The organism is Thiocapsa imhoffii (genome assembly GCF_016583985.1).
GTDB classification, from domain to species: Bacteria; Pseudomonadota; Gammaproteobacteria; order Chromatiales; family Chromatiaceae; genus Thiocapsa; species Thiocapsa imhoffii.
In genome coordinates this window covers 1-57671 of sequence record NZ_NRSD01000011.1, presented here as the reverse complement: position 1 = coordinate 57671, position 57671 = coordinate 1, and the positions used below count along the sequence as shown (strand labels likewise).

Annotated in this window: 48 protein-coding genes, 1 other RNA gene and 3 pseudogenes (1 of these 52 running past the window's edge); 27 read left to right on the top strand and 25 right to left on the bottom strand. The window is 58.4% G+C overall.

Translation table 11 applies throughout. The features are described from left to right. Positions 1 to 729: the 3' portion of an SPFH domain-containing protein gene (locus CKO25_RS11665; protein WP_200388102.1), read on the top strand. The gene continues 234 nt to the left of window position 1, outside the view; 729 of the gene's 963 nt are visible here — the last part of the coding sequence; its start codon lies off the left edge, out of view; the stop codon is at positions 727 to 729. A 169-nt stretch (positions 730 to 898) separates the two neighbouring features. Here CKO25_RS11665 and CKO25_RS11660 read toward each other — a convergent pair whose 3' ends face one another. Next, on the bottom strand, positions 899 to 2443 hold the full coding sequence (locus CKO25_RS11660) for an undecaprenyl-phosphate glucose phosphotransferase (RefSeq protein WP_242467572.1): 1545 nt from the start codon (positions 2441 to 2443) through the stop codon (positions 899 to 901). Positions 2444 to 2624: 181 nt separating this feature from the next. Continuing rightward, positions 2625 to 2996 (bottom strand): Hpt domain-containing protein, encoded by a 372-nt coding sequence (locus CKO25_RS11655; protein WP_200388100.1) that lies wholly within the window; start codon positions 2994 to 2996, stop codon positions 2625 to 2627. Between the two features lie 175 nt (positions 2997 to 3171). Here CKO25_RS11655 and cysM point away from each other — a divergent pair, with 175 nt between their 5' ends. Next, a complete protein-coding gene (gene cysM, locus CKO25_RS11650) occupies positions 3172 to 4065 on the top strand; it encodes a cysteine synthase CysM (protein WP_200388099.1) in 894 nt (297 codons plus the stop codon). A gap of 205 nt (positions 4066 to 4270) precedes the next feature. On the opposite strand, the gene CKO25_RS11645 is transcribed toward cysM, so the two are convergent. Next, positions 4271 to 5116, bottom strand: a complete 846-nt coding sequence (locus CKO25_RS11645; protein ID WP_200388098.1) for a hypothetical protein — start codon at positions 5114 to 5116, stop codon at positions 4271 to 4273. Between the two features lie 937 nt (positions 5117 to 6053). On the opposite strand from CKO25_RS11645, the gene CKO25_RS11640 reads away from it, so the two are divergent. The 4 genes from CKO25_RS11640 (at position 6054) to prsR (ending at position 11160) form a co-directional block, all read left to right on the top strand. Continuing rightward, on the top strand, positions 6054 to 6743 hold the full coding sequence (locus CKO25_RS11640) for a VPLPA-CTERM sorting domain-containing protein (protein ID WP_200388097.1): 690 nt from the start codon (positions 6054 to 6056) through the stop codon (positions 6741 to 6743). 93 nt (positions 6744 to 6836) lie between these two features. Further along, positions 6837 to 7478 carry a hypothetical protein gene (locus CKO25_RS11635; RefSeq protein ID WP_200388096.1) on the top strand — a complete coding sequence of 214 codons (642 nt, stop codon included), beginning with the start codon at positions 6837 to 6839 and terminating at the stop codon, positions 7476 to 7478. Between the two features lie 181 nt (positions 7479 to 7659). Then, entirely contained in the window at positions 7660 to 9774 is a 2115-nt protein-coding gene (prsK, locus tag CKO25_RS11630) for an XrtA/PEP-CTERM system histidine kinase PrsK (protein WP_200388095.1), read from the top strand. Positions 9775 to 9798: 24 nt separating this feature from the next. Further along, on the top strand, positions 9799 to 11160 hold the full coding sequence (prsR, locus tag CKO25_RS11625; protein ID WP_200388094.1) for a PEP-CTERM-box response regulator transcription factor: 1362 nt from the start codon (positions 9799 to 9801) through the stop codon (positions 11158 to 11160). Between the two features lie 227 nt (positions 11161 to 11387). On the opposite strand, the gene CKO25_RS11620 is transcribed toward prsR, so the two are convergent. Then, entirely contained in the window at positions 11388 to 11975 is a 588-nt protein-coding gene (locus CKO25_RS11620; RefSeq protein ID WP_200388093.1) for a VPLPA-CTERM sorting domain-containing protein, read from the bottom strand. Positions 11976 to 13256: 1281 nt separating this feature from the next. On the opposite strand from CKO25_RS11620, the gene CKO25_RS11615 reads away from it, so the two are divergent. Both CKO25_RS11615 and tnpA read left to right on the top strand, forming a co-directional pair. Beyond that, positions 13257 to 14564, top strand: coding sequence for a TIGR03790 family protein (locus tag CKO25_RS11615; protein ID WP_242467571.1), 1308 nt, complete (start codon positions 13257 to 13259; stop codon positions 14562 to 14564). Between the two features lie 298 nt (positions 14565 to 14862). After that, a pseudogene (tnpA, locus tag CKO25_RS22155) lies at positions 14863 to 15786 on the top strand (IS66 family insertion sequence element accessory protein TnpA); the annotation flags it as partial. 14 nt (positions 15787 to 15800) lie between these two features. Here the strand turns inward: tnpA and CKO25_RS11610 are convergent. Together CKO25_RS11610 and CKO25_RS11605 are read right to left on the bottom strand one after the other, a co-directional pair. Next, the gene (locus tag CKO25_RS11610) at positions 15801 to 16058 is read right to left on the bottom strand and encodes a hypothetical protein (protein WP_200388092.1); all 258 of its coding nucleotides are present in this window, start codon (positions 16056 to 16058) and stop codon (positions 15801 to 15803) included. Between the two features lie 30 nt (positions 16059 to 16088). Continuing rightward, positions 16089 to 16259, bottom strand: coding sequence for a hypothetical protein (locus CKO25_RS11605; protein WP_200388091.1), 171 nt, complete (start codon positions 16257 to 16259; stop codon positions 16089 to 16091). A gap of 1192 nt (positions 16260 to 17451) precedes the next feature. Between CKO25_RS11605 and CKO25_RS11600 the strand changes: the two genes are divergently transcribed. Beyond that, the gene (locus CKO25_RS11600; protein ID WP_207162227.1) at positions 17452 to 18249 is read left to right on the top strand and encodes a CpsD/CapB family tyrosine-protein kinase; all 798 of its coding nucleotides are present in this window, start codon (positions 17452 to 17454) and stop codon (positions 18247 to 18249) included. Positions 18250 to 18320: 71 nt separating this feature from the next. On the opposite strand, the gene CKO25_RS11595 is transcribed toward CKO25_RS11600, so the two are convergent. The 4 genes from CKO25_RS11595 to CKO25_RS11580 all read right to left on the bottom strand — a co-directional run bounded on the left by CKO25_RS11595 (position 18321) and on the right by CKO25_RS11580 (position 24991). Next, a complete protein-coding gene (locus CKO25_RS11595; RefSeq protein WP_200388090.1) occupies positions 18321 to 20720 on the bottom strand; it encodes a tetratricopeptide repeat protein in 2400 nt (799 codons plus the stop codon). A gap of 118 nt (positions 20721 to 20838) precedes the next feature. Further along, positions 20839 to 22425, bottom strand: a complete 1587-nt coding sequence (xrtD, locus tag CKO25_RS11590) for a VPLPA-CTERM-specific exosortase XrtD (RefSeq protein ID WP_242467570.1) — start codon at positions 22423 to 22425, stop codon at positions 20839 to 20841. 76 nt (positions 22426 to 22501) lie between these two features. After that, the gene (locus tag CKO25_RS11585) at positions 22502 to 23290 is read right to left on the bottom strand and encodes a WecB/TagA/CpsF family glycosyltransferase (RefSeq protein ID WP_200388089.1); all 789 of its coding nucleotides are present in this window, start codon (positions 23288 to 23290) and stop codon (positions 22502 to 22504) included. 438 nt (positions 23291 to 23728) lie between these two features. Beyond that, on the bottom strand, positions 23729 to 24991 hold the full coding sequence (locus tag CKO25_RS11580) for a glycosyltransferase family 4 protein (protein WP_200388088.1): 1263 nt from the start codon (positions 24989 to 24991) through the stop codon (positions 23729 to 23731). Between the two features lie 431 nt (positions 24992 to 25422). Between CKO25_RS11580 and CKO25_RS11575 the strand changes: the two are divergent. Next, positions 25423 to 26133 (top strand): annotated as a pseudogene (locus CKO25_RS11575) (transposase); the annotation flags it as partial. 443 nt (positions 26134 to 26576) lie between these two features. On the opposite strand, the gene CKO25_RS11570 reads toward CKO25_RS11575, so the two are convergent. Both CKO25_RS11570 and CKO25_RS11565 read right to left on the bottom strand, forming a co-directional pair. Continuing rightward, positions 26577 to 27647, bottom strand: a complete 1071-nt coding sequence (locus tag CKO25_RS11570) for a hypothetical protein (RefSeq protein WP_200388087.1) — start codon at positions 27645 to 27647, stop codon at positions 26577 to 26579. A gap of 83 nt (positions 27648 to 27730) precedes the next feature. Next, a complete protein-coding gene (locus CKO25_RS11565) occupies positions 27731 to 28240 on the bottom strand; it encodes a transposase family protein (protein ID WP_200388086.1) in 510 nt (169 codons plus the stop codon). Between the two features lie 568 nt (positions 28241 to 28808). Between CKO25_RS11565 and CKO25_RS11555 the strand changes: the two genes are divergently transcribed. Beyond that, positions 28809 to 29651, top strand: a complete 843-nt coding sequence (locus CKO25_RS11555; protein WP_200388085.1) for a glycosyltransferase family 2 protein — start codon at positions 28809 to 28811, stop codon at positions 29649 to 29651. 427 nt (positions 29652 to 30078) lie between these two features. Here the strand turns inward: CKO25_RS11555 and CKO25_RS11550 are convergent, their stop codons facing one another. The 5 genes from CKO25_RS11550 to CKO25_RS11530 all read right to left on the bottom strand — a co-directional run bounded on the left by CKO25_RS11550 (position 30079) and on the right by CKO25_RS11530 (position 35299). Further along, positions 30079 to 30660 carry a hypothetical protein gene (locus CKO25_RS11550; RefSeq protein WP_200388084.1) on the bottom strand — a complete coding sequence of 194 codons (582 nt, stop codon included), beginning with the start codon at positions 30658 to 30660 and terminating at the stop codon, positions 30079 to 30081. Positions 30661 to 31327: 667 nt separating this feature from the next. Then, positions 31328 to 31957 carry a class I SAM-dependent methyltransferase gene (locus tag CKO25_RS11545; RefSeq protein ID WP_200388083.1) on the bottom strand — a complete coding sequence of 210 codons (630 nt, stop codon included), beginning with the start codon at positions 31955 to 31957 and terminating at the stop codon, positions 31328 to 31330. 3 nt (positions 31958 to 31960) lie between these two features. Then, positions 31961 to 33517 (bottom strand): asparagine synthase-related protein, encoded by a 1557-nt coding sequence (locus tag CKO25_RS11540; RefSeq protein WP_200388082.1) that lies wholly within the window; start codon positions 33515 to 33517, stop codon positions 31961 to 31963. Continuing rightward, entirely contained in the window at positions 33510 to 34838 is a 1329-nt protein-coding gene (locus CKO25_RS11535) for a lipopolysaccharide biosynthesis protein (protein ID WP_338115114.1), read from the bottom strand. The genes CKO25_RS11540 and CKO25_RS11535 overlap by 8 nt, the downstream gene beginning before the upstream one ends. Beyond that, on the bottom strand, positions 34835 to 35299 hold the full coding sequence (locus tag CKO25_RS11530; RefSeq protein ID WP_200388080.1) for an AAA family ATPase: 465 nt from the start codon (positions 35297 to 35299) through the stop codon (positions 34835 to 34837). Before CKO25_RS11530 ends, CKO25_RS11535 begins: the two co-directional genes overlap by 4 nt. 681 nt (positions 35300 to 35980) lie before the next feature. Between CKO25_RS11530 and CKO25_RS21195 the strand changes: the two genes are divergently transcribed. Further along, positions 35981 to 36535 carry a DDE-type integrase/transposase/recombinase gene (locus CKO25_RS21195; RefSeq protein WP_338115113.1) on the top strand — a complete coding sequence of 185 codons (555 nt, stop codon included), beginning with the start codon at positions 35981 to 35983 and terminating at the stop codon, positions 36533 to 36535. 330 nt (positions 36536 to 36865) lie between these two features. Here the strand turns inward: CKO25_RS21195 and CKO25_RS11520 are convergent, their stop codons facing one another. From CKO25_RS11520 to CKO25_RS11510, 3 genes are read right to left on the bottom strand one after another with little or no spacing between them, the layout of a single operon-like run. Next, positions 36866 to 37234: a hypothetical protein gene (locus CKO25_RS11520; protein WP_200388079.1), complete on the bottom strand. Its 369-nt coding sequence runs from the start codon at positions 37232 to 37234 to the stop codon at positions 36866 to 36868. Beyond that, positions 37231 to 38019: a UDP-2,3-diacylglucosamine diphosphatase gene (locus tag CKO25_RS11515; RefSeq protein ID WP_338115112.1), complete on the bottom strand. Its 789-nt coding sequence runs from the start codon at positions 38017 to 38019 to the stop codon at positions 37231 to 37233. The genes CKO25_RS11520 and CKO25_RS11515 overlap by 4 nt, the downstream gene beginning before the upstream one ends. A gap of 59 nt (positions 38020 to 38078) precedes the next feature. Then, entirely contained in the window at positions 38079 to 38567 is a 489-nt protein-coding gene (locus CKO25_RS11510) for a peptidylprolyl isomerase (RefSeq protein ID WP_200388078.1), read from the bottom strand. Positions 38568 to 38941: 374 nt separating this feature from the next. Between CKO25_RS11510 and cysS the strand changes: the two genes are divergently transcribed. Beyond that, complete coding sequence (gene cysS / locus CKO25_RS11505) at positions 38942 to 40375, top strand: cysteine--tRNA ligase (RefSeq protein ID WP_200388077.1); 1434 nt, start codon at positions 38942 to 38944, stop codon at positions 40373 to 40375. Positions 40376 to 40454: 79 nt separating this feature from the next. On the opposite strand, the gene CKO25_RS11500 is transcribed toward cysS, so the two are convergent. Beyond that, positions 40455 to 40913, bottom strand: coding sequence for a hypothetical protein (locus CKO25_RS11500; RefSeq protein WP_200388076.1), 459 nt, complete (start codon positions 40911 to 40913; stop codon positions 40455 to 40457). A gap of 428 nt (positions 40914 to 41341) precedes the next feature. On the opposite strand from CKO25_RS11500, the gene CKO25_RS11495 reads away from it, so the two are divergent. Further along, positions 41342 to 41878 (top strand): hypothetical protein, encoded by a 537-nt coding sequence (locus tag CKO25_RS11495; protein WP_200388075.1) that lies wholly within the window; start codon positions 41342 to 41344, stop codon positions 41876 to 41878. 68 nt (positions 41879 to 41946) lie between these two features. Here CKO25_RS11495 and CKO25_RS11490 read toward each other — a convergent pair whose 3' ends face one another. Then, positions 41947 to 42762 carry a fumarylacetoacetate hydrolase family protein gene (locus CKO25_RS11490; RefSeq protein ID WP_200388074.1) on the bottom strand — a complete coding sequence of 272 codons (816 nt, stop codon included), beginning with the start codon at positions 42760 to 42762 and terminating at the stop codon, positions 41947 to 41949. A gap of 50 nt (positions 42763 to 42812) precedes the next feature. Further along, positions 42813 to 44108: a coiled-coil domain-containing protein gene (locus tag CKO25_RS11485; RefSeq protein WP_200388073.1), complete on the bottom strand. Its 1296-nt coding sequence runs from the start codon at positions 44106 to 44108 to the stop codon at positions 42813 to 42815. A 203-nt stretch (positions 44109 to 44311) separates the two neighbouring features. On the opposite strand from CKO25_RS11485, the gene ffs reads away from it, so the two are divergent. The 8 genes from ffs to minE all read left to right on the top strand — a co-directional run bounded on the left by ffs (position 44312) and on the right by minE (position 49853). Next, an RNA gene (gene ffs / locus CKO25_RS11480) (signal recognition particle sRNA small type) lies at positions 44312 to 44408 on the top strand. A gap of 162 nt (positions 44409 to 44570) precedes the next feature. Beyond that, entirely contained in the window at positions 44571 to 46307 is a 1737-nt protein-coding gene (gene dnaX, locus CKO25_RS11475; protein ID WP_200388072.1) for a DNA polymerase III subunit gamma/tau, read from the top strand. 176 nt (positions 46308 to 46483) lie between these two features. Further along, positions 46484 to 46807 (top strand): YbaB/EbfC family nucleoid-associated protein, encoded by a 324-nt coding sequence (locus tag CKO25_RS11470; protein WP_338115120.1) that lies wholly within the window; start codon positions 46484 to 46486, stop codon positions 46805 to 46807. 13 nt (positions 46808 to 46820) lie between these two features. After that, positions 46821 to 47417, top strand: a complete 597-nt coding sequence (gene recR / locus CKO25_RS11465) for a recombination mediator RecR (protein WP_200388070.1) — start codon at positions 46821 to 46823, stop codon at positions 47415 to 47417. Positions 47418 to 47561: 144 nt separating this feature from the next. Beyond that, a complete protein-coding gene (locus CKO25_RS11460) occupies positions 47562 to 47906 on the top strand; it encodes a histidine triad nucleotide-binding protein (RefSeq protein WP_200388069.1) in 345 nt (114 codons plus the stop codon). An 11-nt stretch (positions 47907 to 47917) separates the two neighbouring features. Then, on the top strand, positions 47918 to 48715 hold the full coding sequence (minC, locus tag CKO25_RS11455; protein WP_200388068.1) for a septum site-determining protein MinC: 798 nt from the start codon (positions 47918 to 47920) through the stop codon (positions 48713 to 48715). 49 nt (positions 48716 to 48764) lie between these two features. Beyond that, the gene (gene minD, locus CKO25_RS11450; RefSeq protein ID WP_200388067.1) at positions 48765 to 49574 is read left to right on the top strand and encodes a septum site-determining protein MinD; all 810 of its coding nucleotides are present in this window, start codon (positions 48765 to 48767) and stop codon (positions 49572 to 49574) included. A gap of 3 nt (positions 49575 to 49577) precedes the next feature. Next, positions 49578 to 49853, top strand: coding sequence for a cell division topological specificity factor MinE (minE, locus tag CKO25_RS11445; protein WP_200388066.1), 276 nt, complete (start codon positions 49578 to 49580; stop codon positions 49851 to 49853). A 31-nt stretch (positions 49854 to 49884) separates the two neighbouring features. Here minE and CKO25_RS11440 read toward each other — a convergent pair whose 3' ends face one another. Continuing rightward, positions 49885 to 50499, bottom strand: coding sequence for a L,D-transpeptidase family protein (locus CKO25_RS11440; protein ID WP_200388065.1), 615 nt, complete (start codon positions 50497 to 50499; stop codon positions 49885 to 49887). A 176-nt stretch (positions 50500 to 50675) separates the two neighbouring features. Further along, a complete protein-coding gene (locus CKO25_RS11435) occupies positions 50676 to 51872 on the bottom strand; it encodes a class I SAM-dependent rRNA methyltransferase (protein WP_200388064.1) in 1197 nt (398 codons plus the stop codon). 266 nt (positions 51873 to 52138) lie between these two features. Between CKO25_RS11435 and CKO25_RS11430 the strand changes: the two genes are divergently transcribed. The 5 genes and pseudogenes from CKO25_RS11430 to CKO25_RS21970 all read left to right on the top strand — a co-directional run. After that, positions 52139 to 54259, top strand: coding sequence for a thioredoxin domain-containing protein (locus tag CKO25_RS11430; RefSeq protein WP_200388063.1), 2121 nt, complete (start codon positions 52139 to 52141; stop codon positions 54257 to 54259). 108 nt (positions 54260 to 54367) lie between these two features. Then, entirely contained in the window at positions 54368 to 55261 is an 894-nt protein-coding gene (locus CKO25_RS11425) for a methyltransferase domain-containing protein (RefSeq protein ID WP_200388062.1), read from the top strand. A 170-nt stretch (positions 55262 to 55431) separates the two neighbouring features. Further along, positions 55432 to 56496 (top strand): annotated as a pseudogene (locus tag CKO25_RS11420) (HsdM family class I SAM-dependent methyltransferase); the annotation flags it as partial. After that, positions 56493 to 56744: a PIN domain-containing protein gene (locus CKO25_RS11415; protein WP_200388166.1), complete on the top strand. Its 252-nt coding sequence runs from the start codon at positions 56493 to 56495 to the stop codon at positions 56742 to 56744. The pseudogene CKO25_RS11420 and the gene CKO25_RS11415, both read left to right, overlap by 4 nt. A gap of 828 nt (positions 56745 to 57572) precedes the next feature. After that, the coding region (locus CKO25_RS21970) for a DUF5372 family protein (RefSeq protein WP_200388060.1) at positions 57573 to 57671 on the top strand (99 nt) is incomplete at its 3' end.

The following is a 57671-nucleotide window of genomic DNA, read 5'->3' as shown; positions in this document are numbered from 1 at the left end:
CAGCAGTGCATCACCAAGGATAACATCGCCGTCAGTGTCGACGGCGTGCTCTATCTCCAGGTGATCGATCCGCAATCAGCCAGCTACGGGATTTCGGATTATCGGTTCGCCTCGATGAGTCTCGCGCAGACGACGCTGCGTTCGATCATCGGCCAGATCGAACTCGACAAGACCTTCGAGGAGCGCAGTCGTCTCAATGAAGAGGTTGTCAAGGCGCTCGACGATGCCGCGCAACCCTGGGGCGTGAAGGTGTTGCGTTACGAGATCGCGGACATCGTCATGCCCAGCACCATCACCGATGCGCTCGAACAACAGATGCGTGCCGAGCGTGAGCGTCGCGCGGTGGTCGCGCGTTCCGAGGGTGAGCGTCAGGAGAAGATCAATATCTCAGAGGGTGAAAAGACCCAGATCATCAATCTCTCGGTTGCCGAGAAAGAAAAACAGATCAACGAAGCCGAGGGAAAGGCGCGTGAGATCGAGATGCTTGCCGAAGCGACGGCGATCGGGATCGAGCGCATTGCCAGTGCGATCGAGAAACCAGGCGGGCGCGATGCCGTGAGCCTGCGCATCGCCGAGCAGTACGTGCGTGAGTTCGGTCGCTTGGCGCAAAGTGGAACGACCCTCATCCTGCCCGCGGAGCTCAGCAACATCGGTGGTGCGGTGGCGGGGCTCTCGCAGACCCTGGAGCGTGTCAGCAGCGCACGGCGTGAACAGGGTGTCACGCGCTGATCACGGCGAGGGTCCGGTTGCGACCTGACGGTCATCCAGACAGCATGCGACCGGGACACGAACCGGCTTCGCGGTCGCGTCCCTGGCGATTGACAGGATGCGGACGGGGTTCCCCCGTTCGCGGCCATCAGCTGCGCATGAGGTCTCGGCCCAACCGGAGGAATGGGGTTTAGTAGGCGTTTTCGGTATTCAGGAGCGCGAACGGCGTTCTGAACATGATGTAGAGATCGAACAGGATCGACCAGTTTTCGATGTAGTAGATGTCGTATTCGACGCGCTTGTGAATTTTGTATACCGAATCGACCTCGCCGCGCCAGCCATTGACCTGCGCCCATCCGGTGATGCCAGGCTTGACCTTGTGACGGGCGAAATAGCCCTCCACCACCTGCTCCCACAGCCGATCCTCGGTATGGGCATTGATGGCGTGGGGACGGGGCCCGACGAGAGAGAGCTCGCCCGTGAGCACGTTGAACAACTGTGGCAATTCATCGATCGAGGTCTTACGAATGAAGCGACCGACTCGGGTGACCCGCGAATCACCCTTGGTCACGACCTGTTTCGCGAGTGGGTCGGCCTGATCGTGGTACATGGAGCGAAACTTCAGGACCTCGATGACTTCGTTGTTGAAGCCGTAGCGCTTTTGCCGAAAGAAGACCGGGCCGGGGCTGTCGAGGCGAATCGCGATCGCGGTGAGCAGCATCACCGGGAACAGCAGCAGCAGGGCGATGCTGGTGAAGAGCAGATCGATGCCGCGTTTGGCGATGGCATCCCAGTCGGCAAGGGGTTTTTCAACAACATCGACGAAGGGGAGTGATCCCGTGTAGGACGAGGCGCGATCGCGGAAATCCAGCGTGTCGGTATGCGCGGCCAAGCGGATATCGACCGGCAAGACCCACAGTTTTTTCAGGATCCGTAGCAGCCGATCTTCAGCATTGATGGGGATGGTGACGACGACCATGTCCACATGCGCAATGCGTGCGAACTCGATCAGATCGGAGACGCTGCCCAGCGTGGGATAGCCGGCGACCATGGTCGGAGTCCGCTCGGGTCCGCGGTCATCAAAGATTCCACAGATCCGAATCGGCGAGCCGGGCTGACGTTCGATGTTTCGTATCACCTCCTCAATGGAGGCATGACCGGCGACAACCACGGCACGGTGGCCAAGGCGTCCCGTCTCGGTCCAGTGTTTGGCGAGGAGCGCGGCGCTGGTGCGGAAGAGCAGCAACAGGAGCGTCGCGGTCCCGAACCACAGGCTCAACCAGTGGCGCGGGAGGCCGGTGCCGAAGGATCCGAGCAACTGCACGGCGGTCAAACCACCGAAAATCATCGCGAGCGCGAGGGTCACGCGCAGCAGTTGGTTCCCAAAGCTACGGATGATGGGAACTTGGTAGCAATCCGCTGCCTGGAAGGTCACGGTGACCAGCACCACGCCGACGAGGATCGTCAGCATCGCCCAGGGCGTCATGAAGACCGGCCCGGCACTGATCAGGAGACTGAGCGCCCCCGTTGCCGCAACGATGACCGCATCAAGCAGGCGCGTCGTTCCAGAGAAGAGTGACGCTGAGATTGTCGGCGTGCGTGAACGCTCCGCCACAGCGAGCGCTTGCGGTGAAAGATGATGAATCCCGGCTGCGATGTTCGGATCCTCGGCGATGTCCGGTTTCGTGGCACCAGGCTCCATCATTGCAATGCGACGGAATAATCGTGCTGACAACTCGTTCGGGTCCATAGCCATCCTGAAGTGGAGCGGCGAGGGGCGCAGCCAACGTCCAGATGGCCCGCGGCTGAAGCGGAGCGCATGGGGTTCGTTACGTCATGCTCGACCATTTTGTCTTCGATATCTGCAGGGGTCCGTCACAGAAACGCTCATCAACCAGGCAGCGCCTGTCATGACCTCATGTCGCCCCAGGGTGAGGACGTGCGATAGCGAAGAGTCGGTCGACTTCTGTTGTCACGCCAGTCATGCCGTCTTCGATCAATACTGAATCACCGAGACGTGCGGTACGCTCGAGTGTCGCCACCGCGGCGTCGAGCGCGGGGACCCCGCAGTAACGCGTTGCACCACGAATTTGGTGAGCATATTCCGCTAAACCAACCCAATCGGATTCGTGATGGCACACGGCAAGTTGTGCGAGCTCGTCGGGCAGACCATCAAGGAGCGCGCTGAACAATTCTTCGGCAAGCGCCGCATCCCCGCCTGTCTGCTCCAAGGCCAGTGCTGCATCTCGGACCGGCAAGGGGCCAGTCTGGAGGTTGGGGTCGTCCATCGGGTGCTTGCCGCCCACAAGGATGGTAATGTTCGGCGCATACTCTAATGCGGACTCGATGTCACGTCTAGGGCGTTGTGAAATAAAGACGTTGTATTTTTATCGTGACCTGGTCCAGATTCCGGCCCTTTCGGTGTGGGCAAAGCCAGCCCGCGCCGCCAATGCGAGCGCTGCCATGACTTATCAGACGATCGAGACTGTGATCGGCCACACCCCACTCGTCAGGCTTGCACACCTGCCAGGGTCCACTGAGAACATCGTGCTCGCGAAGCTCGAGGGCAACAATCCGGCGGGTTCGGTCAAGGATCGTCCCGCGCTGAACATGATCCGTCGCGCGCAAGAGCGCGGCACCATTCAACCAGGTGACACCCTGATTGAGGCGACCAGCGGCAATACCGGAATCGCCTTGGCGATGGCCGCTGCGATCAGGGGCTTTCGGCTGCGGCTCATCATGCCCGAGCACATGAGCGCGGAGCGGCGGGGGGTGATGCGCGGTTTTGGTGCCGAGATCCAGTTGACACCCGAGGCCGGCGGGATGGAGGCGGCGATCGATCTTGCGCGGACGATGGAGGAGCGGGGGGAGGGGATTCGCCTCGATCAGTTCTCCAACCCAGACAACCCGGCGGCGCACTATGAGACGACCGGTCCGGAGATTTGGCGGGAAACCCAGGGGCAGGTGACGCATTTTGTCAGCGCGATGGGGACGACGGGCACGATCATGGGGACGGGACGTTATCTGAAGGAGCGCAATCCCGCGATTCAGATCGTCGGCGTCCAGCCCGAGGCGGGATCCAGTATTCCAGGCATTCGTCGGTGGCCGAAGGCGTATCTCCCGAAGATTTTCGACCCGCGCGGGGTCGATCGCATCATCGACGTCTCGCAATCACTCGCCGAGCAGACAACCCGAGCGCTCGCCGCGCGTGAAGGGATTTTCGCGGGTGTGTCCTCGGGCGGGAGTCTGGCCGCGGCCATGCAGTTATGTCGTGAGGTCCGCGGGGCCGTCATCGTCGCCATTGTTTGCGATCGGGGCGATCGCTACCTGTCAACCGGACTCTTTCCAGCGGCCTGAGCACGAGTCCATGCTGGCTGGGCTCGTGGAGCCTCGTTGGATCAGGATTGGTTGGTTGGTGGACAAGACCCGCGATCGGGCGGGTCAGCGAAGCGTCTGATCAAAACTTCAGTTACATTGACGATGCCGTCCGTCATCGCTGTGACGGACGACATATCGGAGCGATCTCGATGAAGTGCGCACCAGGTCGAGCGAACACAGGTGATCAGGCGTCCGACGAATGTTGATTCCGCCGTGCCGCTTTCGCCCGTGCCGCACCCGCCAGACCGAGCAGGGCCGAGCCGAAGAGTAAGGCGGCACCTGGGATTGGGACCGCGGTGACCCCGCTCGACATGGAGCCGAACAGCTGACCATCCAGTTTGTTCAGGGTGAGGACGAGGGTGATGGGGGTGTCATCGTAGGCCTTACTTGTACTTGAAATGAAGCCTCTGCCGTCCATTTTCAGGCTGGTTGCTGTCTGCTCAATCACGGATTCGGTCAGATTGAACGTCAACCCTCCGAGGCGTGAGGTCGTCCAGATGGTCGTGCCACCTGGTTGTTGAACGTCTGTGAACAGGAAGTTGTGCATCACCAGATCACCTGCTGCTGTCGATGCGCCGTCGAGAGCCGCGAGATCTCCCGAACCACCATCCGCCATACCAAAGGCAAAGCTGACGCCGGTCGCGTTGGGTAAGCTGCCGACCGGGTTGGCGAGACCGAAGATATTCGTCGTGCCAGTGATGAGGGCGGCTTGGGCCGTGCCGATCGATCCTAACAGGAGCAAACCTGCCACTGCGAACCGTTGCAATCGTTTCTTCATCGTTCCTTCCTGATCGAAATCTGTCTGTGAAGATACTGGGTGTCGTTGGTGAAGATCGTTCGTGGAGACTGAACGGGCGGAACGGATCGCGATCTCGTCCGCACACCGACGGCACAATCTAAAATCTTGTTCGGAATAACTTAAGCATATTTCATGCCATTTTTCTTGGGTACTGTGCCTTAGGACCGCCGAAGCGGCCCAGCGGCTCAGCCTTCGCCTCGCCGGGTCCGAGACGTTCCAGGCAATCCTCATCTCAGCCTCTGGTTAGACTGGATCTCGATCCAGGTGTTGCCGTTCAGTGATGACGGCGAGTCGAACTGAAGTCCGACTCACAGGGCCGTTGGTGAAGATGTCTCCCGGAATGACCTTTCGTGTCGTGATATCGGAGCGGCCAAGAGAGTATCGAAGGGCATCGGGGATGCAGTGTAAAGTTTCCTGACACCTCTGCCCTGAGGCGACCGCCGATCACGGGGCACTCGTATCGGGCGAACCTGTTGCGAGACGCCGTGATTGGCCTAGCCCGTGGGGTCTGGCCGGATGGGAAGCTGATCATGGCGGGCGTATTGGCTGTCAGGATTTTTTACACTTTGGGTTCGTCTGGACCCGGATTCTATTGCTCGCCGGCCGCGTGGTCGCGGGGGGCGATTCCAGCCGCTCGGCGTGGTTGGCTTTGATGCGAAAAAGTGATGTGAAACAGTCAGTCAGATCCTATGTAGACGAGGTCTCATGGGTCGCGCGGCAATGCTGCTCCCGACGTTCTTGCATGGGTGAAGTGTCAGGATTTTTAACAGTCCGCTCAATCCCCTGGTTGTTCGTGGCGGTGTGGTTGCCGTACCGGGTCATAGCGGTTGCGGCGACTCATCTCGACGCGGTTGGGCGCGGGACGACGGGCTTCGCGACAGATCCCCTGACAGCTCGCGCATTCCATCCCTGAATTGGGGCGGTGCCGTGATGGCTGAGGGTTCGGTCGGATCCGATCGCTGTGCGGTGACAGCGGCTCAGAATCGGTCAACTTAGAGGGTGGCGTGGAAATTGCTTAATTGCCTGATGAAGTCCTGCTTGAGTTCTGCTTTAAGTCCTGTTTGGGATTAGGCATGTGTAAGCCCAATCGGCCCTCACGCACCACTCGGCCAACAGGTTGTTCACTTAACCAATGTCCCAGATGAGACGAAACCAGGTGACATCACTGATGAAGACAAACACCGCGATGGGAAAGAGTGCATCAACGACTCACGTCAAAGCGCAATGCATTGCCGCGGTGATCGGTGTCGCCGCTCTCCTCACCAGTTCAGTGGTTTCCGCCGGCCTCGTCGATGCCACCCAGGCATCCTTCCAATACGGGCTCGGTCAAGCCGGAATCGGGACCACCAACAATCGCCACGTCGATGCCAATGCGCTCGATGGTGACACTGGAACTTTTCGGAGTTTGGGTCTGAATGGAAGCGCGGTATTTGGCTTTGGGACGGCCTTCACGGGCGAGATCAAGATCTGGGAGGCTACCTTCGGTTCATGCACCTCGACGGCAGCTGGGACTTGTTCGCATTGGCCCGAGAAGGTGTCGGTGTTTGGCGGCAATGATTGGGATTTCGATGCGCCCAACTTCAATCTCGACTTCAGCCAGTGGACCCAGATCGGTGAACTCGGGAACGCCCAAGCCCAAGGTGGAGGAATCCTCTCTACTGATAGTGTATTCCAGTATCTCTTGCTGGTGGATCAGGGGCTGCCCACCAGCGCTCCACGTGACGGGTTCGACGTGGCTCGTGTCGCGGTCAATCCGGTGCCGATCCCGGCGGCGGGATGGCTTTTCGGGAGTGTGTTGATTGGCTTAGCGGCCGTGGCGCGGCGACGCAACGCCGCGAAGGGACGTGACCTGGTCTAGGTTTGAAATCGCTTGAGCGGCCTCTGCCTTGAGGAAGAAACTCAGATGGAAGCAGTACTCTTTCTGAATGATTAGATCGATCGGAGAATCGGAATGTATGTCAAATCAATGAAGGCCGCTTGTCTTGTGGCTCTCTGTGTTGGGCTTGGTGGAACCAGCTCTGCGTTCGCGGCCGCGGTCACGGATGTCACCTGGGATGATGCGAGTTCTTCTCGCGCCCAACTCTTCTCGGGCAATGATTCGAATTTTCGTGGGGAGATCTTTGGTCTGACCATCGGCTCGGGGGATGGTCAGTGGAACGAGATTGCGAAGGTCAATATCCCTGAATCATGGGGTGGAAGCTTCACCGTGGATGGCCTGACGGTCACATCGGATAATCTACAATGGGGTGACTGGAGTTTCAACGGCTCGCTCGACTTCGAGCGAGTGATGCTGGTCGTGAAGGCGGGTAACAACTTTGCCGCGTACGAGTTTGGTGGTGATGCTCCAGTGCCGACTTCTGGCAGCTGGTTGTCTAGTATTACAAATCAAGGGGGGGCAAACCTCCGATCTCTCCCACCTGTCGCTCTACAGTGCTGGCCCGGCTGTTGCCCCGGTTCCGCTGCCGGCCGCCGCTTGGCTGTTTGGATCGGCCCTGCTCGGGTTCTTCGGGATCGGCTACCGTCGCAACCGTGCCAAGCATTCGACCCGCGCGTAGCGCTTAGAGTCATCAACTGCTATGACCGGCACGGATGATCGCCGGCTCCTGATGTGCCACGGATGGCGCAACGGTCGACTGTATCAACCTCAGCCTCATTACACGCCAGTGATCCAATCGGCCACGAACCCGATTGCATCGGTTTGAGATGCCTTCTCAGTTGCACCCAACTCACGCTTGCCCCTGCGCGGTGGCGGGCAGCGGGTTCCCCCTAGGAGCATGTTGACATTCCCGGAGATGGGTGCGATCGGCTATGGCCTGGTCGCCCTGCTCTCGACCCTGCTCGCCGCGCTCTTGGTCCTCAATTGGCGTGGTCGAATGCAGGGTACGGTGCTGCTGATCGCGGCTGGACTCAATGCCCTTTGGGCCGCGGCATGCGCCATTCAGGCGCTCTGGAAGACCCTCCCCGTTGAAGCGATCTGGGTGCTCGAGTCACTGCGAGCACTGGCCTGGATCCTCTTTCTTGCACGCCTCCTCGCGCTGCAACTGCAGGGTCGCACGCAGGCGCTAAGGCACCTCCGTGCGGCCCTGTGGACCAGCGCGGCCATCGTCCTGCTCCTCCTTGTCCCGTTCGAGTCGCTGGTCGCCCAGGTCGTTCCGAGCGCCTATGCGGTGTCACTCCAAGCGCGGTTGCTGGCGCACGTGCTGCTCGCTGTCGTTGGGTTGGTGTTGGTGGAGCAGATCTACCGCAACACCCTGTGGCAGTATCGGCAGGATATCCGCTTTCTCTGTTTTGGCCTCGGGTTGCTGTTCGGCATCGACTTTTTCGTCTACGCCGAGGCCATGTTGACGATGCGGATCGATGCGAACCTGTGGCTGGCACGCGGACCACTCAATCTATTTGTCATCCCGCTGATCGCGATCTCGGCGGGGCGCAATCCCCAGTGGTCGACAGGTCTGTTCATCTCGCGGACCATCGTCTTCAACACCACGGTTCTGATGACCGCTGGGGTCTATCTGATCCTGATGTCGCTCGCCGGCTACTGGCTCAATGCACACAAGGAGCAGTGGGGCGGCCCGCTGCAACTCGTCCTCTTTGCTGGTTCAAGTACGCTCTTGATCTTTCTCTTCCTGTCGGGGACGATTCGTGCGCGCTTGAAGGTTTTCATCGCCAAGCATTTTTATCGCTCGCGATATGAGTACCGCGAGGAATGGATTCGCGTGACGCGGCGGTTGTCCGGCGAAGACTTGCACGCAACCTTGCCGGCACGCATCTTGTTAACCATGTCTGAATTGGTCGATCGCCCCGGTGGTGCGATCTGGACCCGTGATGCTCAGGATGGGTTTCTGCTCGCGTTCAGCGATCAGATCGAGGGGCACCTGCTCAACCGATCCTGGGATGCTCAAGACTTTGCGCGTGGTCTTGAACGCATCAACTGGATCTTGGATCTGTCGGAATACGAGCGTAACCCGAGCCGGTATCCGGGGCTCGACGTTCCGCCCTGGATGCGCGATCTAAAACACTTCTCGTTGGTCGTGCCGATCTTGCATGAGCGACGGATCTTGGCGTTCGTGCTGTTGGTGAGGCCCTCGGTGCCGCACCCATTGAACTGGGAGACGATCGATCTGCTGAAAACAGCAGCGCAGCAGGCAGCGAGTTATCTGGCGTTGGAGAACACCCTCTCGGCACTGGCGGAAGTCCGTCAATTCGAGGGTTTCAATCGGGTCTCGGCCTTCGTCGTGCACGATCTAAAAAACTTGGTTGCGCAACTCAGTCTGGTGGTGCGCAATGCAGAGCGCCATAAAGACAATCCAGCCTTTGTCGATGATGCCTTCGCCACGGTCGCCAGCGCGGTTGCGAAGATGAGCCGACTCCTGTTGCAACTGCGCGGCGTGACGCCTGCCGCGACCCTGGAAAAGGTCGCGCTGACGCCGATGCTCGAGGCGTTGGTCAGCGAGTCAGGACAACGTCTGCCGCAACCCGTGCTCGAGGTCGCGACCGGCTTAGAACTGATCGTCGAGGCCAACGCGGACCGTCTCAAATCCGTGATCGACAATCTCATCCGCAATGCCCAGGAAGCGACCGATCGCACGGGCGCAATCAGGGTGCGTCTGGAGGAACAGAATGGGCAGGCGATCCTCGAAGTGGAGGACACTGGGATCGGCATGAGCGCGGAGTTCATCGAACAGCGTCTCTTCCGGCCCTTCGACTCGACCAAAGGGCTGGCGGGCATGGGGATCGGTGCCTACGAGTGCCGAGAGTTCATCCTGGCCCTTGGGGGACAGGTGAAGGTGATGAGTACGCCGGGGGTCGGGACCTGTTTTCGGATCGCCATCCCTTTGGCGCAAGCACCCGTTGCAAGCCTGTCCCAAGTGCCGGACCCTATATCGTGAGCGAGGATCGGATGAGGATCGCAAATGGATGGGAAACATCCGAAGAGGCTGTTGATCGTCGAGGATGATCCAGGGCTGTTGCGTCAATTGAGCTGGAGCTTCGAAGGGTTTGAGATTGCCGTGGCGGCGGATCGAGAGACGGCACTGAATGAGGTTCGCCGCTTTGAACCGGACGTGGTGACGCTGGATCTTGGTTTGCCGCCAGATCCGGGTGGAACCCGTGAGGGTTTCCTCGCCCTGCAAGAGATCCTGACCCTCGCGCCGCAAACCAAGGTCATCGTCCTGACCGGACATAATGATCGTCACAACGCGGTCCGGGCGGTTGGACTCGGGGCTCACGATTTCTGTGAGAAACCCGTCGACCCCGAGGTCTTGACGCTGATCGTGGAGCGCGCGGCGCACGTCCAGCGCCTTGAGGAAGAGAATCGTCGGCTCGCCGAGCGGACGCTCTCGGAGCACTCCTTCGCTGGTTTGATCGCGGCAAGCCCGCAGATGATGCAGGTCCGTCGCATGATCGAGAAGCTCGCCCCGATCGACGTGACCACCCTGATCCTCGGTGAAAGCGGGACCGGCAAGGAGGTCCTGGTGAAGATGCTGCATGCGCTGAGCGGACGCGCCAAACAGCGCTTGGTCGCGATCAACTGCGCGGCCATCCCCGAGAATCTGCTCGAAAGTGAGCTGTTCGGGTATGAGAAGGGGGCCTTTACCGGCGCCGCTAAGTCCTCGCCCGGAAAGATCGAATCGGCCAACGGTGGCATCCTGTTCCTCGATGAGATCGGTGATCTGCCGCAATCCCTTCAGGCCAAACTTTTACGGTTTCTGCAGGAACGTGTCGTTGAGCGCATCGGCGGTCGTCAAGAGATCGCGGTCGACGTCCGCGTTGTCTGCGCCACCCACCAAAATCTTGTGGAACTGATCAGCGAGGGCCAATTCCGAGAGGATCTCTATTATCGCATCAATGGAGCAACCATTCAGGTTCCGCCACTGCGCGAACGTCAAGGTGACGCCCTACTGCTGGCGCAAAGTTTCTTGCGCCGCTACGCCGAAAGTTATCAGCGTCCGATTAAGGATCTCACGCCCGATGCGAAAGTCGTGATCGAGCGCTATCCCTGGCCTGGGAATGTCCGTGAATTGGAAAATCGCGTCAAGCGCGCGGTGATCATGGCAGACGGTCAATATGTGACCCCTGAGGATCTGGAGCTGGCGAACAACGCGACGCTGCCGGAATCCTTTGATCTGCGCACGCTGCGCGAGCGAACGGAACGCGACGCGATCCAGCGGGCGCTGCAGCACGGAGAGAACAATGTCTCGCGTGCGGCGGAGTTGCTGGGTATTACACGGCCGACGCTCTACACCTTGCTCAAGAAGTACGACATTTCAACCTGAGTGATGTGATGGGATCCGTCTGGAGGAGCTCCAGCAACCAGGATGAGAGTGGGTCTGGGCCGAGCGAGTGGGCGTCTACGATGTCCTGTGGCGGGTGCACTCCCGCTTGAGGCGAGCAGGTTGCGCGTGGATCGGCATGTCGGTGAAGGGGCGCGGGGTGAGTCGATACGCCTTGCTACGCCTAGCCGAATCCGAATCCGGAGTCACGAGGACTCCGGACATCGAATTTAGGCGGATCTTGCACGCTTTCGACGGTAACCAACACCGACTAGCCCAAGAAGGGCGGAGCCAAAGAGCCAAGCAGCCGCGGGCAGCGGAACCGGAGCGACTTCGTTCCCGTATTCAGTAAAATGGCTCCATGAATTGGGGCCGAAATCGATAGTAATTTCACCACCAGAAGTGTTTTTAAAATATGCCGTCCAGGTTTGCTGTTTAATCGAGAAATACTCCCGGTTTGTTGTGAAGGAGTTTCCTGCGACATCGGTCTTCTGGACAAAGGTCACGGGTGGCTGGCTCAACGAGGACGTTGCTAGCAGATTGTTTAGGAACGACAATTCATTTGCTTCGCTGGCAGGCCCGATGTTGAAGCCTGTCACGGACTCAGAGCTGAAGATGGGTGCTGATTGAGTTCCGTGAATTCCTTGCATGCAGTTGTCACCTTGGCATGATGCCCAGTACTGAGTCGCATTAGGGCCTCCCCCCGCTTTGATTGGCGCTCCAGATGAATTAAAAACAAGCAGACTACTGGCTTGAGAGACGCTTCCAAAAGCAGACGCGGCAATGAGAGCTAATCCGTAAAAAATCGTTTTAGTCACCGTATCATTCCTATTCTAGGGCAATGAATACCATTGTCTTAGGTTAGTGGACAAATTAATATAAGGCCTGATTACAAAGCTTTAATACAACGGCATTTGATGATGCATGACACGCGTTCTGCCGTGTCACCCTGGGCTCCAGGGGTATCCAGGCAGTCAAGTGACACTCCTGACTGATGTGGCACCCTGATCAATATTGACACCCGGTGAAGGAAGCGATTCCGCTCCGCAACATCAAACGGACTCCAGCATCACGATCCTCTGATCATCTTTACTGTAAGCAAATTCTGAGCCAAAATATCAAATCCGGCGGTGATCTGAACCAACGCCGTCGCGCCGTCGCATCTCTTCGATCACGACACCGATCGTTTTCTGGCGGCAAGAGGGGGGAATCCGGGTTCGGAAAACAAGCCGATCCTCTTGCTTGGGCCGATCAGCAGGTTTCCGAGAAAGAGGTCTGGGTGTCGAGGCGGAAACACCTCTGTCCCGCTCCGCAGGATTGGTTGCGACCCGCCTGAGTGAATCGGCTGAACGGACCCCGGCCTGGGCTCGCGGCTTTGCCCCGAGGCGGCGAGTGAGTGCCATCATTGTCACATCGCATGGCTTTCCGCGACCGCTCTTGCATGCTGAACTCAGCCCATGCGAATTCAGTGTAAAAAACCTCGACAGTCACGCCGAGAATACTGTAAGTCTGATTTTACAGCCGCCAAGACAAGACTGTCAGAAGCCATTTTTTCATTTAAAATACAGTGCTTTGTTGAAGATTCTTGGTGTCGAGAAATTTTACAGTCCAGCGAGCTTTACGCCATCGAGTGCTCGAAAAGTGTAAATCAGGTGCGATTCCCCCGGTTAAATCCGCTGTTAGCCTTGATGCGCAGGGGGCCGCCGCGTGCGAGATGACGCAGGCGCTATGCGTCTCAGTCACCCGCATCGGGCAGATCCACAAAGGCCTTCAGAACGTCAAGATGTGACAATCCTTGCGCGAGTTTTGGTCAGCGAAATGCGCGAGGCTCGCCCGTTGACCGGATCAAACCACCAGGTTGATATACTTGATACTCGCGATCGACTCGACACCATCGCAATGGTGACAAGGTAGGAGCCGGTGCGGGTGCACTGGACATGACGGTTGCAACTTTTCGCCATCAACAGCATGACGGCCCGGATCCGTCAACGAACTCGAAAGATTGACTCAAGCTTCAACCTGAACCTTCACTGCGTCTCATATTTCTAAAACGTGACGCAGATACCCCGAGCCAAGGCCCGCCCAGGATCCAGACGAAAATGATGTATCGTCAGAAGGGTGTTGCAGCCAGCATCGTGATCGACCGGGCGCCGCTCCGGTCGATGCGCGATGTGCTGCCCATCGGTCTGCTGATCCTTGGGTTGGCCGTGGGGCAGGTGGCCGCGGGGCAGGTTGAACCGCCCAGGATCGAGCTCCCCCGCCAAGCCCTGGGTCCGGAGGATCTGGCTGTCATCATCAACGATCTCGATCCCACCAGTCAGCAGATCGCCGACTACTTTGTAAAACGGCGGAACATTCCAAGTCAAAATCTGATTCACATCCGTTTCAAACCGGGTGATCCGGTGATGGATTTGAAGACATTCGAGCGGATTGATCGAAGCGTGCGGGCGGCAACTCCAGCAGGGGTCCAGGCTTATGTATTGACCTGGACCCTTCCTTATCGGGTCGGTTGTATGTCGATGACCTCTGCCTTTGCAGCGGGCTACGATGAGGCCTTTTGTGCGACCGGGTGTCGACCGACCCGTGCCAGCGCTTATTTTGCCTCGGGTAGCGATCGGCCCTATACCGATTTCGGGATTCGACCGACCATTGCCCTGGCTGGGGAGACCCTCGCGGACGTTCAGGCGTTGATCGATCGTGGGGTCGCGGCGGACAACACCCTGCCGTCCGGCACCGGGTATCTCGTCAACACCACAGATTCGGCACGGACGGTTCGTGCGACGACCTTCGCGCGTACGATCGAGCGGCTTGGCGGTGCCGTCCAACTTGCGCGGATCGACGCCGATGCGATCGAGAACAAGGACGATGTGCTCTTTTACCTCACCGGGCTGGTGTCCGTACCCAAGCTCGACACCAATCGTTTTCTTCCGGGCGCGCTGGCCGACCACTTGACCTCAACCGGCGGACAGTTGATCGGAAGCGGCCAGATGAGCAGTTTGCGCTGGCTCGAAGCAGGTGCGACGGGAAGCTATGGTACCGTGGTTGAACCCTGCAATCTGTTGGACAAATTTCCGCATCCAACCGTGCTGATCGGGGCCTACGTAACCGGTTCGACCTTGATCGAGGCGTACTGGAAGAGCGTGCGGATGCCCGGACAGGGCATGTTCATCGGCGAGCCGCTGGCGCGACCTTTTGGCGGCTATCGGTTGGTTCGCGACGGAGCGAATTGGCACCTGACGGTGTTTGCGCTGCGGCCGGGACGCTATGCGTTGCAAGCAGCGGAGGATCCGATCGGGCCTTATCGTGACATGGCACAATTCGAGAAGGTTGGATTTCAGCCAGTCCAGTTGACCCTGCCAGCGGGTGGCTTGCTCCAGGTTCGCATCCAGCCGATCACCCCAAAGTGACCGACGAGGCCGGGGCGGTACGATCAGACTCCCACGTCGGGTCGCGATGTCCTGTCTGATACGGCGCCTATACTCCCATTCGAGGCACGCGATGGGGGCGAGTCTGAGCACAGCGTCCATTCGGAGCCGGATTGCCGGATCATCCTGGATTGCGGATCTCATGCCCCGATGTCTTCGGATGCGTTAAAATCATAGTTGAAACTCGAGGATGGCTTTGAGCACGGCAACCAACCATGCCTCCTGTTGTCTGTGACGCCGGGTCAATCGCGGAACGCGTCAATTGGCGAGGCTTTGAGGGATGGCAACGAAACGACTCACGCAAGCACAATGGGCGGCCTTGATTGCAGGCTGGTCGGGCAGCGGACTCAGTCAGGAGGACTACTGCAGACAACAGGGTGTGACGCTCGCGAATTTTCGGCGCTGGCGTGACCGTCTCGCGCAAGAGCGGGCGATTGCGTCGCGTCAGAAAGCCCTAACACAGACGCATCAAGCGGCTGCGGAGGCGCCGACCCACCCAGCGTCTCCCGTCGCTTCGCCACCGTCACGGGAGTCGGTCACGGATCAGACTTCGGCTCCGACTCAGCGGGTGACGTCGTCCTCCTTGCCGTCACGCCCGACCCTGGTCGATTTGCCCCCGGCGCCCGTCATGCATCGCACGACGTACAGTGCGGCGCCACAGTTGCGGGTTCTGTCGAGCCACACGGCGGCCTTGGCGACCGTGCCGCACGTCTTGCCCTTGGAAGAGGAAAGCCTGACGATCTCGCTCGAGACCCTCCCTGACGTCGTGACCCAGCCGGCCGGGTTGCGCGGCGAACCCGAGCAGGCGGATCCGGACCTCAAGCCATCACAAGAGACAGCGGTACCCGCGAGACCCGACAGGATAGACTTACCGACGTCGCCGAATCACGCGGTCCAACTCGTTTTGGTGCCGTCCGGTCTTCCAACATCGGCTCTCCCGCCAACACCGGTCATCCCGGTGGAGGCGAGCGCCGTTGCGAGCAGCTTGACCATCAGTCTTGACCCCGACCTCCCGCAAGATCTCGCGCGCAACGCGACGACCTCCTTGAGCATCCGCGAGCATTGGCGTGGCCTCGTTGCAGGCTGGGCCGATAGCGGTCTCACACTCAAGGCCTACTGCGATCTTCATGGCGTTTCCCTTGAGCATTTTCGCGACTGGCGGGATCGGTTCGCGAGAGAACGCGCCTCAAACTTTGAGTCGACCCAGACGAGTCATCCTCAGCCGCCACCGGATGTTCCGGCGGTGACGAGTTCAAACGCCCCGGCTGTGGAGCAGGTGACCAGCGGGCTAAGCACCGCCGAGGTCTCTTCCGCATCTGATCCTCCGGCGAGCGCGCAGCGAAAGGAGCCAAAGCAATCGTCTCCCAAGGTTGCAACAGACCTCGCGGTGGACATCCCAGCGCGTCCGGTGGCGATCAAGGAGACCAGTTCGACCTCCAAGCTCACGCCCGAGGTGCTGCCGTCCGGCACTGGCATGCCTGTTCAACCATCACCGACGACCTCCGCTCAAATCGATTGGCCCCAGAATAGGGGTCGATCCGGGCGCAGGGTTGAGAGGGCATCATCGACTAGCAGCGTGGCACCACCCGAGCGCATGGGTCGTCCCGCGGCACGATCGCCGTCGACGCAACCGCCATCCTCCGGCAAGAGGGTCAAAGCGTCTTCAAGATCACCCACAGCCTCATCCCAAGCCGGAGTGGGGAGGAGTGTGACCGCGGCCGCGTCGGTTCCAGCCGCGGCTCCGGCCGCCGAGGCATCGCTCCGCCAACCACGTACCCCAGCGCTGCCGACGCCAGCCTTCGCGCCCGAGCCAGCCGCCAGTCGCTCCGGAAGTCATCGCATGAATGGTGCGCGGCGGGTTCTTCTTCCAGCGCAAGGCCAACTGCGGGTTCAATCAGACAGCCCTGTGCTGACGTCACGAGGTAGCGAGGAGCAGGCGTCATCGGTCGACGCGCCAACGACCACGATCGCGGCCGCGAGTTCGGGTGCAACGCGACCTCAACTGCCTAGTGAAATGGTGGTCCAGGTTTCTCGTAACGTGCCGCAACGATCTGGGAAAGTGCCAATCGAAGCCCCTGACGGTGCACCCGTATCCGCTGCTATGCCATCACCGAGGGCCGCGACCGCAGCGCTGCCTGCCGCGCCAGACCCACGCCAGACGTCTGCCGCGCCGCCCGTTCCGCCAGCGACAAGCGACTCGCGACCGAGACGCTGCGCGCCCGATCGGTCGACCGGCCAGCCGATGCGTCCATCGCAGATGCAGGGGCGCCCGTGGCGGCATGCGCGACGGGTACCGCCGTCTTACGCGCCACTGGCACAAGCTGCTCACAGCGGTTCGTTTCAGCACTCCTCGGAGGAGGTGTCCGCACCCCATCCGAGCGAGTTAGATGACCCATACGATGGCAATCCATTCGCATTGACCCCGAATGCCCCGCAGACGTTACCGGGATGGCAAGGACCCTCGTCTGATGGTGAGTCCGATTTGGAGATGCTGTATCGCGATTCCGCAACGCAGTCGCTGGCGATAGGAAACCCCCGATCTGGCGATCAGCCGTCCGCAACCCTTGGCGCACCCGCAGCGGGCGGCGTCATGCCAGGGCCAGAGCGGACAGCGCCTGTTGAGGTGGAGTGGGAGTCGCGCAGACCCGCATCGCGGTGGCAACAACGCTTGGCCCGCACTCTCGCGCAACGTCGCGATGACCTATTAGGGGTGAAGCACTGGTTCGAGGTGCAATGGTCTCGTTTAGGCCGCGAGAAATCAGCGAGCCGATCGCAGCCCGGTCGCGCTGAGCTGAGGGCACGTCCTAGTGCGACGGTCGCGTCGGACGAAAGATCCGAGGCGAAGCAAGGGTTTGCCTCGGAGGATGGCGTGAGGACGGACGCTGTGAACGAGCGACCGATCGACTCGCAAGCAGTCGAGTCAAACGAATCGAAGAACGCACGAGCCCGGGCAACGGAACACGAGGTCAAGCCGAACTATACTCAAACACGCACCATTGAACTTGATCCGGAGTATTTAGCTGCGCATCGCGTGATCACGGATTTATCAGCAAGTCCGGCCGGCGCGGCCTATAAGATCTTACGGACACAAATCTTGCAGCGGCTGCGCACGAACGGATGGCGCACGCTCGGGATTACCGCGACTCGCCAAAACCACGGCAAGACCCTGACGGCATTGAATCTAGGGATCAGCCTGGCGATGGAGGTCAATCAGACCGTGTTGGTGGCCGATCTGGATCTTCGCCATCCATCGCTCGCCAACTATCTTTCACCAGCACATCTGAATGGCATCAGTGATTATCTGCTCGGGTATCTTGATATCTCTGAAATCATGGTTCACCCTGGAATCGCTCGACTCGTAATCCTTCCCGGGCGGGAGTCGATGGTGAACTCCTCCGAGCAGCTCTCTAGCCCGCGGATGGTCCAACTGGTTGAAGAGCTCAAGACACGATATCCAGATCGCATCGTCCTATTCGATCTGCCGCCCCTGTTCGTGGGGGATGACGTCATGGCCTTCGCTCCCAATGTCGATGCCATTCTCCTGGTTTTGGAGGAAGGCAAAACGACACGCGAGGAACTGCGGCGCGCTTATGAACTGCTCGACGGTCAGCGGATTCTCGGAACCATCCTCAATAAATCCATCCACAATTTGAAATCGACCTTTTAGATCGACGTGACACGATGTTGGCCGTCGCTGTAAGAGGCTGCCAAACCTCGGCAGCCTGCTACTTGATGCACTCAGCGCTCCTCGACGCTGACCGCGACCGCGGCAAGGGCAGCCTGCGCATCCTCAATGCCGGGGAAGATCGTGCCAGACTCGATGGCACGTTGGAGTAGTTTCACCCCCTCCGCTTCCCGGCCGGTCTTCAGATAGGCCATTCCTAAGTGGTATTCGAGTTCGGCAAAGGGTTCGCCGGCCGCCATGGCGCGCGCGAGGGTCGTAGCGGCTTGTTCGTAGCGTCCGAGACGATATTGAGCCCAGCCCAGCGTGTCCAGGAATGCGGGTTGTGTGCTGTTGGTGAAACGAGATGCAAGATCCAGTGCCCGTTCGAGTTGGTCTCGAGACGCATCGGGGCTTGCGGTCAAGAGCATCGCGAGATTGTTGGCGACGACGTCAGCCCCTGGGCTGCTGGCGAGGATCTCCTCGTAGAGTGCGGCGGCATCGTCATCCTGTCCCGATTGTTGCAGGAGCACGGCTAGGTTGAAGAGCAGGAAGTCATTCCGCTCGGTCGCATCCGCGCCCCGGCGAAGGGTTGCAATCGCACCCTCAATGTCATCGCTGCGCTGTTGAATTTGCGCTAGGCCGAGATAGCCGGCCGGCGCTTGGCCACTGAAGCGGATGACTTCTTGATAGATCTCACGTGCCTCCTCGGGTCGTTCATCGGCGACGAGAATTTCCGCAAGCAGGGTGGATGCAGTGATGTTATTGGGGCTTGAGGCGAGCAGTTGGCGGATCGTGCGTTCTGCTGCATTGAATCGTCCAAGGCTCGCGTAGACACGTGTGAGAGCGAGTACAGGCTCGATGGTATCGGGTGCGCGTTCGATCGACGCCTCAAATGCGGCAATGGCGTTTTCGTTATCACCCTGACGCTCGAGGAGCAGGCCGCGCAAGTAATAGCCGAGTGGGTGCTCGGGATTGTCTTCGAGAATTCGATTGGACGAGGACTCCAAAGCCGTCCAGTCTTGCTGTCCCAATTGGATCTGCGCAATGGCATTTTGCGCCTCCACGCTCCCAGGCACCTGTCTTAAGAGTTCATCCAATACGGATAAGGCGCCATTGAGATCACCGGAGAGGACGCGGACCCGTGCCAGATCGAGATAACTGGTTGGTTCCGTTGGGGCGAGCGTGATCGCGTTTTGCAGAACATCTTGTGCGAGTGCAAAATCTTCTTTCTGCAAATGGGCTTGGGCGAGGAGCCGGATTGCATCGAGGGAGGTGGGGTCGAGACGCATCACGGTTCGCGTATCCGCGATCACTTGATCGGGCTGTTCTCGCTGCAAGGCTAGCGAGGCACGAATCAAAAGCGCCTGCTCATTGTTCGAATCCTCGTTTAGAACCGTTTCGGCTAGAGTCCAAGCTTCGTCCGGATTGCCTTGCGCCAGCTCAAGGATCGCTAAACGCCAGTGGGCTTCCAAGCCGGCTGCGGTGAGGCCCGCTTGATCCATAACGGTTCGATAGTTCGCGCGCGCGGCTGAAACATCCCCCTGACTCGCTTGGATCTCAGCACGCGCGAACCGCACCTGATGCGCTTGCGGATTGACGGCGAGTAACGCTTCGGCCTCGAGACCGGCCTGCTCAAGTGATTGATTCTGAGCGATGAACCGCACGAGCGCGAGCTTTAACTCGGTTTCTTGGGGGTTTGCATTAATGGCGTCCCGATAAACCCCGATAGCCTCATCCAAGGACCCTTGTTGTGCTAGAAATCCAGCCAGACGCTGCCGGTGTGAAATGATGCCAGGCTCGATCTCGATGATCTGTCGCAAGGTTGCCAAGGCGTCTTGTGTTCGGCCGAGTGTTTCGTAGATCCCACCTAGAATCAGGAGAAGTTCGGTGTCATTCGGGTTGCTGTCGATGGCCTCGCGCGTCGCGGCGATTGCGCCCGCAACATCATCCTGACTGAGTCGGATTTGGCCGAGCAATACCAGCCCTTCACGATGATTCGGGACGAGCGCAAGTGCATGCTCGATGTCGGCTAATGCGGTGTCGATATCGCCCGATCTGCGCTCAATGGCCCCGCGCAACACCAGTGCATCAGGATTCTCAGGCTCGAGTTCGAGCGCAAGACCGGCATCTAGGCGGGCCTCTTCGACCTGATTGGCAGCCAACAGAAGACGTCCGCGTCGCACCAGCGCTTCGATCAGATTCGGATCCAATTCGATCGAACGCGTATAGGCACCAAAGGCTTGTGCCCAATTCTGCTCATCCTCTTCGATCTGACCCAACATCATCCAGGCCGTGGCGTCTTTGTCGTCAATCTGCAGTGCGTTTCTGAACTCCAGGCGTGCCTTGATCAGGTCGCCTGCTTCGAATAACTCGATGCCTCGATTGAGGTAGCGATCCTTGCGATCCTCAGCGCCGCAACCGGCGAGCAGAAAGATCACGCAAGCGAGCAAAAAGGTCCTTGTTCGATTCGTCATGGAGACTCCCATTTATCAACTCATGAATTGTTGAAGCAGAACGGCGCTGCCACAGCGGATCAGCAGTGCCCACGTCCAAACGAAGTAGGGTTCCCTACAGCCATCTCGTCATCATCCGTCAATCGGGTAAGAACGGGGTCAACTGCGGATTGACTAGATCAGCAAACTCGGTCAGGCGGGCGTCCGCATCACTCCAGTCCTCGCCAGGCTGGACGACGGTCGTGAGTCGAATCAGTGCCCCATCCGTCCGGTTCTGGGTGAGGGCATCCCAGAAGAGGTACCACTTGACCGCATATTCATTGGTCAGGAGACGACCGCGCTGATCAAACCAATAGTAAACGAGTTGTTTATCATCGCCGCGTTGAATCTTCAAGCGATTCACCGTGAGGGGTTCGCCGCGGACGAGCACCTCATCTAGCACCTGGGTCCGGAGGTCCGTGATTTTCCAGCCACCGCCAGGAATACAAGAGCGTGGTGAGTGTGCCGCGGCGCCTGCTTGCTGGGATCCGTAATAGGCTACGTAGAAGTTCACCCGCTGGCGGTTTTGAGACAGGAAATCACCGATGAAATAGTCATCAACATCCAGTTCTTCTAGAATTGCTGCCTCGAGTGTATCCGGGCGACCATCCCAGGCACCAATCCGATCAGGGAATACGATGAAACTTGTTCGTTGATGTTCGGGTATCGGGCGAGAACTCAGAGCCTCTGAAGCAAATGCCGCGACCACGATGAGCGCAACCGCGACGAGAAACGAGCGGGGCAGCGTGCGCGTGTGGACGGCTTGACTCGCAGGAGGAGACTCTGGCAGATCAAGATTGAAGGCGTCCCAAAAAGACGGTGGACGTGATTTGGAAAAGCGCCAGAAGATCCATGCCTCGATCACTAGGATGACTGTGCATGCCATAAAGATGGCCCAGCCTTCGAAGTCGTGCAGGAAACCCTCCGCCATTGCAATCCCGAAATATTCAACCAAGACTCCGATCACGCCAATTCTGAAGCTATTCATCAGCACAGTGATGGGAATCGTCGAGAGAAACAAGACGATCCGTTGCCAGAGTGGGCCTCGGAAGAGATAGGCCATTAAGAAGCCAAAGCTCATCAGTGGGAAGAGATAGCGTAGGCCACTACAGGCGTCGACAACCTGCAATTTATAGTCGCCGAGATCGATGACGTTTCCTTCAAGGAAGACAGAGATTCCAAACCAGCGGATGACAGCGACGCCAATCTCAGACGAGATTAATTGAAGAGCGAAGGACAGCTGCGTGTACAAAAATGGAGGGAATGGGATCATGAAGGCCAGGTAGACGAGCGCGGGCCAGATGAAACGCATCGGTGGCCAACCAGTCATCGATAACACGAGGCCAAACAAGACTAAAATGAAAGAATAGTGAACGATCAAGAAGATCGTGCTAAGGGTTCCGACAAAATAAAAAAAGAGTCCACCGGCAAGAACAAGGAGCCCGATCCAGCTCGCTTTGAACGGCATTTGGGAAAGCGTATGTTTCTGTTGCCAAACCATCAACAGGCTGACAATGGGGATAAAGTATCCGTAGCTATACTCTGCGGACTCCCCCCAGATCTTGAGCAGTTCGGTTGCGCCCGGTGCGTACATGAATCCCAGTGCGATGGCGGCAACCGAGACAAGAATCCAAACAACGCGCCCACTAATCCAGCGAAAGTCTTCCAAGTCATCCATCGTATTCATGGGAACTCCAGATTCAAATCATCCATGCTTGATCGAGATAATCTCTATGCAGTACTCTCAATCACAGTGATCAAATTTAAGTCTGTGATTTTTGAGCTCGCTGAGTGATTAGATCCTTGAATACATAGAACAGGAAGAAGCTATTGCTAAGTGCGTAGCGTCTCCAGAGACGTTTTGGTTCTTGAGTCAGTCGGTGGAGCCATTCCAATCCAGCACGTCGCATCCAGTCGGGAGCGCGTGTTGAGGTCCCTGCGTGGAAATCGAATGCTGCTCCGACACCGAACAGGATGGCGGGCTTGAGCTGGTTGGCATGCTCCGACATCCAAAGTTCCTGTTTTGGAGCGCCAAGCCCGATCCAGATGATGTCGGCTTGCGCGCCCTGAATGCGGCGCAACGCTGCTTCTTGTTCCTCGGATGAGAGGGGGCGAAATGGGGGCGACTCCTGACCAACGATGATCGCATTTGGGTGCGACTGTTTGATTCGAGCGATCAACAAGGAGAGTGTTTCTTGGGTACTGCCATAGAAAAAATGGCGCAGTGCGGGTTCGAAAGGTTGGGTGAGAAGTTTGCCCATCACATCGGGGCCTGCAAGTTGTTCGAGTCGTTTCCGATAGCGAAGACGCCCGACGAGATAGACCGAACGACCATCAGGAAGGATCCTGTATGCTTTCGTGAGTGCGTTGGCATAGACCGGATCGCGTCGAGCCATCACTGTGGTGTGGGAATTGGCGAAGGTGACATAGCCTCCTCTGCCGGACTTCAACTGTCGCTGGATATCCTGTGAGAATTCTTGAAAGGTAGTCGCGGCAACGGATGTTCCAATCGCATCAAAAACCTCAGGGTGTTTCATTTTTATGGTTGTCATGTCATTCCACCGAAGAGTGGTGACATCTCGGGCGGACCGTCGCCTCGTTACAGAGCACCGGTCATCACCTTGAGTCTTGATTCGCGTGAAGAGATGATTTTGGTGACCGAAGAGACGATTTCGCGTCACAATATGACACCTAGTGTTCATTCGATTCTCGTGCTGTCAGACCGTTGTTCATGATATTGAGTCCGCGCGATCTGTCTCGATTGGCGCGGGCTGCGTCCTGCACGCTTATTGATCTCCTAGGTGCTTGATTTGAAAAACTAAATCAAGAGATTAGACACGTCCGTCACACTGGATTATGAGCGCGTTGGACTGTGATTCCGATGTCGTAATTTAAGCGCAGACAGTGATCAACTTTATGCAATCATTGTGCCATTTAATGACTTTGGCATGCCAAATATGATGTTATGATCGATGCCTTAAAAGATTGCATCACCCATTTTTTGAATGATGACTTTCGTTGACAGACAGCCCGTATCCAGGCCCTGTGGACTGACGTCGTGCAAGCGCATCACGATAGATGCTCATCAGTAATGTATAGTTGCGCCCCGGACTATAAATATCAACATAACGTTTTCGAGCTTCTAGACCCATTTTCGACATGGCATCGAGATGTGTTTGTGCCCAACGAATTTTTGCCGCGAGTTCAACATGGTCACCCGGAGTCACCAAGAGCCCCGTCACACCATCCTCAACGATTTCAGGAATGCCGCCAATACGAGAGGCAATGACCGGAAGACCGGATGCATAGGCTTCAGCAATCACAATAGGGAAGCCCTCGTAGCATGTCGAGGGAAATAAGAGTGCGGTTGCTTGTCCCATCAGTCCCCGGACTTGCTGTCCAGACTGGCGTCCCTTAGCGATTAGTGTGGTGCGATCCGAAGTGAGTTCCACGGGGCCGTCGCCAACCACGACAACTGGGCTGTTACACTGCTCGACTGCTGCCAGCAAGGTGTTGATCCCTTTCTCCGGGCTTAAGCGTCCAACGAATAGGAAGCCGCTGGGCGGCGATCTGCGTGGACTGAGGGGCTGATCCGCAACAAAGTTGGGCTTAACCACGATTTGTTCCTCGGGTATCCCAGCTTGCGCAAAAAGCTTCCTTGCGAATTGAGTCAGCACAATATAGCGATCGACCTGTGTTGACCAGGTTCCGAGCAAGCGGTGTGTCAAGCTTGTCGCTCCGACCGTTGCCGTCGCGAGGCGGTTTCCGCGATAACATCCAAACCAGATACCCGGTAGCGGGAGCAACCGTTTCGCGCAAAGATCACACGGATTGCCCAACCTGAAAAGCATCCCATTAGGGCACAAAAATCGATAATTATGAAAGGTTTGAACGACAGCGGCACCCTGTGACCGAGCAGCCCAGTACGCTGCAGGAGAAATCAGAGGTAAGGTATTGTGAAAATGAACGAGTTCGATTCGTTCTTGCTTGACCACATGGGCGACCGCTCGGTACGCATCACGATTCCATATCGTTCCCAACGCAGTCGAAATGCGGTTTCCATTCGGGACATCTCGATTGTGTCGCTCGAATGTGAAGACTTCATGTCCGTGCGCACGTAACAGGTTCACTTCAGTACGGAAGACACTATCCTCGCCTCCTGGATGGCGATACGTGTTGTGAGCGATAAGAATGCGCATGATTTCAGGACCGTTTAGAATATGTACACATATGTTGCGTGCGAATCGTTCCATCTAACAAGAATTTCTCGCTCCTGAATGGAATTATCATTAGAGTTGTTACAAATGTCTAGATGTTAAAATCTATGATGTTTTGTATTTCCAAAGGGCTCTCACGGATGTCAGGGAATGTGAAATCAATTTAAAAACAATCTTTTACCGCTAGATTTTAAATACACATTAAGTGCGATAAGTCGCTAAACACGAAATCTCTAAAGGAATGATTTATAGTGGTTACACGCCGAAGCGAGCATATCCGTTGAGATTCAAGCACAGAGTTATTGTTAAATCTGGTATACAGCCGCTGAGGCGGCGACCCGATCTTCCTGATCGACGACTTGCTCTCCGTTGCGGAACTGGACGTTGTAGACGACCAGTTCGAGCTAAGGTGGTCTAATGGCAGCGGACACTTAGTTAAGAGACCATTCCTGAAACTGAGCTGAGAGATAGCAACACGTAAGAAATACACGAGAGAGTTCAATGAGGAGGCGGTGAGACCGGTCACCGAGCAGGGGTACAACAAGACCGAGGCAGCCAAGAGACTGGGCCTCGACCGTAATGTGCTGGCGCGGTGGGTTAAAGAATTTCAGGACGACGAGAGCGATGCGTTTCGCGGCCATGGAAAGCTGACATCCGAGGGAGAGGAGCTGCGGCGTCTGCGTGAGGAGAATCGTCGCCTGAAGATGGGGAGGGATATCTTAAAAAAAGGGACGGCCTTCTTCGCGAAAGAGTCGAGCTGAGATTTCAGTTCATCGCCCAAGAGAAGAACGCCTATCCGGTGACAATGCTGTGCCGATTGATGGGCGTGAACCGCAGAGGGTTCGACGATGACCTGTGGCGTCAGGACCGGGATCCAGACCCGGAGCATGAGGAGAAACTGGAATGGTTCAATGACCTGGATGAGACTTCGGGCAACACCTACGGTTCCCGGCGCATGCCCAAGGCGTTGAGGGCCGTATGAGCCGTAAGGGAGATTGCTGGGCCACGCGGTGGTTAAGAGAGTCTTCGGTTCCTTGAAGTCCGAGCGGGTCCACTGGCGCAGCGACCAGAGCCGAAAGGAAGTCAGTGCAGACATCGTCGACGACATCACGATGTTCCACAACAGTCGGCGATTGCACTCGTACCTGGGCGACCAGAGTCCAGATGCGTTCGAGAGAACCGGCCAACTGGCCGATGCGGCTTTACGGGGAGTCCGTTTTCGGTTCACCACCTCAGCCGATCACGGTGGCCGCTTCGCGTTCGCTTCGACCGGCGGCGCGCACCCTGCCCGCCGCGGTGAGCGACTGCGCCCGCTCCAGAGACGCGTCGCGGGCTTCATCGCTGAGCCTGTGGCGAAGCCGCTTTGACTGGGCTAAAGTCATCAGTGGCAGCGACTTCGAACATCGCTCTCGACCCTCGGTGAGATTGCACTTCCAAGGATAAGAGATTTCAGGGTTTCTGCCATCCCCCTTCATGCCCATCTCGCAGCGCTGTTCTGGGTCTTAGACGGAGTTGTGATCACGGCCGCAATGACTAACCCCCGCAAAAGGCTTCAAAGATAAATTAGACATCCTGAAGACGGTTGTTTTAACCGTTCTTCGGACAATAAAGAGGTTCCCGTTCATGCACTATCATAGATTCGCCGCAGTTGACTTTGGCACAGAAGATAAAGAATCATAACATGTTGATAAATAAGAACATTATCTGTCAAAAATAATATAAAAAGGAATACTGGCAAAAGAGATAATTCGATTCTCTTTTGTGCAAACAAGGTGATGACAAAGAGCATGGCTAAAATCAATCCATATTCGATATAAATCAAAAAAATATCGCTATGAAGAAGAACTCTTGATCCATAAATATCCTGTAAAATTATAATAGATTTTGAATTTCCTAGGCCAATAAATAAAAAATTCAAAAAATCAAAATTTGAGTAATCAAGCAGGTTACGCCAAAGCAACTGCCGACCTTGGCTGAGGTGATTAGCAGTAATACCAAAATAATTTAATATATATTGATCATATATACCATATGAAAACGAAACTACGAAAATTAAATATACAAAACTTACTATAACCATGCTTAATTTACTAACCAACAGCAACTGAATCTTTTTAGGTGCTAGAATTAGAATAAAAATGACAAAGACGCCCAGCAAAGCTATTCGCTTTAGTCCAAGAAGCGCAAATAATCCGAAGAAAATTCCTTTTATATACTGCCGCTGTATCAAATAATAAGATGATATTAATCCGAACGGGAATGCAAGAGTACTTTCAAATGATGATTTTGAATCTAATACAGAAAACTCAACAGCATCGCCTGCGCTACCGCCTATGAATGCATGCAAAATGAAGATAAGAATCAAAACTAAGCCAATTCTATCGATTCGTATAGAAATTTTGGAAAAATCGAAGAGAGTAAAAGTAATAATATATACACCCATGAAAATGGAAGTTTTAATGCCCTCAACTCCGCCAGCGTGAATAGTAAGAAGTGAAAATATGAATATTATGTAGAACGGTATTAAGTCAGGATTAAATTTTATCCGTAATCCCGGAGTTGTTAGCCAGATAAAAAAAATAACGACAGGTGCAGTGTATATCAAATAGCGAGCATATGAGGCGCCTATTAAAGAGATCGCAAGCATAAAAACCAAAGCAAATAGCGCGATTCGCTCTTTTTCGATACTCATCATCGCTCCTGGTGACTAGATTTGCGATTCGTGTATAAATAGTTATTTCAATAGAGTTGTTACGAACGTCTAGATGTTGAAATTTATGATATTTTGTAGTTCCAAAGACCACTGGCAAGGCCGAAAAATTGATCTATGAATGCGGATGACTGGTTCCGAATCCGGTGCGTGAGGCAATGAAACGATTTGATTCCAGCGATCGCATGCTCGATAAGGACACGGATACTTGAGTGATGACGATTCGCTCTTTGTTGAATTTTGGTTAAGCGTGGATGTCGATTCACTTTTGATCGCTTTGGCCTTTTATGAGGTAAACGAATGTCGGCTCCACGTCCATAATCAGTTACTGCGCCAAGAAAGCCAAGGTCGGCCCTCAGGGTCATGCCTTCAAACCAAGAAATGTGTGGAGGCAAGCATTTTTTCATGATCATATAGTCATGTGCTGAGCCACTAAAAACTGGACTCATATAAAGTATTTTCAGGTCATTATTGGTGAGCGTTAGAATTTTGACGGTATGTCTTTTTTTTACCACTTTATCGTTTATTTTGATGGTCATCATCCGATGGTCGGATGCAGGCGACTTCTTTTCCATCAACGATCATATTGCTATATTTTTCAAAAATATTCTTGAACTCGTCGCGTGAGTGAACCGTTCGCTTCGGTGCGACGTTCAAGGACTCAAGAGCGCGGTTGAGCATTTCGGAGTACAACACAACGAAATCGTGTGCATGGCCTGCGCTGAGTTTCAAATGAAATCCAAGGACATCGAAAGTGGGATAGGTTTTAAGGTAGTACAGGACGAAAAAAAGGCGCTTTTCGTGGGTATCGAGAACACCCGAGGGACCTCCTTACGGTAGGCATTAGATTTTCTTGTTACGGAGTTTTTCCTGCAACATTTGGTCATATGCATCAGCGAAGGCCGTAACGAAGGCGTCAAATTTCTCTCGGCTCATGCCAATCGTTGCTTTATGGTTCGATCGCGTTTGAGTTCGGTCAATAGATCAAAACTGTCAACGTTTAAGGCCTTTAATAGCAGATCTCGCTAAACTTTATGATAAACGCGATTGGGATTTATGCACAAAGTACAACTCTAGCGATATAAACGCATAAATTGATCTAAAAAGCTCGCATTTTTTACTCACTAAGCGAAAAGAGAGCCGATGATGCCGATTCCAAAACTATCTGTTATCATGCCATCTTATAACTCTGAAGCTACCATAGAATTAGCAATTGAAAGCGTAATAAACCAATCTTTCAAAGATTGGGAACTTATTGTCGTAGACGATGGAAGTACAGACATGACACGAGATAAGCTGCACCACCATGCGTCTCTGGATAAACGAATTAAAGTACATCATCACAAGCATCAAGGGCGCGGCTACGCAAGAAATAAATGCCTAGCACATGTTCGAGGTGAGCTGGTTGGGATTTGCGATAGTGACGACCTGTCATGTCCAAGTCGGTTCCAAAAACAAATTGAATACTTAGAACGACACCCATATGTTGGCGTTCTCGGCGGGCAAGCCTGTGGCTTCACCGGAAATTCTGTTCCAGACCAAGGTAGACTGATCAGTTGGCCACCCAACTCCAATGATATACATAAAGCATTTAACAGAAGAAGAATGGGGATTGCGAATTGCACTGCAGTGATACGTACAAAACTTTTCAAGGAGCATGGAGGTTATTGCGAAGAGTTACATCGCGCGCAAGATTATGAGTTTTTTGCCCGATTAAACTCTAAGGGAGTTGAGATGTCGAGCCTAACTGAGGTATTAGTATTTTATAAATCTAACCACCCCATCCCAGCTTACAATTATTTTAGAGAAAATTACCTATATACAGAATATGCTAATTATGTCTTGTCGGGCGGTACCTTGAGCTTTAAAAGATTTTCTCAAACTGCACGAGCTAGATGGGGTCGAAGCTTTCTCCTAGTATCGTATGTTAAGTTTTTCTTGTTGATGACAAAAAGACAGTTTAGCACTGGTTTATGTCAATGCTGAAAAGCGGAATGGCAGTCGATAAGTTAGTCGCCGAACAAGCTCGACGCGTTTCAACTTGAGTCAGGCATTAAAGTAGGGCGATAGGGTGTATACTGAGTGCTGTTGATCTGACGTCCTAATTGCTATCAATGTCGCTCCTGTGAAGGGCACCCAAAGACAAGTCAAACCCCTGTCATGGTATACACCACGCGCATCAGTCACGAAAACTTTCGAGCAACACATGCTTTTGAAATTTATTAACAGTACGGTTTTGCGCACGGTGAACGAACGCGCCACCGGTAGGTGTTCCTTCCCCGGCCTGCGGCAGGGGCATGGCCAACAAGGCTTCATTGCTAAGGTACCGAGGCCCCGATGAAACCGCTACATTCCGTGTAGCGTCCGACGGGAGGACACGCCAGAGGCATCCCGCCAGCACCGCGCGTCCTGCCTACGCTGCAAGCCTGGACAGCAGGTAATGTTCGCTATTGGGAACCGTGGTCTCTGGCAGGAGGATCAATTCGCCTTCTGCCGGTCGCCGCACACCTGTATCGTGGCGACATTCCGCTAGAAACACGCCCCACACCTGCTTCATGATCTTCTGTGTGCGCAAACAAACGCATGTCGTCGGCGAGCTGCAGGAAGCCGCCACGCCCCTCGTCACCGCGTGCTCGGATCGACACCAGCGCCGCATCACGCGGTCCAATGGGTTAAGGCACACTTTCAGCAGCAGCCCGGAGATGACCAGTCCGGTCGGCAACCCGGGATGACCGGCCCCGTCTCCGCGTGGCAGCGTCTGTGTGACGTGGCTGGGGATCCAGGCGTCGCCGGGCGCACCGTCAGCGTCATACCGCACGTGTTGAAGGAGATCGCAGAGCCCTTCAGCGAGTCCGAGACGCAACGCCTGATCTTCCAGTGCTTCTTGGATATCGAAGGGGTAATCAAGCTCCAGACATCGGCCAGATGCATTGACGCTCGGGTCCACAACGCCCGTTTCTATGGGGTCGCCGGTTGTCGTGTTCGCGACGTCCAATGCGCAACCCGCCAGAACAGGCCATGCGCACGGCGGTACGGCTGGTAGCACTGACGATCTTCAAGGGTGAAGGGTCGGTTTTCCCAGACGGCTCGCGCACCGGATCCAAGCCGATGTTGATCAACCCCTCGGTACCACTGATACCCAAAAGAGAAATTCGGCATGTACGCTATCCAGATAGGGCGCCAAAAGCACCCCATAAGCCGCACAAACCACTTGAGTTGCGATGGCCGGGCGACAATAGTGCCGTACCGTTCCACCCTTCTTCGGATAGGGTCTTAGGTATAAGACTAGATGAGTATGCGACCCGGCTCGCATCGTTTCGCCCAGCCTCTGCAACTGCTCATTAGGGTTCGTCTGCCATTCTGCAAACTCGGGCTCCGGCGGCGTATCACCGTACCGATACCACTCCCGCACACGCTCCCAAGCACTTGACAGAACGAGCGGGTGGGTCAGTAGTTGAATCGCAGAATCAGTCACCCGGGACCAATCGAAAGCTTGTGCTTACCGGCTTGGCGGCGCGCTAAACGGGGACAGATTTATCTCCTCCTTGCGGACACACCACTCACCCCATCCTTGGCATGCCGCTCTTCATGAATCACCGATCCAGCCTTGCCACGGGAATCAAACCTGTCTGCGTCTTCGTGCAGATGGGGCTACCTGACTCTCATTTTGTTTGGTAGACAAAAAACCGGTGATACGGATTTTCTGAAACGCGGTAGGTTCGCACCAACTGCACTGGCGCAACATGTTGCAAGTCATGCAGAATCCGCGACAGACAGTAACCGACCTTGTTAATCTCCCAGTAATGCTGCCCATCAAAGCGGTGCTCTAAAGGGCGCAGCCGTGGCTTCGGCACGGAGAACCATTTCATCCCAACGCGCGGGATATGAAAGCCCATCGGCCACCGCTTAGCTGCATCAGGTAACGAGATCACGACGCCTTTGGCCGCCACCCGAACCATTTCGCGAAAGATCTCCATGCTTTTTTCGTAAGGTACGTGTTCCAGCATCTGGAAAGCACAAACCACGTCGTATGCACGATCGTCGAACGGCATGGCGTCGGCCGAAGCGATATGATCCGGGGACAACTCAGGATCGAGATCCAGCGTTTCGACATGCGGCCCGAACCGGCTGAGAACCGCCTTGAACACACCCGGCCCAGGGCCGATCTCCAGTACGGTTTCCGGGTCGAATGCCAGCACCTCGTCGGCTTGGTGCCAAAAGCTCGCCCAGCGGCACTTGGTCACGTAGGTGCCGAATTCGTAGATCGACTTGTCAACTTGTTTGTGGTTCATGCTCTAATCTCCCACAAGGTAAGCGACTTGGACAACCCGGTTACGAACCAGATCGGGAACGGCACCACCGCAGGGTTTGAAGAATTCGTTTGCCTCTTCCGCCGTCAGGATCCCGTTCATTAAGACCCGTACGCCCTCCAATTGCGATTCAGAAAGGGCCTCCGAAAGGTCGTCTCTGTACACGTCATGCTCGTTGCTCCATGCCCCTTGATTTATCGGCATGCGCCCACGCATTCTAGCCGACACACTGGTCGCTCTATCGCCGAGGGCTCGGGAAATGACCGTACCGAGTTGGACCCAATGCCCCACGTAACCGCCAAGTCTCGGTATGCGCCCCGAACTTGTCAGCAGCCATCCTGCTTTCCCCATAGGCGACGCGAAAGCAGCACGGAAGGCCTTTCTATCAACGCGGAACTCATCTGGCATTCTCGCGGCTAATTCGTACACTTGGGGAGCCAAAAAAGGTTCCACAACTTCCGGACAGGCCAAGCGAATAGCTAGGTAATGAGCATAGGCAACACGCTGACTACCCAGTGGCCACAGCGTGTGCCAGTTTCCAGCCGATTTCGGTCTAAATTCCTGAATGCGTTCATGATGCGCCAACCGGCGCGCGTCCACGGCTGCGGAGACACCAGGGTCCAGCCAATCCTGTGCTGATGCGATTTTGATACCGGTCGGCTGACCCATGCCTATCGGATTCAGTCTTTCGGGGCCGATTTTCTTGATGTTTTTTTCGACATTGCCCATCCATGCGCTTTTGAATAGCGTATCGGCCGCATATCCTCCGAAAACCACCCCTGCATCTTTTAATGGCTCTGCCAATCGCCCCCAGACATGCGTATGGCGGATATCAAAGCCACCTCCGATAGCGCGGACCCGACTCCGAACATTTTCGCGATAAAATCCATGGGGACGTTGGATAAAAGAAATGTGTCGGTCCAAGGCCCGAGCAGCATGCGATGCGAGACGGACTTCCCGATTGTAGCTGTCGGCAAAGGTGACCAATTCGCACTCAAGCCCCTTGGGCAGAAGGCTCACAATAGCACGGGAGTCCTCGCCCCCAGAGAAGAGCACTTTAATGTTCGTTTTTCCTTCCAGACCAGCTAGAAGTGCCTGCTGTACCCGAGCGCGCAGTTGCGCACCCCAATACGCGAGCGGTTCGTTGCTCTCCTGTTCTTTAGGGCGATAGTACGTAGTGGATTTCACCTCCAATGGAGTGACATCGGTCACCGCACCAGGAGGTGCCACATAGATGCCCTTGAATAGGGTATAGGGGTAGCAAACGGTGCCGTTCAGGAGAAAATCCGCAACTGATACGGTATCCAATGTTCCCTGGGGCATCTGTTGAAAGACTTCAAGTGGCGTCTTTCCAGCCAGAACCTGGTTATGTTCTTGCGCATAATACAAGGGCACACTACCGGCATGATCGGTAACAAACCGTACCGAATCACTGCTCAACCGCTCGAACCAGCCAAAAGGCAGCATGCGTTCGCGGAGGCGCTCACCGAGGATCACTAGGTCACGCTCCATGCCCGCGGAACTAACGTTATCTCTACCCATGTAATCTCCCGTTCTCAAGGCCATATACTGTCCGTAACACCCATGCAATCAAGAACAAATTGAGAACGACGCCGACCACAGCGAACAGAGTCACGGCGACAACGTCACTTTGGAAAAGTAAGACACCCAGAACAATCGCCGAAACCCGCACAATGACGCTAGCCAATTCATATAACAGGAAACCGCGCTGAAGCGAAAGGACCGGAATCGTGGCCACACTCGGGCGATTGATAAAGCCGGCCAAAAGCCATAACGCTAACCACCGCGCGTATTCGCCGGCCATCGCCCAATCGCTGCCGAAGACAAAGCTGAACAGCATGGGCCCGAAAACAACAACAAGACCGAAAGGGACGACCCCTATGGCAAACATGGCGCCCGTGGCTCTCACGATGTGGCGGGTCAGGTTCTCACCGTTGTGGGCCGCTTCGGTGATACGGGGATAGAACACATCGTTGACTGCCTTGCCCACGAGGGTACTGGGCATTCCCATAACCATTGTTCCCAACGTGTAGAACCCCGCTGCCGCTGGCCCAAAGAATGCCGCTAGCATCAACACCGGCAGGCTTTGCGATGCGGCGTTAATGAAGATCTGCGGCGCCCGGTAGAGGGGGAAGTCGCGGTGACGATACGCGAGTTCACGAAGCGGGGTGCGCGGGTCATGGCGCTCGAGGTCGTCGCTGCGCTGGTAACGCCGACGGGCACCGAAGAATAACAGCCCGGCATAAAGGGCTTGGCCCAGTGTGGAAAGCACGATGAGCACAGCACCCACGGGGTGCAACCACCCAATACCGCTCTTCGCGCTGTTCAGAATCAGCGATTGCGCAATGGCGGCGCGGGCAATGACGCCGAACTCTTTCTTGCGGATCAACCATTGCGTAACGATCTGCTGCCAGGCGGCGAACAACATTGCCACGGGGATGAGGAGCAGGTATCTGGAAACCGATTCGGCACCGAGCGTGACGGTCAGCCAGTCCCCGCTGATAACAAGTAGAGCAGCGGCAAACAGGGCAATCGCCACCGATAAGATGGCAGACAGACGGACCAGTCCGATGGCGTCCCGATCGTCCTTGGGTAGAACGATGGCTATGGGGTAGGCAAGCGCGGCAAGCGGGACGGCGACGGCCACGATGGCCATGAAAGTGCCTAACAGGCCAAAGGCCTCCGGACCATAAATACGCGTAATGATCGGCGCAAAGGCCATCGTGATGGCCTGCGCTCCGGCCGTGCCGGATGCGACCATCGCGACGTTGCGCGCGAAGCGGCTGCGCCATATTCGCCCCGTTTCCCGACGCAGCGTTGTAGTTATCGCGGGTCTGTTCACTTGTCTCCTCGGAAAAACGGGGCCGGATGTATCTTCGCTGGCAGCGTCTCGCCGGCCAAGTCGAATGCACATCTTAGCGTGGGAGAGTGCCTCGCACGCGGATCGGCGTCTAACGCGGCACCGAACTCAGCCGCGCTTGCGGTGCGTTCACGATCAGTGCTTGCTACAAAGGGGCGGATGAGCAGCTCGAAGGCGAAGCGCGAGGGACGCTCGGCCATCGCTGGATCTAGGCGGAGCGGCTCGACCGGGATGCGCGCATCTGGCAACACACCCTGAGTGACGAACCGCTTCGCGACGTTGAGGGCCTGGAAGACAGTCGTCTTGCCGGATGCATTGCCGCCATCAATGGCCGCGATCGGCAGAATCTTCGTGCGGTATTGCTCCACACGCGGGACGCGTTCGGTGTGCTGCCGTTCGGCTGTACCCACCATGGAGAACGTGACCGGGTCGCGGAACGACATCCAGGGAACCGTAGGGACCACGGCATCGCAGCTTCAAGACCGGCGTGCAGGTTGAATTGCGGGCCATAAGCACGCTACCGCCCTACCTTGTCAGCCGGTATTAGCTGTGGTGGCGAATTGTCTGGTCGTCGTTGGTTCATGGATTCAACCTGAGGGGCGGTATCTCACCATCTGTCCGTGGTTGGGTCAACGACGGCAGGGTGGGGTTGGGCGGAGGTTGGCGGGTTGTTCAGTGACCTTGAGCCATGGAAGCGGGTTTGCCACGGATGGGCCCGGATAAACACGGATGATTGATGGGTGATGCTGGAGGGCGTGGAACTGTAGCTTGGTAGACTGGTGAATGACGGTGGGGCGTGAATTCGCATCGCCAGCATAAGGGCGACATTGGGTCAGCAGGAATCAGACGTGACGACTCTGAACGCCGGTCGGGTCGCCGCGCAAGTCGGCTCCTGATATGGATTGACCTGTCAAGCTTTGTTGTGGTGCTCGATTGAAACCTCCTGCAATCAGCGTCTTCGGGTCAGGGCATGACAAGCGAGCTGCGACGGTGGATCACTCTGATAGACGTGGGTTGGTGACCGACCGGACGTCACTTCGTCACGGAGCTGCCCTTCTCTACGCTCGAGGGTCAGCCCTTCCAAGGAAGGGCGCCTCATAGGAGCCTCCGGGGTTCTCCTCGCGGTGCGCCAGCGCCTCGAGGTTCCGCCCGATCTGCCGCTGCCGCCCGCGACCGTGCATCGACTGCTCGCCCGCAATGGCCTGATGGACGCGGCCAAGACGGCCGGTCAGACGCAGGACCGGCGCCGCTTTACCTTTGAGCAGGTCGGGGAACTGTGGATGAGCGATGTGATGCATGGCCCCGCCGTGGTGGTCGGGGATCGGGTCAAACGCAAGACCGATCTGATCGCCTTCATCGACGATGCGAACCGGGTGATCCCCTATGCGAGCTTTGCCTTCTCGGAGAACACCCGGACCTTTCTGCCGGTGCTCGCGCAGGCGATCCTGCGCCGCGGCCTTGTCCAGAAGCTCTACGTCGACAACGGTGCGAACGACCGCTCCAAGCAGTTGGCCCTGGTCTGCGCCAATCTCGGCATCGCGCTGATCCATGCCAGACCCTACCAGCCACAAGGCAAGGGCAGGCAGACAGGGTGGGTTACGACACCCCTGTTTCCCGGTGCACATCGGTCACCGCGCGGGCACTGGGCGGCATCATCTGATCGACCACCTTGGCTTTGAACTCTTCTCGGTACCGTGGCATTCCATCTAATCTCTCCGGTCCCTCGAGGGTTCACTTGACTGCGTCAAATCCAGCGGACTTCTATGCTAACAGAGGGGGTGGGAGGGCTGACGGGCGCAATCCTGTCAGCCCGACCCCATCCCCTATGATCTGTTTTATTTAAAAAGGCCTGAATCGTGTCCTTATCGAAAGGCATCATAAAAAGCGCTCGAATGAGATTTTAGCGGAGAAAAGAAATCAAGCAACTGATTTATATAATAAAATAACCTCATGAAATCCAGGAGGCTAAAAATAAGTCAGCGAAAAAGGTCGTTGACATGGGAGTCACTTCACCCTGAAGGGCCCACCGCACTCACACCACCTCGAAAGGGCACTAGATGCCCCTCGTCATCGAGTGTCCAGCGGGTTCCATCGGTTGCGACAATCCCCATTTCCAGCCGCCAGCGCTCGGGTAGAGGGCGTGGTAGTGCAAGCATGCCACCAGTCGCCGTATCGAGCAGGGTAAAATCCAAGCGGCCTTGAACGGGAGCGGTGATGTCGACGCGGACACGCCAGCAGCCGTTCCATTCACGGTGGAAATCAAATGCCAGTTCCACGGGACCGACCAGTTCAGTCAAGACCTCTCGAATGAGGTTCCGGGCAACCGTGACGCGGCGGCGTAGATCGGTCAATGGTGTTGGTGTTGCAATCGTTGTCATGATGCTGGCACTTGGTTAGGACGGACCGCGTCTCGGCACCAGGTATCCTGTGGCTTTCCGCTGACAGCGCCCACGTTCCCGCTGCGAGCGACAAGCACTTCGCCGTGATCCGAGTGCCACTCGGATAACACATGACGCCATACCACGCGCCCATCGATCGTCAGGCGATGATCGCCTGGGCGATGGGTGTGCCCGTGGATCAAGCGGTTTGCGTGGTGGCGGCGTAAAACATCGATGACAGTCGCTGGATTGACATCCATGATGGCTGCGGGTTTCTCGGCCGTTGCGGCGCCACTCTGTTGACGATAGCGATCTGCAAGTGTGCGCCGCCAGCGCAGCGAGCGCCATAGGAAAAGGCGTTTCACGATGGGGTTGCGAATGCGGCGGCGAAAGCGCTGATAGGCGATGTCATCACTACAGAGCAGGTCGCCGTGCATTAAGAGGATGCGTTCGCCCTGGAGATGGATCAACGTCGGATCGCTCAGCAGTTGACAGCCGGTTTCGCGAACAAATTGGCGTCCAATCAGGAAATCGCGATTCCCATGCATGAGATGGCAGCGGACTCCGGAATGGGTCAGTGCTTTGAGCGCGGCCTGGACCTCAAGGTTGGGGGAGCGGGCGTCGTCGTCCCCGATCCAGGTCTCGAAGATGTCGCCGAGTAAGTAGAGGTCTGCCGCGTCGCGCGCGCGACCAGCAAGGAACGCGAGGAAAAGATTGATCGTCGCCGGGCGGTCCGGCGACAGGTGCAGATCGGAGAGGAAGAGACTCGGACCGTTCGGATGCACGATGACCGAGACAGATGTCGCAGCGATTCTTCGTTCAGTACCAAGCGGTTGGCTTGCAATCACTCCATGATGATCGCGCGCTCGATGATGACATCCTCCACGGGCACGTCTTGATGACCATGGCGGTGACTCGTTGGCACGCCCCGAATGGCATCGACCACCGTCATGCCGTCGACCACCTGACCGAAGACACAGTAGCCCCAGCCGTCCTGACCCGGGTAGTCGAGGAAGCCGTTGTCGGAGACATTGATGAAGAATTGCGAGGTCGCCGAGTGTGGGTCCATGGTCCGTGCCATGGCGAGGGTGCCGACCAGGTTCTTGAGGCCGTTTTTGGCTTCATTAGTGATCGGCTCACGGGTCGGCTTGGGATTGAAGTCCGGTGTCAGCCCCCCGCCTTGAATCATGAAACCATCGATCACCCGATGGAAGAGGGTACCGTCGTAGTGACCATCCCGCACATATTGCTCGAAGTTGACGCAGGTTTGCGGTGCTTTTGCGGTCTCCAGTTCGATGAGAATGTCACCATGATTGGTGGTGAGTTTGATCATGTCGATCTCCCCTGACATTGTGTGGTGCACCAGTTGGCTGGTCATGTGTTCTGTCGTGCACCGTACGGCTGGCCTCGGGGGACTCCCCTGTCATTGGCCGGATCGCTTGACGCCGCGATGATGATCCTATGGTACGGGCTTTACGGAGACGGGGAAAGGTGGCATGGGTTACACGGCCGCGATCCCGCATCAGATTTCGCTTCATCAGCCTCGCTTCAGTTGCCCGCTGGCGAACCGGATCCTGCCCCGATCCCCTGATCCAGACGCGCTTTGATACCATGAGGTGCGCCGCGGATCACCCTCGGTCACGCGAAAGTCCCTGGGTTTATAATCGCGGTCCGAGTCCCTGTTTCCACCTCAGTTGAGTCCTGTTCATGCTACAGATCCACAATAGCCTGACCCGTCGCAAGGAGCCGTTTCAGCCGATCGAGCCCGGCCAGGTTCGCATGTATGTCTGTGGGATGACGGTCTACGATTATTGTCACCTAGGCCATGCTCGCGTCATGGTGGTCTTCGACATCGTCTACCGCTATTTGCAGGTCCTTGGTTATCAAGTGACCTACGTCCGGAACATCACTGATATCGATGACAAGATCATCCGTCGGGCCGCGGAGGCCGGGGAGTCGATCGACACCCTGACCGGGCGTTTCATCGAGGCTATGCAGACCGATGCGGAGGCGTTGGGCGTCCTGCCGCCGAGCGCGGAGCCGCGGGCCACCGCGCATATGGACGAGATCCTTGCGATGGTGGGGACCTTGATCGATAAGGGTTTCGCGTATCCTGCCAAGAACGGTGACGTCTACTATGCCGTCGGACAGTTCGCCGACTACGGCAAGCTCTCGGGGAAGGACCCGCGTGATCTGCGTGCCGGCGCACGGGTCGAGGTGGACGAGGCGAAGCGCGACCCGCTGGACTTCGTACTCTGGAAGGCGGCGAAACCGGGCGAACCGGCCTGGAATTCACCCTGGGGACCAGGGCGCCCGGGGTGGCACATCGAATGCTCGGCGATGAGCACCTGCGCATTGGGTCATCACTTCGATATTCACGGCGGTGGCGCGGATCTGCAGTTTCCACATCATGAAAACGAGATTGCGCAGTCCGAGGGTGCAACCGGCGAGCCCTTCGTGAATGTCTGGATGCACAACGGGTTCGTGCGGATTAATGACGAGAAGATGTCGAAATCGCTCGGCAACTTTTTTACCGTCCGTGACATTCTGCAACGCTTCCGCCCGGAGGAGGTGCGCTATTTCATCCTGACGAGTCATTACCGCAGTCCCTTGAACTACGATGACGCACACCTCGAGACGGCGCGCTCGGCATTGACCCGGCTCTACACCGCCTTACGTGGTCTGCCACCAACACGCGCCGCGTCCGAGACGCCCGCCGCTCCGGCGGAGATCATCCTCGCAGCGGATGAGACCTCGCCGCGGCTCACCCCTTACCGAGCGCGCTTCCACGCGGCCATGAACGATGATTTCAATACACCCGAGGCCTTGGCCGTGCTGTTCGACCTCGCGCGTGAGATCAATCGGACGCGTGTGCGGGATCCCGCGACGGCAGCGGAACTCGCCGAGGGTTTGCGACACCTCGGGTCGGTACTCGGCCTCCTCGGTGATGACCCAGACGCTTATCTGCGGGGCGGGGTGGGCGAGGACTCCGACGAGGTGATCGAGGCCCTGATCACGGCGCGTATCGCAGCACGTGCGGCAAAGGATTGGACGGAGGCCGACCGCATTCGCGACCAACTCACCGCGGCGGGGATTCTCCTGGAGGACGGGGCGGAAGGGACCCGCTGGCGACGGGCGTGATACCGCGGCTTCCCAACCCACAACCGGCGTCAAGGCATGCGTGGACGGACCACGCGGGCGGCGTTCCCCGGACCCGCGCTCAGGGGGTGAGCGCCCTGCGGCAGGCCTGCTCACAATCGGCCGCCTGATTCGCGCAGTTGCCAAATCGGTTCTCGGCGCACGGCCACCACGCATACCCACAGTCCGAACGCTCGAAGGTGGATGCCAGACACCAGCGATAATCCCGAAAGGCCGCGCTGTAACCCGCTTGGCATTGGCGGTAATCAAAACGCGCCTGGGCATTGCACTGCTCTTGGACGTCCTGGCAACGGCCGATGCAGGCGAGTTGCCGAAGATGATCGACGGGATGTGTCGCAGACGTCGCGTGTTGGGCGCAGCCGGTGACGACAAGACTCAGCAGGATCGCGACCAGCGCGAACGTGCCGAGCTGGCGCGGCCTGACCGCGGCGTTGCCTGGAGCACGCCGAGGCGGGTGATCTGTACTCGAGCTGGCTTGGGTCAGACGGGTTGACCGAGGCGGTGGGGGCCTGCGTTGCATCGGTGACCTCGAATCCTGACGATGGGATCTAGACGCCCGGTGGTGATGGCGATCTCTGCCGGTTTCTGCCGAGTCAGAATCCAGCAACGCCCTGATCATGGGTCGTCCATCGGGACAGCGGTCGCGGCCCCTCGCCATGCGCTCATCGCTCAACCCGACGCGCGCGCATGTTCATTGAGGGTTGCCATGATGCGAGCCATGCGTGCCTGACGGTCGATGACGCTGGATGTATCAGAACACGTTCGATTTGGATGGGCAAGAATGCCGATTCGGAACCGGTGCGCCGACCGGCCATGGGCGGGGCGGACCGCATCAGCCGGTTTGTCCTGTCAGCGTCTCCTGGCCCACGGGCTTTGAATCGGTTGGGTCGATTGTGGTTCGATCCAATCCTTGTCGACAACGATCTCAGACCCCCCCGGAGTCCGTGCATGACACGCCTGCCATTGGTTGTCGCCCTCTCGATCCTCGCGAGCGGTTGCGCGCTCATTCCACCGACCCATTTCGGCGGTATCGCGACCAGTGTCTCGGCGATGGACTACGCCGAGCAGCTGTGCAGTGTCGTGGAACTGGAGGCCTATGCGACCTGCTTGAACGAGATGCTCGACGACATCGATCAGCGTGGCAGTCATCTGCCCGCCGGGTTTTCGACCTCAGGTCCCTTTGCCGTCATTCTGGGGGGCGAGGTCTATCTCGGTTCCTATCGGTCGTCCCCTTTTGCGGCTGCGTTCCAAGTCACTAGCGGGGAACGTCAATGTCGCGGGGGATACAGTGCCTTCCATGGCTCGGCCGATGCGGTCTTCGACGTTCATTGTGATGACGGTCGCAGTGGTTGGGCCGACACCGTGCGTGCCCTCGACGGACGCAATGGGATTGGCACCATCAAGCTCGACGATGGGACCGAGGGTCGCATCGTCTTTGGTTATCTTCCCTTGGGCGACGTGGAGCGCTGGAGTCGTCCGGACTGAGAGGGGCAGAGACCCAAGGTCATCTCGCGGGTGATGGCATCAAGAGTCTGGGCCCCATCCCCACCGGATCAGTGACGGGGTGGGGCATCGGTCACGGGATTTTCGAGTTTGCCGACTCCCTCGATCTCGATCGTGACCCGATCGCCAGCGCGGAGGAAGCGGGGTGGCTTGCGCGCGACTCCAACTCCCGGGGGCGTCCCGGTGATGATCAGGGTCCCGGGCAGGAGCGTCGTGTCGCGGCTCAGGAACGCGATGAGTTCGGCGATGCTGAAGATCATGTCGCTGGTGTGGCCATCTTGCAGCCGCTCGCCATTAATGGTGCAACTCACCTGCAACGACTGGGGGTTCGGGATCTCGTCCGCCGTGACCAGGACCGGGCCGAGTGGGCAGAACCCGTCGAAGCTTTTACCCCGAATCCATTGTCCAGCTCCTCCCTCCTTCTGCCAACGCCGGGCCGAGATGTCGTTTGCACAGGTGTAGCCCAGCACATGATTGAGTGCGGTGTTGACTGACACGTCGCGCGCGGTGCGGCCGATCACGACCGCCAGCTCGGCCTCGTAGTCGACCTCCGGTCCCTGATCGCAGGCGTGGGGCAGCAGGATCGGTGCCCCGGGATCGGTGATCGCGGTGGTGGGTTTCATGAAGACGACCGGATGCACTGGGATCGCGGCGCCTGTTTCAGCAGCGTGGGCGCGGTAGTTCAATCCGATACCGTAAATGTTGACCGGGGCGATCGGGGCGAGCCAGCGGGAAACCTCGAACACCTCCGTCGTTTCAGTCAAGGACTCATAGAGGCGTCCACTGAGGCGATGAGCATGACTGGCATCGATCGGCGTGCCGAAGTGAACATGACCTTGGGGGTCCATGAAGCGGGCGATTTTCATCTGGTGCTCTCGCAGGTGGTCGGTGATGGTGGTTGGAATCAACCCGGGCGTTAGCCGCGCAATTGCTCGGTGAGTTTCTGCAACTCACGTTGCATTTCGCGATTCTCAAAGGGCCGAAGTGCCGGCACTTGGCGATTCATCAACCCCTCGAGCAACTGCTGGCTGGAGCGCACCAGATTGACGAATTCGCCCGAGACGCGCACCGTCTCATAGGTGTTCCAGGCGGCCGCGATGTCTTTCTCCAGTTCGGCCCGAGCGGCGCGGACCTGGCGCGCCTGCTCCTTGAGATCATCGCGATAGATCTCCGCGGCCTGAATCGTGACCTGCTGTGCGGCAAGGTTGGCCGCGAGCAGCTCCTGCCGCTCGGGGCTTTCACGCTGCAGGCGCCGGGTCTCGCCCGACAGTGCCTGGGCGCGCGCGATAATCGCATCGATTTGTGGCAGATACTGTTCGCCGATCGCCTCCTCGATCTGTAGATGCATCCGGTTAAGTGATTGGAGCAGGACAACGTACAGGCCATAATAACGCCGTGCGCTGGCCAGATCCTCGCCGCTCTGGACGACGAGTTCTTCAAGTTGCTGGGTGATGGCCTTCACGTTGTCAAACAGGATGCCGAGATCCACCCAATTATCCCCAACGACGCTTGCGAGCAGCAATTCGATCTGTTCGGTGTCGAGCTCCAGCCCGATTCCACGAAGATCCTGGGCAAACGCCCGCTTCAGGGCACTGAGTTCCCGATTCAAACGCCGGATGTCGGCCTCGCCGGCGGCAATGATCTGGTCGTAATCAGCGACCGTCTTGCGCAATGTTGACTCACTCGGGGCGGTGATGCGTTTTTGCCGTGCCTCCGCGATCTCCGCGCGCACTCGTTCGATCTCAAGCTGCAGGGAGCGAACGCGCTCGCGCTCATTCTGCAGCGGCGAGACCGACAAGATCTCGACAGCCTCGTCGAGCAGGGCATTGATCGCGGCGCGATTGGCGCGTTGATCGGTGCCAAGCCAGGCACGCGCCGGCAGCGTCTCATTGCGCTCCTCGAGCGTGAGGGCTGCATCCAGCTTGGGAACAACCGTCTGCCAGACATAGGTGAAATCGCGGTTATCACCAAAGAGATCCTTCGCATCGGTCAGGGCCCGATCAGCGAAGGCGCGGGAGCGATGCCACCACTCACCCGCGGTCTCTCGAGTCCGCTCCCAGATCCGCCGCTCGTCCGCTGCTTCTGCTTCCGGCTGTTCCGACTCCAGGAGCGCAGCAGTCCCAGGTTCGGCCGCATCCACGCACAGGGATAGACCGGCGAGGGTGAGCACCAGCATGAGCGAGCAGTGAGGTGTGCGGTCAAGGAGGTGCATGGGCAGAGGAACCTGTGCGGATCAGTCCGCGTCCGCTTCGACGCGGCGGACGATGTCTTGTGACACGGTGGCGGATCTCGTGCCAATCATCAAGATGGCGCCTATCATCTCGTGTTGCACCGAGGTTTGTCATCTGTACAGGGCTTTGTTACTCTAAGTTGTCGTTCCGGGCAGTTGCTCGAGATGGTGTCCATGGTGGTTTGCGCCGGTCCCCTCGCAACGCGAAACCGTGAACCCGGTCAGGCCCGGAAGGGAGCAGCCGCAGCGGTCGAAGCGTGTGCCGGGGTGTGGCTGGCGTAGGCCGCCTCCTCAGTGGCGAGGCACCATCGAACTCACGCGAGCGGCTGGTCTCAAATCGTCGCGGGACTCGGTCACCTGCAAGGCCCGCCCGTCTGGCTGGGACGGCCTGCTGAATTTTGATCCGCGCGCTCACACACGCAACTCGTCCGACTCGAATCACACATGTCCTACCAGGTGCTCGCCCGGAAGTGGCGCCCCAAGACCTTCGATGATTTGGTTGGACAGGCCCATGTGGTCCGTGCGTTAGCCAATGCGCTCGACCGCGATCAGCTGCACCATGCCTATCTCTTCACGGGCACGCGTGGCGTCGGGAAGACCACCCTGGCACGCATTCTCGCAAAGGCGCTGAATTGCGAAAACGGCGTCGGTTCCCACCCATGTGGTCGCTGTTCGGCCTGTGTCGAGGTCGACAGCGGACGCTTTGTCGATCTCATCGAAGTGGACGCGGCCTCACGCACGAAGGTCGATCAGACGCGCGAACTGCTCGATAATGTCCCCTACGCCCCGGCGAGTGCACGCTACAAGGTTTATCTCATCGACGAAGTGCACATGTTCTCCAACCACAGCTTCAACGCCCTGTTGAAGACGCTGGAGGAGCCACCGCCGCATGTCAAATTCCTGCTCGCCACGACGGATCCTCACAAGGTTCCGGTGACCGTCCTGTCACGTTGTTTGCAGCTCAATCTGCGTCGCCTCTTGCCAGAAGAGATCCGCGCCCGTCTGGAAGCGGTGCTCATGGCTGAGGAGATTGGCTACCAGGGTGGCGCCTTGCCCCTGCTCGCGCGCGCGGCCGACGGGAGTATGCGGGACGGTTTGAGCCTGCTCGACCAGGCGATCGCGTTTGGCGGCGGACAGGTTGACGAGGACGGCGTGCGGGCCATGCTCGGGGCCTTGCCTGGCGACTTGATCCTTGATCTGCTCGATGCCCTGGCCGCGAGCGATGGCGCTCGGCTCATGAGCGAGGTGGAGCGGATTGCGGAGCTGACGCCGGATTTCGAGTCGTTACTGCGCGAGCTGATTGCCCTGCTGCATCGCCTGGCGCTGCTCCAGCAGGTCCCTGAAACGCTTGCCGAGGACGACCCCGACGCGAGTCGTTTGCAGCGGCTGGCCGCGCTGCTCCCGCCCGAGGATCTGCAGCTCTACTATCAGATTGCCCTGATGGGGCAAGCGGATCTGCCCTTGGCGCCCGATCCACGAGCCGGTTTCGAGATGGTGCTCTTACGCGCCCTGGCCTTTCGCCCGCGGGAGGACCGTGCGCAGGTTGCCGCCTCGCCGTCGGGGCGCACGCAGGCGCGCGCCGCGGCCGGCGTCAAGCCAATGCCGGGAACCCGTGGGGCCGCGGCGCACGTCACCGCAGCGGGCTCGCCGGTGACACGGGTTCCCCGCGACCCGGCACCCGCGACGCCAGCGACTGGGAACCAGCACACCTCGTGGGGTGGCGATGAGGACGGCGCGCGCACGGTGGGCGAGGTCGCGCCCAATCAGCCGAATCCCGACCGCCAGCCCGGGGACTTGACAGGACACGCCGAGTGGCTGGCCTTGATCGATCGGTTGCGGCTTGGCGGCATTGCGAGTCAAATTGCGCATCATTGCGACCTGCGTTCGTGGCAGGATGGTCGGCTGGTCCTGGCGCTTGATCCGGCCGCGGAGCACCTGCGCTCGGCCAGTAGCGAAGCACGGCTGCAAGCCGCTTTGGAGGATACACTGGGGACGGCGGTCAAGCTCGAGATCCAGATCGAGCGTCCTCGTCGCGAAACGCTCGCCCAGCGCCGTGAGCGTGAGGCGGCCGAGCGCCAGGATGCGGCCGTCGCGGCATTGGAGACCGACCCGGTGGCACGACAGGTCCGAGAAACCTTTGACGCGGACTGGATCCCGGGCCGCATCGTGCCACGCGATTGAGCTGGGGTGGCGCTGACCCCGAAGCGTTTGCTGTGACCACGTGAGTCCGACAAGACCCGACACCCTGAACCCTAGAGATAGCCAACCGAATAGAGAGGATGCGGGAGAAGGGCGGCGCGAGGCGCCGTGCGCTATCCCGCCCCGGCCGAGCGGTCGGGGTTTCCCGCGCAACGATGATGAAAGCTGGACTCGGAAACCTGTTGAAGCAGGCGCAGAAGATGCAGGAAGACATGAAGCTCGCGCAGGAGCGTCTGGCTCAGGAAGAGGTGATCGGTGAGTCGGGCGGCGGAATGGTGAAGGTCACCATGAATGGCCGCTACCAGGTCAGTCGGGTCGAGATCGACCCTTCACTGCTGGGTGACGATCGCGAGATGCTCGAGGATTTGATGGCGGCCGCCATCAATGGCGCGACCCAACGCGTGGCCGAGAAGGCGAAGGAAAATATGGCCGAACTCACGGCTGGTTTGCCGCTGCCGCCCGGAATGAAGCTGCCCTTCTAGGCGAGCTGCGCACGTGTCTGAGCGCCCCTTGTTGACGCAGTTGATTGATGCGCTCAGATGCTTGCCTGGAGTGGGGCCGAAGTCCGCCCAGCGGATCGCCTTTCACCTCCTAGAGCGCGATCGGGAGGGCGGGGTGCGATTGGCGCACGTCATGGCGGATGCCATGACGCGCATCCGGCGTTGCAACCACTGCCGGACCCTGACCGAGCAGGACCTGTGCGCGCTCTGTGCCAATCCGAATCGCGACGGGCAAGTCCTCTGTGTGGTCGAGCAGCCCTCCGAGATCCTCGCCATTGAGCAGGCGACCGATTTTCGTGGACGCTACTTCGTGCTCGGTGGTCGTCTGTCGCCACTCGATGGCATTGGACCGCGTGAATTGGGTCTGGACCAGCTCGACGAACGACTCGAGGGGCGAGCGGTACGTGAGATCATCCTGGCGATCAGTCCGACGGTCGAGGGCAGCGCGACGGCCCATCTGATCGCCGAATCGGCTGCTCGGTATGGCGTGAATCTCACGCGGATCGCGCACGGCGTGCCCCTCGGTGGCGAGTTGGAGTCGATCGACGGAGGGACTTTGGCACTGGCCTTCAAGGGACGGCAACAAGTGTGAGCGGGACGGGGTCGCGGGTGGATCCGAGACCTGCTGGCTCGACCCGACGCGCTCGCAATCAGCGGGCCGTGGCGCGGCGGTTTCAAGCGATCGACCGTCGTGTGTTCCGACCCCGAGCGATCGCGACAGCAGCGAATGAGCATCATGTCTGATACTATTTTTGGCAAGATCGTCGACGGCGAGATCCCCGCCGATATCGTCTACGAGGACGCGGATCTGATTGCGTTCCGAGACCTTCATCCGCAGGCACCGACCCATATCCTGGTGATTCCGCGCAAGCCGATTCCGACGCTCAATGATGCGGCGACGGAGGACGCGGAGCTGCTCGGTAAACTCTTGCTCGCCGTGGCGAAAATCGCGGCGCAGGAAGGGCTGGCCGAGCAGGGGTACCGGACGGTCATCAATTGCAATGCAGGCGCCGGGCAAACCGTCTATCACCTGCATCTTCATCTCATCGGTGGGCGCCCGTTGCAGTGGCCACCGGGTTGACAGGTCTGACGATGACAGGGAATCCCAGCGGCGCGTCCAGTGACTGGTCGGTCGCCTTCGAACTCAAGGCAGCCAGCTTTACGCTGCCCATCATTCGACTCCTGCGTGCGGACATCGAAGCCGTGGCGGTCGATCTTGGGAAACGGGTCGAGCAGGCGCCGGAGTTTTTTCACAATACGCCGGTGGTCATCGACCTGAGCGGTTTCCCGACCGATGGGGGGGAAGTGGAGTTTCCTCTGCTCGTCGGTCTGCTGCGCGGTTATGGCATGATTCCATTCGGGGTCCGCGGCGGCAACAAGGCTCAGAACACCGCCGCGGAGGCGATGGAGCTCGCGATCCTTGCTGATCATGAGCCGCGCGCGTCGCGGAGCGAGCGTCATCAGGATCCCGCGCCGGCGAACGCGGCCCCGTCCGCACCCGCGCGGAGCCCCAAGCGGAGCTCCACGTTGAGCGATGAGCAGCCACCAGCGGTGACACCCAGCGGCAACTTCACGATGGTGACCCGTCCCGTCCGCTCCGGACAACGGGTCTATGCGGTCGGCTGTGATCTCTCCGTGATCGCGCCGGTTAGCGCGGGCGCGGAACTCATGGCCGACGGCAATATTCACGTCTACGGCCCCCTGCGTGGGCGGGCCTTAGCCGGGATGAAAGGAAACACGGATGCGCGCATCTTCTGTCAAGATCTGCAGGCGGAATTGGTGTCCATCGCAGGACACTATCGCGTCAGCGAGAACATTCCGGTGGAGCTGCGCGGCATCCCGGTGCAGATCTTTTTAGAGCAGAAACTTCTTCGGATCGAAAGAATTTGACTCGTGGCCGGGCTGGACGACGGACCAACCCCATTTGGAGGCGGCAACTTTGGCGAGAATAATGGTGATCACCTCGGGCAAGGGGGGGGTTGGCAAGACGACAACCTCCGCCGCGTTGGCGATGGGGTTGGCCCAACGTGGTCGGCGCACGGTCGTCATCGACTTTGACGTTGGTCTGCGCAACCTGGATTTGATCATGGGGTGCGAGCGGCGTGTCGTCTATGATTTCGTGAATGTCATCAATCAAGAGGCGAACCTCAACCAGGCGCTCATCCGCGACAAGCGGTGCGATAACCTCTATGTGTTACCAGCCTCCCAGACCCGGGACAAGGATGCACTGACTAAGGAAGGGGTTGGCCGCGTCCTTGAAGAACTCTCTGGCGGTTTCGACTTCATCGTTTGTGATTCACCGGCTGGCATCGAACACGGCGCCACCATGGCCATGTACTACGCCGATGATGCGGTCGTCGTGACCAATCCGGAGGTGTCGTCGGTGCGTGACTCCGATCGGATGCTCGGAATCCTTGCGAGTAAATCGCGCCGGGCCGAGTCAAACCTGGAGCCGATCCGTGAATTCCTGCTGTTGACACGATACGATGCGGAGCGGGTCGAAAAGGGGGAGATGCTGAGCGTCGAGGATGTGCAAGAGATCCTGTCACTCGATTTGATCGGGGTGATCCCTGAGTCCAAGTCGGTGCTCAGCGCATCCAACTCGGGCATCCCCGTTGTTCTCGATCGCGAGAGCATCGCCGGACAGGCGTATGCCGACACGGTGGCACGCTATCTCGGCGAGGATGTGCCGCATCGCTTTCTCGAAGTCGAGAAAAGAGGCTTCCTGCGTCGCTTTTTCAGAGGCTAAACCATGGGATTACTTGACTACTTTCGGTCGTCGCGACCGAAGGGATCAGCCAGTGTCGCCAAGGAGCGGCTCCAAATCCTGGTGGCGCATGATCGGACCCAGCGCGGCCAACCGTCTTACTTGCCGAGACTCCAACAGGAAATCCTCGAGGTCATTCGCAAGTACGTGGAGGTCGATATGAGCGCCGTCTCCGTGAAATACGAGCAGGAGGATAGCCACGAGGTTCTTGAACTCAACATCGTGCTCCCGGAGACGGCGGCGGCCGACGCAAAAATTTGAACGCGGATGTCAGCGCCCGAATCGTGCGTTGCTAGGGTAGGATCCTGATCGGCGTTCCATCGCGCACCATCTCCCAGATCTCATCCATTTCGTGGTTCTGAACGGCGATGCAGCCTTGCGTCCAGTCTCGTCCGATGTACTCTTGGCGTAGGGCTTCGGAGCGAACGTAGTTCGGGAGTCCGTGAATCATGATCATACCGCCCGGGTTGGAATAACCCATGGCGCGGCTCACCATCCTGTCACGCTCGCTCGGGTAGGAGATATGGATGGATTTGTGGAAATTACTGTTTGGATTGCGCCAATTGAGCATGTAGTCGCCGATGGGTGTGCGCTGATCCCCTTCGCGGAATTTATGTCCATCGGGCGAGCCGCCGAGTGCGATCTGGTACTCGCGGATCACACGTCCGTTGTTGTGAAGCTCCAACTTGCGCTGTGACTTCTTCACGACCACCTTGTCGGCACGGATAGGCTCGACCACGGTCATGGTCGGTGTGGTCCCGCATCCGGCAAGCCCGATGAGCGCTGATAGGGCCAAGCACACCAGGATCAGGCCCTGGTTCGCGAACGTCACCTCGGGGCGCACGCGCGCCCGAATTGGGCGTTGGGTCCGGACACGGTTGAGAGTCTGGTTGGCATCAGTGTGCATGCTGAGGAATCCTTACGTCATGAGTGCGCGTCGTGTCAATCGCAGTCGAATCGTTCAGGTTACCCTTCAGAAGGGACACTCAAAAGTGTAGGTAAGATCATGAGAAAGCGCTATCTTTTGATCGATTTTTTTGCTCGAAAAATTCGTCTTGGCCGCCCTTGGTAGAATGCAGGCCCTTAGAATGTAGGTAGGACGCGAACGAACAGGGTCTTGAGATAGGCTGTTTCGGGAATGGCCGGGTGCACGGGATGATCCGGACCCTGTTGCCCGGCCTCGAGCACTTGAATCATCCGCCCGGCGCGCCGCGCGGCCGCTTGAACCGTCCGGATGAAGCCCTCGCGGCTCATGTGGTAGGAACAAGACGAGGTGACGAGGAGACCACCAGGTTCGAGCAGTTCGATGGCGAGACGATTGAGTCGGAGATAGGCCTGGGTGCCTTCTTTGTCGTCCTTGCGGCGCTTGATGAATGCCGGTGGATCCAGGATCAGGGTCTCGAAGCGCGCGCCCTCGTCCTTGAGCGTGCGCAGCACCTCGAAGGCATCGCCGTGCCGCCCTTCGACCCGTTGGGAGAATTGATTGCGCGCGGCATTGTCCGCGACCTGCTCGAGGGCGGAGTGCGAACTGTCGACACAGACAACCTGTTCCGCGCCCAATGCGGCGGCGCGCAGACCCCATGCACCGACATAGCTGCAGACATCCAAGACACGGCGGCCGACACCGTAGCGCGCAAGGCGGGTCCGGTTCTCGGACTGATCGAAGAACCACCCGGTTTTTTGCCCGGTCAGAGGCGACACCGCGAATTCCAGCCCATTCTCGATCAGGACCAGACGGTCATCCGGTTGTCCGAGCACGACCGCAACGTCCTGGGTGAGCCCTTCCAACTCACGCACAGCGCAGTCGTTACGCAGGATGATCGCTTGCGGTCGCAAGATCTGTTCAAGCGCGGCAATGATTTCGCCCTGCGCACGCTCGATCCCCGCCGTCGTGATTTGGAGCACCAAGACATCGCCATAGCGGTCGACGATGAGTCCGGGAAGACCGTCACTCTCACCAAAGATCAAGCGATAGAAGGGTTGTTCGTAAAGGCGTTCGCGCAAGCTGAGGGCGGTGTGGATCCGGTTGAGCCACAGCGCCGGACTGAGCGGTTGAGCGGGATCGCGGCTGACGACGCGTGCACAAATCAAGGAATGCGGATTCACGTAGCCGTAACCGATCCAGCGGTCATGGTCACTGCGAATCGACACCGCTTGTCCGGGCTCTAGAGCCTTGAGCGGGGTTGCGCGCTGATCGACCTCGTTGCTGAAGACCCAACAGTGTCCCGCGAGCAAGCGGCGTTCCTGATCCTTGCTCAAGATGAGCGGTTGCATCTTCATGGTGGTGGTTCCTTGGTGATCTGGCATCGCAAGCTGGTGGATGAGCGCGGGGTGCGGGGCACAGATTAACAGAAGCGATCCATCTTGGGCGGGCTCGGGGCCGTCGCTGGAATCCGGCGTGGTTGGCCCCACGTCCTAGCCAACCCATTCCGGCATGACGGGCTCGATCTCCAAACCGTCCCGTCTCTCACCAACGACTCCTAGACTCGCATCCCAAATGTCTGTGACGTTTTGTGCGTTCTGGGGTCGTGACCAGAGGTGTTGCGATGAGCACTTCCCATCAAGGCCACTCCGGTCGCGTGCGCAACCGCCTGGCGACCTCAACCAGTCCTTACTTGCAACAGCATGCTGACAATCCAGTCGATTGGTGGCCCTGGTGTCCGGAGGCATTGGAACTCGCGCGCTCCACCGATCGGCCGATTGTGCTCTCCATTGGCTACTCAGCCTGCCATTGGTGCCATGTCATGGCCCATGAGTCGTTTGCCGATCCGAGCACGGCCGAGTTGATGAACGCGGGATTCGTGAACATCAAGGTGGACCGTGAGGAACGCCCTGATCTCGACAAGATCTATCAGCGTGCGCACCAGTTGCTGACCGAGCGGTCTGGCGGGTGGCCGCTGACCCTATTTCTGACCCCTTCGGATCAGACCCCCTTCTTCGCGGGAACCTATTTCCCCCCCGAACCGCGTCATGGCTTGCCCGCGTTCAAACAGGTTTTGCAGGGCGTCGAGCGGGCGTATCGCGGTCAACAGACGGTGATTGCAACCCAGAACGCACGCCTCACCGCAGCGCTGCGTCAACTGGAGCCGCGCCCCGCGGCCGAGTTGCCGACACCGCGTGCGATCGACGAGGCGGTGCAGCGCTTGGCGGCGAGTTTCGATACCGAGCACGGCGGCTTCGGCGGGGCACCGAAATTTCCCCATCCAACCAACCTTGAGCTGCTCCTGCGGCGCGTCGCGCGCACGCAAGACCTCATCAGGCCCAAATCAGAAGATCACCCCGCGGCTGGGCTGGATGATCACAATGTCGCACCCGATGCCCTGGGGATGGCTGAGTTCACCTTGGAGCGCATGTGTCGTGGGGGATTGCAGGATCAACTCGGCGGGGGGTTCTATCGCTACTCGGTCGATCGTGCCTGGATGATTCCTCACTTCGAGAAGATGCTCTACGACAATGGGACATTGCTCTCACTCTGTTGTGATCTCTACGCGCTGACGAACGCGCCCTTGTTCCGCGAGAGCGCGACCATGACGGCCGACTGGGTCATGCGGGAGATGCAGTTACCCGCGGGCGGCTACTCCTCGAGCCTTGATGCCGACAGCGAAGGGCACGAGGGGCAGTATTACATCTGGACCCGCACGCAGGTGGAGTCCTTGTTGACGCCGGCTGAGTACCAGGTGTTCGCGGCGGTCTATGGGCTCGATCGTCCGGCGAATTTCGAATCGGCTTGGCATCTGCATGGGGACCGTCTGCCGGAGGCGGTGGCCGCCGAGCAGCGTCTTGAGCACGCCACGGTGGAGGCATTGCTGCGCTCGGCGCGCGCGACCCTGGCCGTCGCGCGCGAGCGGCGCATCCACCCGGATCGAGACGACAAGGTGCTCACATCCTGGAATGCGCTGATGATCAAGGCGCTGGCGCGTGCGGCTCGCATCCTTGAACGTCCTGATTACCTGGAATCGGCGGAACAGGCCTTGGCCTTCATCCGGCTGACGCTGTGGCGCGAGGGCCGACTGCTGGCGACCTGCAAGGACGGGGTCGCGCATTTGAATGCCTACCTTGATGACTATGCGTTCTTGCTCGATGCGCTCCTCGAATTGTTGCAGACGCGCTGGTCGAGCGCTGACCTGGCCTTTGCGATCGATCTGGCCGAGGTGTTGCTTGAGCAATTCCAGGATCCGCTCGAAGGGGGATTCTGGTTCACCGCACGGGATCATGAGGCGCTGATGCATCGCCCGAAGCCTCTCAGCGACGAGGCTACCCCGGCTGGGAATGGCGTGGCGGCCGTCGCCCTGCAACGATTGGGTCACCTGATCGGCGAGCCCCGGTATCTTACTGCCGCCGCCATGACCCTGCGGCTCGCGGCCGACTCCATCGCCAGGATGCCAGAGGCTCACGCGACGCTGCTCATGGCGCTTGAGGAATCCCACAGCCCGCCCGAGATCCTGGTGATCCGCGCCACGGACAAACGTCTCGAGCACTGGCGACGCGAGGCACAGCGCGGCCATCGCCCGCATCGCATCGTGGTGGCCATCCCGGCCGACCTCACGGAGACGCTGCCTGGCACCCTGGGCGCGATGCAACCCGGCGAGCGACCGCGTCTTTATCGCTGCCGTGGAACGCACTGTGAGCCCCCGATCGAGTCGCTCGATGACCTTCGTACCGGGTGATGCGCGTCAGCGTATCGGGGCGCGGCGTGCCGGCATGGGGCCAAGACGGCCATGCATCGGTGTCGGACGCCAACCGGGTGTCCCAAATCCTTAACTGGTGATCTCCTGATGTCACAACGTCGGTTTCTGGACTATCTCACGTGGCTCTACAACCCCTTGACCTCCTGGGAGGTCACGCGCGTCTATGATCTCCTATCTACCGATGTCGCGACCACCCATGGTCTCTATCTCAATCTGGGATATTGGAGCGATGCTGGACAGACCCTCGATGAGGCGTGCGAGGCCCTGACGGATCTGGTGGCGGAGCGCGCGGGAGTGAACCCGGGCGATCAGGTCGTGGACGTGGGCTTTGGCTTCGCGGATCAAGATCTGCGCTGGGCCAAAACGCGACAGCCCGCACGCATTCGAGGCTTGAACATCACCGCCTCGCAGGTTGCCATCGCACGCGAACGGGTCGCCAACGCCGGGCTCGCCGATCGCATCGAGTTGGTCGTCGGATCGGCGACGGCGATGCCATTCGCCACGGCATCGGCCGATCAGGTGCTCGCGCAGGAATGCGCCTTCCATTTCAAGACTCGCGCTGACTTCTTCGCGGAGGCCTTTCGCGTCCTCCGCCCTGGTGGACGGCTGGTGACGGCCGACATCATTCCCATGCCTCCCGCCACCTCTAGGTGGAGACGTCTCAAGCAACGTTGGTCGTGGGGGCTGGTGGCCAGTAAGTTTGCGATTCCCAAAGACAATGTCTATGGCGTGGACGGATATGTCGAGCGCCTTGAAGCCGCGGGATTCGCCTCGGTCGAGGTGCAATCGATCCGCGATCGTGTCTACGCACCTCTACATGAGGCGTTGCGGCGGCATCCGCAGATTCTTCAGCGCTTGCACCCCGCGACCCGGCTACCCGCGCGGATAGCACTGGCGATGAGTGCGGAATCGGTCTATGGCGGGCTAGACTACATCCTCGCCACGGCCGTGAAGCCAACCGACTCGCCAGCATCTGCCTAAGGAGGGGACAATAAAATAGGGCTCGGCTTTGGGCCTAAGCTGAATCGTGCTGGCACGACCAGGGTTCTTTGGGGATTGGAACCCCCTTGGTCGATTGACTGTAACGTTTGCGCTCAGCCGCGCGAGGTACGAGCGTCGGCTATAGCCCCTTGTTCGGCTTTTATACCTTCATCGTCTTCGGCAACACCCTGTCCGCCGACGGGCTGCTCGACAAACGCTTCGACTACATGCTCTCCAATCCGCCCTTCGGCGTGGAGTGGAAGAAGATCGAGGCGTTGGTGCGCAAGGAGCACACCGAGCAGGGCTATGCGGGGCGCTTCGGCCCAGGGTTGCCCCGCGTCTCGGACGGCTCGCTGCTGTTCCTCCTGCATCTGCTGTCCAAGATGCGCCCGGCAGTGGACGGGGGCAGCCGGATCGGCATTGTGCTGAACAGCTCGCCGCTCTTCACCGGCGGTGCCGGCTCCGGCGAGAGCGAGATCCGCCGCCACGTGCTGGAGAACGATCTGCTCGAGGCCATCGTCGCCCTGCCCACGGACATGTTCTACAACACGGGGATCGCGACCTACGTCTGGATTCTCTCCAACCGCAAGCCCGCGCACCGCGAGGGGAAGGTCCAACTCATCGATGCCAGTCACTTCTGGCAGAAGATGCGCAAGAGCCTCGGCAGCAAGCGCAAGGAGATGAATGAGGAGCACATCGCGCTGATCACCCGCCTCTTCGGCGACTGCACCGAGGCGAGCCTCGCCCTGGTGCTCGATGGTCGCGGCAAGGAGATCGACCGGCGGGTGCTGATGCCTGGCGACAGTCCGCCGGTTGCGCCCGACGATGGAACCGGCCGCGCCAAGGTTCGGGTGGTGCCGATCTCACGGATCTTCCGGACTCAGGACTTTGGTTACCGCACCATCACCGTGGAGCGCCCGCTACGCGACGAGGCCGGTGAGATCCTGATCGGCCAGAAGGGCAAACAGAAGGGTAAACCCCAGCCGGACCCGAAGCGGCGCGATACCGAGAACGTGCCGCTGGGGGAGGATATCGACGCCTACTTCGCCCGCGAGGTGCTGCCACATGCCCCGGATGCCTGGATCGACGAGAGCAAGACCAAGGTCGGCTATGAGATCCCCTTCAACCGCCACTTCTACGTCTTCGAGCCGCCCCGTCCCTTGGATGCTATCGACGCCGATCTCGCACGGGTCACCGACCGTATCAAGGCGCGGATCGAGGGGCTGACGGCGTGAGGATCGTGCTGGACACCAATGTCTCGATCAGCCATTTGCAGGAGATTCATTATCGCTGGCGGCCAGCGCTCGCGGACCCAGACGACGATTTCGTCTTGGAGCTTGCGGTGGCTGCCGGTTGCCGGTACATCGTGACCCATAACCTCCGCGATTTCAGTCGGTCCAACCTCTGGCAGCAGTTCCAAATTTGGGTGGCCGCCGCCAACAGCGTGCCGATCGCGAGGCTGATGGTGGATGCGCTGCGCTGATCCACCCTAGTGTGCCCGACATGGGCATGTACTTGTTACCTGAAAGGAGGTAACCGCGAAGAGTGACGAGAAGCGTAGCGAAACCCAAGGTGGACGCCGCGAGGCCAAGCTGAAAGCAGGGTGTAGCCAAGACACGACCGTAGGAACACGAACAGGCAGCGAGGCCGGATGCGGGCGATGAGCGTGCTAGGGAACGCGAAATCCAACCGTCACCGAAAGACGTCTCCGGTAGAGCCTGGCGGCACGGGTCGAAAGTACATGTTCTTACTCGGGGAGATCTGGCCCGTGAGAGCGGTCCAGAAGTCAGCAGAGGCCGTAGTAGCGTTGAGGCCCGGTGAAAGTCGGGAGGAGTGAAGGGCCGAAGAGTCACGAAAGGACCACAGTCTGCATCCGATCCGGAAGGCGGGCAGATGGGCGACACGCACTCGGCGTTGCAACTGCGGCAGCTACCGGGACGGCGAGCCGAACCGAACGGGTGGATTCCCGCATGGGGGAGGTCCGCGCTCATCAAGTCAACCGTGATCGCGAGCACAGACGCAAGAAGGGGTTCAATGAGCAACACGGTTGAGATCAGTCTGGAGGCGGTGCTCGATACCGCCAACATGGAACGGGCCTGGGCGGGGGTGAAAGCCAACGCCGGGTCCGGCGGGGTCGACGGCAAAGGGATCGCCGAGACCGAGGCCCACCTCAAGTGCCACTGGCCGGTGATTCGGGAGAAGCTCCTTCGGGGCGATTACCGCCCGGCGGCGGTGCGCGCGGTGGACATTGCCAAGCCGGGCGGCGGGACACGCCGCCTGGGCATTCCGACGTTCATCGTCAACCCCACAGATGCCCAGCCGGCGTTTGGGATGGGCCACCATCACCCATCCATTCCACCCGCTCAGCGGGCAACGCGCTGAAGTATTGAAGATACGCCGTGCGGGTGGT

Excerpts from the sequence above, each read along its gene's own strand:
- CKO25_RS11470 (WP_338115120.1), top strand. The coding sequence starts at position 46,484 with ATGAAAGCTGGACTCGGAAACCTGTTGAAGCAGGCGCAGAAGATGCAG.
- CKO25_RS11570 (WP_200388087.1), bottom strand. The coding sequence starts at position 27,647 with ATGAGTATCGAAAAAGAGCGAATCGCGCTATTTGCTTTGGTTTTTATG.
- CKO25_RS11645 (WP_200388098.1), bottom strand. The coding sequence starts at position 5,116 with ATGAGGATTGCCTGGAACGTCTCGGACCCGGCGAGGCGAAGGCTGAGC.
- CKO25_RS11435 (WP_200388064.1), bottom strand. The coding sequence starts at position 51,872 with ATGAAGATGCAACCGCTCATCTTGAGCAAGGATCAGGAACGCCGCTTG.
- CKO25_RS11440 (WP_200388065.1), bottom strand. The coding sequence starts at position 50,499 with ATGCACACTGATGCCAACCAGACTCTCAACCGTGTCCGGACCCAACGC.
- CKO25_RS11635 (WP_200388096.1), top strand. The coding sequence starts at position 6,837 with ATGTATGTCAAATCAATGAAGGCCGCTTGTCTTGTGGCTCTCTGTGTT.
- prsK (WP_200388095.1), top strand. The coding sequence starts at position 7,660 with ATGTTGACATTCCCGGAGATGGGTGCGATCGGCTATGGCCTGGTCGCC.
- CKO25_RS11495 (WP_200388075.1), top strand. The coding sequence starts at position 41,342 with ATGACACGCCTGCCATTGGTTGTCGCCCTCTCGATCCTCGCGAGCGGT.
- prsR (WP_200388094.1), top strand. The coding sequence starts at position 9,799 with ATGGATGGGAAACATCCGAAGAGGCTGTTGATCGTCGAGGATGATCCA.
- CKO25_RS11610 (WP_200388092.1), bottom strand. The coding sequence starts at position 16,058 with ATGCCAGTGCCGGACGGCAGCACCTCGGGCGTGAGCTTGGAGGTCGAA.
- CKO25_RS11565 (WP_200388086.1), bottom strand. The coding sequence starts at position 28,240 with ATGGAAAAGAAGTCGCCTGCATCCGACCATCGGATGATGACCATCAAA.
- CKO25_RS11585 (WP_200388089.1), bottom strand. The coding sequence starts at position 23,290 with ATGACAACCATAAAAATGAAACACCCTGAGGTTTTTGATGCGATTGGA.
- CKO25_RS11425 (WP_200388062.1), top strand. The coding sequence starts at position 54,368 with ATGTCACAACGTCGGTTTCTGGACTATCTCACGTGGCTCTACAACCCC.
- CKO25_RS11540 (WP_200388082.1), bottom strand. The coding sequence starts at position 33,517 with ATGGGTAGAGATAACGTTAGTTCCGCGGGCATGGAGCGTGACCTAGTG.
- cysS (WP_200388077.1), top strand. The coding sequence starts at position 38,942 with ATGCTACAGATCCACAATAGCCTGACCCGTCGCAAGGAGCCGTTTCAG.
- CKO25_RS11530 (WP_200388080.1), bottom strand. The coding sequence starts at position 35,299 with ATGTCGTTCCGCGACCCGGTCACGTTCTCCATGGTGGGTACAGCCGAA.
- CKO25_RS11555 (WP_200388085.1), top strand. The coding sequence starts at position 28,809 with ATGATGCCGATTCCAAAACTATCTGTTATCATGCCATCTTATAACTCT.
- CKO25_RS11580 (WP_200388088.1), bottom strand. The coding sequence starts at position 24,991 with ATGGAACGATTCGCACGCAACATATGTGTACATATTCTAAACGGTCCT.
- CKO25_RS11595 (WP_200388090.1), bottom strand. The coding sequence starts at position 20,720 with ATGACGAATCGAACAAGGACCTTTTTGCTCGCTTGCGTGATCTTTCTG.
- minE (WP_200388066.1), top strand. The coding sequence starts at position 49,578 with ATGGGATTACTTGACTACTTTCGGTCGTCGCGACCGAAGGGATCAGCC.
- CKO25_RS11655 (WP_200388100.1), bottom strand. The coding sequence starts at position 2,996 with ATGGACGACCCCAACCTCCAGACTGGCCCCTTGCCGGTCCGAGATGCA.
- cysM (WP_200388099.1), top strand. The coding sequence starts at position 3,172 with ATGACTTATCAGACGATCGAGACTGTGATCGGCCACACCCCACTCGTC.
- CKO25_RS11490 (WP_200388074.1), bottom strand. The coding sequence starts at position 42,762 with ATGAAAATCGCCCGCTTCATGGACCCCCAAGGTCATGTTCACTTCGGC.
- CKO25_RS11615 (WP_242467571.1), top strand. The coding sequence starts at position 13,257 with ATGATGTATCGTCAGAAGGGTGTTGCAGCCAGCATCGTGATCGACCGG.
- CKO25_RS11640 (WP_200388097.1), top strand. The coding sequence starts at position 6,054 with ATGAAGACAAACACCGCGATGGGAAAGAGTGCATCAACGACTCACGTC.
- CKO25_RS11460 (WP_200388069.1), top strand. The coding sequence starts at position 47,562 with ATGTCTGATACTATTTTTGGCAAGATCGTCGACGGCGAGATCCCCGCC.
- xrtD (WP_242467570.1), bottom strand. The coding sequence starts at position 22,425 with ATGAATACGATGGATGACTTGGAAGACTTTCGCTGGATTAGTGGGCGC.
- CKO25_RS11510 (WP_200388078.1), bottom strand. The coding sequence starts at position 38,567 with ATGATCAAACTCACCACCAATCATGGTGACATTCTCATCGAACTGGAG.
- minC (WP_200388068.1), top strand. The coding sequence starts at position 47,918 with ATGACAGGGAATCCCAGCGGCGCGTCCAGTGACTGGTCGGTCGCCTTC.
- CKO25_RS11485 (WP_200388073.1), bottom strand. The coding sequence starts at position 44,108 with ATGCACCTCCTTGACCGCACACCTCACTGCTCGCTCATGCTGGTGCTC.
- CKO25_RS11545 (WP_200388083.1), bottom strand. The coding sequence starts at position 31,957 with ATGAACCACAAACAAGTTGACAAGTCGATCTACGAATTCGGCACCTAC.
- CKO25_RS11500 (WP_200388076.1), bottom strand. The coding sequence starts at position 40,913 with ATGCAACGCAGGCCCCCACCGCCTCGGTCAACCCGTCTGACCCAAGCC.
- CKO25_RS11430 (WP_200388063.1), top strand. The coding sequence starts at position 52,139 with ATGAGCACTTCCCATCAAGGCCACTCCGGTCGCGTGCGCAACCGCCTG.
- dnaX (WP_200388072.1), top strand. The coding sequence starts at position 44,571 with ATGTCCTACCAGGTGCTCGCCCGGAAGTGGCGCCCCAAGACCTTCGAT.
- CKO25_RS11520 (WP_200388079.1), bottom strand. The coding sequence starts at position 37,234 with ATGACAACGATTGCAACACCAACACCATTGACCGATCTACGCCGCCGC.